The 57,671-nt window shown below is 32.0% G+C and carries 54 protein-coding genes and 2 pseudogenes (1 of these 56 running past the window's edge); 42 read left to right on the top strand and 14 right to left on the bottom strand.

Annotation, left to right across the window (positions count from 1 at the left end):
- A protein-coding gene (locus RR409_RS13165) for a GNAT family N-acetyltransferase (protein ID WP_332558226.1) crosses the window boundary here: on the top strand, positions 1-338 show its 3' portion. The gene continues 247 nt to the left of window position 1, outside the view; 338 of the gene's 585 nt are visible here — the last part of the coding sequence; its start codon lies off the left edge, out of view; its stop codon occupies positions 336-338.
- Positions 339-744: 406 nt separating this feature from the next.
- Here the strand turns inward: RR409_RS13165 and RR409_RS13160 are convergent, their stop codons facing one another.
- Positions 745-1,308 (bottom strand): DUF2202 domain-containing protein, encoded by a 564-nt coding sequence (locus RR409_RS13160; protein WP_332558225.1) that lies wholly within the window; start codon positions 1,306-1,308, stop codon positions 745-747.
- 267 nt (positions 1,309-1,575) lie between these two features.
- Here RR409_RS13160 and RR409_RS13155 point away from each other — a divergent pair, with 267 nt between their 5' ends.
- The 7 genes from RR409_RS13155 (at position 1,576) to RR409_RS13125 (ending at position 9,462) form a co-directional block, all read left to right on the top strand.
- Positions 1,576-3,213 (top strand): ATP-binding protein, encoded by a 1,638-nt coding sequence (locus tag RR409_RS13155; RefSeq protein ID WP_332558224.1) that lies wholly within the window; start codon positions 1,576-1,578, stop codon positions 3,211-3,213.
- 1 nt (position 3,214) lies between these two features.
- On the top strand, positions 3,215-4,318 hold the full coding sequence (locus RR409_RS13150) for a response regulator (protein WP_332558223.1): 1,104 nt from the start codon (positions 3,215-3,217) through the stop codon (positions 4,316-4,318).
- A 150-nt stretch (positions 4,319-4,468) separates the two neighbouring features.
- Positions 4,469-5,437: an FMN-binding protein gene (locus RR409_RS13145; protein WP_332558222.1), complete on the top strand. Its 969-nt coding sequence runs from the start codon at positions 4,469-4,471 to the stop codon at positions 5,435-5,437.
- 237 nt (positions 5,438-5,674) lie between these two features.
- Positions 5,675-5,812: a Spo0E family sporulation regulatory protein-aspartic acid phosphatase gene (locus RR409_RS13140; RefSeq protein ID WP_332558221.1), complete on the top strand. Its 138-nt coding sequence runs from the start codon at positions 5,675-5,677 to the stop codon at positions 5,810-5,812.
- Between the two features lie 213 nt (positions 5,813-6,025).
- Positions 6,026-6,595: an XRE family transcriptional regulator gene (locus RR409_RS13135; protein WP_332558220.1), complete on the top strand. Its 570-nt coding sequence runs from the start codon at positions 6,026-6,028 to the stop codon at positions 6,593-6,595.
- Positions 6,585-7,697, top strand: a complete 1,113-nt coding sequence (eutH, locus tag RR409_RS13130; RefSeq protein WP_332558219.1) for an ethanolamine utilization protein EutH — start codon at positions 6,585-6,587, stop codon at positions 7,695-7,697. The genes RR409_RS13135 and eutH overlap by 11 nt, the downstream gene beginning before the upstream one ends.
- Positions 7,687-9,462, top strand: coding sequence for an aminopeptidase P family protein (locus RR409_RS13125; protein WP_332558218.1), 1,776 nt, complete (start codon positions 7,687-7,689; stop codon positions 9,460-9,462). Before eutH ends, RR409_RS13125 begins: the two co-directional genes overlap by 11 nt.
- Positions 9,463-9,568: 106 nt before the next feature.
- Here the strand turns inward: RR409_RS13125 and spoVB are convergent, their stop codons facing one another.
- Positions 9,569-11,062, bottom strand: coding sequence for a stage V sporulation protein B (gene spoVB, locus RR409_RS13120; RefSeq protein ID WP_332558217.1), 1,494 nt, complete (start codon positions 11,060-11,062; stop codon positions 9,569-9,571).
- Positions 11,063-11,560: 498 nt separating this feature from the next.
- On the opposite strand from spoVB, the gene RR409_RS13115 reads away from it, so the two are divergent.
- Positions 11,561-11,698 (top strand): hypothetical protein, encoded by a 138-nt coding sequence (locus RR409_RS13115; RefSeq protein ID WP_332558216.1) that lies wholly within the window; start codon positions 11,561-11,563, stop codon positions 11,696-11,698.
- Between the two features lie 190 nt (positions 11,699-11,888).
- Here RR409_RS13115 and RR409_RS13110 read toward each other — a convergent pair whose 3' ends face one another.
- Entirely contained in the window at positions 11,889-13,730 is a 1,842-nt protein-coding gene (locus tag RR409_RS13110) for a S8 family peptidase (protein ID WP_332558215.1), read from the bottom strand.
- Positions 13,731-13,746: 16 nt separating this feature from the next.
- Positions 13,747-15,582 (bottom strand): S8 family peptidase, encoded by a 1,836-nt coding sequence (locus RR409_RS13105; RefSeq protein ID WP_332558214.1) that lies wholly within the window; start codon positions 15,580-15,582, stop codon positions 13,747-13,749.
- A gap of 343 nt (positions 15,583-15,925) precedes the next feature.
- Here RR409_RS13105 and RR409_RS13100 point away from each other — a divergent pair, with 343 nt between their 5' ends.
- The 6 genes from RR409_RS13100 (at position 15,926) to ygeW (ending at position 21,757) form a co-directional block, all read left to right on the top strand.
- Positions 15,926-16,141, top strand: coding sequence for a FeoA family protein (locus tag RR409_RS13100; RefSeq protein WP_332558213.1), 216 nt, complete (start codon positions 15,926-15,928; stop codon positions 16,139-16,141).
- Positions 16,142-16,310: 169 nt separating this feature from the next.
- On the top strand, positions 16,311-18,257 hold the full coding sequence (gene feoB / locus RR409_RS13095; RefSeq protein WP_332558212.1) for a ferrous iron transport protein B: 1,947 nt from the start codon (positions 16,311-16,313) through the stop codon (positions 18,255-18,257).
- Between the two features lies 1 nt (position 18,258).
- The gene (locus tag RR409_RS13090) at positions 18,259-18,396 is read left to right on the top strand and encodes a FeoB-associated Cys-rich membrane protein (RefSeq protein ID WP_332558211.1); all 138 of its coding nucleotides are present in this window, start codon (positions 18,259-18,261) and stop codon (positions 18,394-18,396) included.
- Positions 18,397-18,737: 341 nt separating this feature from the next.
- Positions 18,738-19,121, top strand: coding sequence for a hypothetical protein (locus tag RR409_RS13085; RefSeq protein ID WP_332558210.1), 384 nt, complete (start codon positions 18,738-18,740; stop codon positions 19,119-19,121).
- A gap of 298 nt (positions 19,122-19,419) precedes the next feature.
- Entirely contained in the window at positions 19,420-20,184 is a 765-nt protein-coding gene (locus RR409_RS13080; RefSeq protein ID WP_332558209.1) for a hypothetical protein, read from the top strand.
- A gap of 379 nt (positions 20,185-20,563) precedes the next feature.
- On the top strand, positions 20,564-21,757 hold the full coding sequence (ygeW, locus tag RR409_RS13075) for a knotted carbamoyltransferase YgeW (protein WP_332558208.1): 1,194 nt from the start codon (positions 20,564-20,566) through the stop codon (positions 21,755-21,757).
- A 281-nt stretch (positions 21,758-22,038) separates the two neighbouring features.
- Here the strand turns inward: ygeW and RR409_RS13070 are convergent, their stop codons facing one another.
- The 3 genes from RR409_RS13070 to RR409_RS13060 all read right to left on the bottom strand — a co-directional run bounded on the left by RR409_RS13070 (position 22,039) and on the right by RR409_RS13060 (position 25,018).
- On the bottom strand, positions 22,039-23,727 hold the full coding sequence (locus RR409_RS13070; protein WP_332558207.1) for a M56 family metallopeptidase: 1,689 nt from the start codon (positions 23,725-23,727) through the stop codon (positions 22,039-22,041).
- A gap of 14 nt (positions 23,728-23,741) precedes the next feature.
- A complete protein-coding gene (locus tag RR409_RS13065) occupies positions 23,742-24,119 on the bottom strand; it encodes a BlaI/MecI/CopY family transcriptional regulator (RefSeq protein ID WP_332558206.1) in 378 nt (125 codons plus the stop codon).
- Between the two features lie 422 nt (positions 24,120-24,541).
- Positions 24,542-25,018: a hypothetical protein gene (locus RR409_RS13060; protein WP_332558205.1), complete on the bottom strand. Its 477-nt coding sequence runs from the start codon at positions 25,016-25,018 to the stop codon at positions 24,542-24,544.
- A 637-nt stretch (positions 25,019-25,655) separates the two neighbouring features.
- On the opposite strand from RR409_RS13060, the gene RR409_RS13055 reads away from it, so the two are divergent.
- Both RR409_RS13055 and RR409_RS13050 read left to right on the top strand, forming a co-directional pair.
- Positions 25,656-25,889 (top strand): single-stranded DNA-binding protein, encoded by a 234-nt coding sequence (locus tag RR409_RS13055; protein WP_332558204.1) that lies wholly within the window; start codon positions 25,656-25,658, stop codon positions 25,887-25,889.
- Between the two features lie 137 nt (positions 25,890-26,026).
- Positions 26,027-28,318 carry a bifunctional diguanylate cyclase/phosphodiesterase gene (locus RR409_RS13050; RefSeq protein ID WP_332558203.1) on the top strand — a complete coding sequence of 764 codons (2,292 nt, stop codon included), beginning with the start codon at positions 26,027-26,029 and terminating at the stop codon, positions 28,316-28,318.
- A 115-nt stretch (positions 28,319-28,433) separates the two neighbouring features.
- Here the strand turns inward: RR409_RS13050 and RR409_RS13045 are convergent.
- Positions 28,434-28,724, bottom strand: a pseudogene (locus RR409_RS13045) (glutaredoxin family protein); the annotation flags it as partial.
- 645 nt (positions 28,725-29,369) lie between these two features.
- Here RR409_RS13045 and RR409_RS13040 point away from each other — a divergent pair.
- The 3 genes from RR409_RS13040 to RR409_RS13030 all read left to right on the top strand — a co-directional run bounded on the left by RR409_RS13040 (position 29,370) and on the right by RR409_RS13030 (position 31,893).
- A complete protein-coding gene (locus RR409_RS13040; protein WP_332558202.1) occupies positions 29,370-30,014 on the top strand; it encodes a Vat family streptogramin A O-acetyltransferase in 645 nt (214 codons plus the stop codon).
- Between the two features lie 295 nt (positions 30,015-30,309).
- Positions 30,310-30,651: a hypothetical protein gene (locus RR409_RS13035; RefSeq protein WP_332558201.1), complete on the top strand. Its 342-nt coding sequence runs from the start codon at positions 30,310-30,312 to the stop codon at positions 30,649-30,651.
- 126 nt (positions 30,652-30,777) lie between these two features.
- Entirely contained in the window at positions 30,778-31,893 is a 1,116-nt protein-coding gene (locus RR409_RS13030; protein ID WP_332558200.1) for a PQQ-dependent sugar dehydrogenase, read from the top strand.
- 156 nt (positions 31,894-32,049) lie between these two features.
- Here RR409_RS13030 and RR409_RS13025 read toward each other — a convergent pair whose 3' ends face one another.
- Entirely contained in the window at positions 32,050-32,778 is a 729-nt protein-coding gene (locus RR409_RS13025; protein ID WP_332558199.1) for a VCBS repeat-containing protein, read from the bottom strand.
- A 190-nt stretch (positions 32,779-32,968) separates the two neighbouring features.
- Here RR409_RS13025 and RR409_RS13020 point away from each other — a divergent pair, with 190 nt between their 5' ends.
- Positions 32,969-34,165: an Ig-like domain-containing protein gene (locus tag RR409_RS13020; RefSeq protein WP_332558198.1), complete on the top strand. Its 1,197-nt coding sequence runs from the start codon at positions 32,969-32,971 to the stop codon at positions 34,163-34,165.
- 92 nt (positions 34,166-34,257) lie between these two features.
- Positions 34,258-34,791 carry a GNAT family N-acetyltransferase gene (locus RR409_RS13015; protein ID WP_332558197.1) on the top strand — a complete coding sequence of 178 codons (534 nt, stop codon included), beginning with the start codon at positions 34,258-34,260 and terminating at the stop codon, positions 34,789-34,791.
- A 210-nt stretch (positions 34,792-35,001) separates the two neighbouring features.
- Here RR409_RS13015 and RR409_RS13010 read toward each other — a convergent pair whose 3' ends face one another.
- On the bottom strand, positions 35,002-36,564 hold the full coding sequence (locus RR409_RS13010; RefSeq protein WP_332558196.1) for a hypothetical protein: 1,563 nt from the start codon (positions 36,562-36,564) through the stop codon (positions 35,002-35,004).
- 313 nt (positions 36,565-36,877) lie between these two features.
- Here RR409_RS13010 and RR409_RS13005 point away from each other — a divergent pair, with 313 nt between their 5' ends.
- Together RR409_RS13005 and RR409_RS13000 are read left to right on the top strand one after the other, a co-directional pair.
- Complete coding sequence (locus RR409_RS13005) at positions 36,878-38,041, top strand: HD-GYP domain-containing protein (protein WP_332558195.1); 1,164 nt, start codon at positions 36,878-36,880, stop codon at positions 38,039-38,041.
- Positions 38,042-38,167: 126 nt separating this feature from the next.
- Positions 38,168-38,329, top strand: coding sequence for a hypothetical protein (locus tag RR409_RS13000; protein WP_332558194.1), 162 nt, complete (start codon positions 38,168-38,170; stop codon positions 38,327-38,329).
- A 114-nt stretch (positions 38,330-38,443) separates the two neighbouring features.
- On the opposite strand, the gene RR409_RS12995 is transcribed toward RR409_RS13000, so the two are convergent.
- Positions 38,444-38,980, bottom strand: coding sequence for a restriction endonuclease (locus tag RR409_RS12995; RefSeq protein ID WP_332558193.1), 537 nt, complete (start codon positions 38,978-38,980; stop codon positions 38,444-38,446).
- On the bottom strand, positions 38,973-39,545 hold the full coding sequence (locus tag RR409_RS12990; RefSeq protein ID WP_332558192.1) for a restriction endonuclease: 573 nt from the start codon (positions 39,543-39,545) through the stop codon (positions 38,973-38,975). The genes RR409_RS12995 and RR409_RS12990 overlap by 8 nt, the downstream gene beginning before the upstream one ends.
- A gap of 327 nt (positions 39,546-39,872) precedes the next feature.
- Here RR409_RS12990 and RR409_RS12985 point away from each other — a divergent pair, with 327 nt between their 5' ends.
- From RR409_RS12985 to RR409_RS12960, 6 genes are all read left to right on the top strand, one after another.
- Positions 39,873-40,493 (top strand): DUF4352 domain-containing protein, encoded by a 621-nt coding sequence (locus RR409_RS12985; protein WP_332558191.1) that lies wholly within the window; start codon positions 39,873-39,875, stop codon positions 40,491-40,493.
- A gap of 93 nt (positions 40,494-40,586) precedes the next feature.
- Positions 40,587-41,474, top strand: a complete 888-nt coding sequence (locus tag RR409_RS12980; RefSeq protein ID WP_332558190.1) for an HlyD family efflux transporter periplasmic adaptor subunit — start codon at positions 40,587-40,589, stop codon at positions 41,472-41,474.
- Position 41,475: 1 nt separating this feature from the next.
- Positions 41,476-42,159: an ABC transporter ATP-binding protein gene (locus RR409_RS12975; protein ID WP_332558189.1), complete on the top strand. Its 684-nt coding sequence runs from the start codon at positions 41,476-41,478 to the stop codon at positions 42,157-42,159.
- Positions 42,152-43,324 carry an ABC transporter permease gene (locus tag RR409_RS12970; protein ID WP_332558188.1) on the top strand — a complete coding sequence of 391 codons (1,173 nt, stop codon included), beginning with the start codon at positions 42,152-42,154 and terminating at the stop codon, positions 43,322-43,324. Before RR409_RS12975 ends, RR409_RS12970 begins: the two co-directional genes overlap by 8 nt.
- A 177-nt stretch (positions 43,325-43,501) precedes the next feature.
- On the top strand, positions 43,502-44,173 hold the full coding sequence (locus RR409_RS12965; protein ID WP_332558187.1) for a response regulator transcription factor: 672 nt from the start codon (positions 43,502-43,504) through the stop codon (positions 44,171-44,173).
- Positions 44,170-45,495: a HAMP domain-containing sensor histidine kinase gene (locus RR409_RS12960; protein WP_332558186.1), complete on the top strand. Its 1,326-nt coding sequence runs from the start codon at positions 44,170-44,172 to the stop codon at positions 45,493-45,495. Before RR409_RS12965 ends, RR409_RS12960 begins: the two co-directional genes overlap by 4 nt.
- Before the next feature lie 168 nt (positions 45,496-45,663).
- On the opposite strand, the gene RR409_RS12955 is transcribed toward RR409_RS12960, so the two are convergent.
- Positions 45,664-46,602, bottom strand: a complete 939-nt coding sequence (locus RR409_RS12955; protein WP_332558185.1) for a hypothetical protein — start codon at positions 46,600-46,602, stop codon at positions 45,664-45,666.
- Between the two features lie 711 nt (positions 46,603-47,313).
- Here RR409_RS12955 and RR409_RS12950 point away from each other — a divergent pair.
- The 7 genes and pseudogenes from RR409_RS12950 to RR409_RS12920 form a co-directional block, all read left to right on the top strand.
- Positions 47,314-47,400 (top strand): annotated as a pseudogene (locus RR409_RS12950) (energy-coupling factor transporter ATPase); the annotation flags it as partial.
- A 170-nt stretch (positions 47,401-47,570) separates the two neighbouring features.
- Positions 47,571-48,644: a hypothetical protein gene (locus RR409_RS12945; protein WP_332558184.1), complete on the top strand. Its 1,074-nt coding sequence runs from the start codon at positions 47,571-47,573 to the stop codon at positions 48,642-48,644.
- A 421-nt stretch (positions 48,645-49,065) separates the two neighbouring features.
- Positions 49,066-49,530 (top strand): GNAT family N-acetyltransferase, encoded by a 465-nt coding sequence (locus RR409_RS12940; RefSeq protein WP_332558183.1) that lies wholly within the window; start codon positions 49,066-49,068, stop codon positions 49,528-49,530.
- Positions 49,531-49,657: 127 nt separating this feature from the next.
- Positions 49,658-50,680, top strand: a complete 1,023-nt coding sequence (locus RR409_RS12935) for a DUF362 domain-containing protein (protein WP_332558182.1) — start codon at positions 49,658-49,660, stop codon at positions 50,678-50,680.
- Between the two features lie 234 nt (positions 50,681-50,914).
- Positions 50,915-51,070, top strand: coding sequence for a hypothetical protein (locus RR409_RS12930; protein WP_332558181.1), 156 nt, complete (start codon positions 50,915-50,917; stop codon positions 51,068-51,070).
- 184 nt (positions 51,071-51,254) lie between these two features.
- Positions 51,255-52,169, top strand: a complete 915-nt coding sequence (locus RR409_RS12925) for a DMT family transporter (RefSeq protein ID WP_332558180.1) — start codon at positions 51,255-51,257, stop codon at positions 52,167-52,169.
- Positions 52,170-52,409: 240 nt separating this feature from the next.
- Complete coding sequence (locus tag RR409_RS12920) at positions 52,410-52,883, top strand: hypothetical protein (protein ID WP_332558179.1); 474 nt, start codon at positions 52,410-52,412, stop codon at positions 52,881-52,883.
- A gap of 24 nt (positions 52,884-52,907) precedes the next feature.
- Here the strand turns inward: RR409_RS12920 and RR409_RS12915 are convergent, their stop codons facing one another.
- The gene (locus RR409_RS12915; protein WP_332558178.1) at positions 52,908-53,402 is read right to left on the bottom strand and encodes a hypothetical protein; all 495 of its coding nucleotides are present in this window, start codon (positions 53,400-53,402) and stop codon (positions 52,908-52,910) included.
- A gap of 456 nt (positions 53,403-53,858) precedes the next feature.
- Here RR409_RS12915 and RR409_RS12910 point away from each other — a divergent pair, with 456 nt between their 5' ends.
- From RR409_RS12910 to RR409_RS12890, 5 genes are all read left to right on the top strand, one after another.
- Positions 53,859-54,347 (top strand): sigma-70 family RNA polymerase sigma factor, encoded by a 489-nt coding sequence (locus RR409_RS12910; RefSeq protein WP_332558177.1) that lies wholly within the window; start codon positions 53,859-53,861, stop codon positions 54,345-54,347.
- Positions 54,347-55,528, top strand: a complete 1,182-nt coding sequence (locus RR409_RS12905; protein ID WP_332558176.1) for an anti sigma factor C-terminal domain-containing protein — start codon at positions 54,347-54,349, stop codon at positions 55,526-55,528. Before RR409_RS12910 ends, RR409_RS12905 begins: the two co-directional genes overlap by 1 nt.
- Positions 55,529-55,894: 366 nt before the next feature.
- Complete coding sequence (locus tag RR409_RS12900; protein WP_332558175.1) at positions 55,895-56,092, top strand: GNAT family N-acetyltransferase; 198 nt, start codon at positions 55,895-55,897, stop codon at positions 56,090-56,092.
- 307 nt (positions 56,093-56,399) lie between these two features.
- Positions 56,400-57,404 (top strand): MerR family transcriptional regulator, encoded by a 1,005-nt coding sequence (locus tag RR409_RS12895; protein WP_332558174.1) that lies wholly within the window; start codon positions 56,400-56,402, stop codon positions 57,402-57,404.
- A 54-nt stretch (positions 57,405-57,458) separates the two neighbouring features.
- Positions 57,459-57,671, top strand: a 213-nt coding sequence (locus tag RR409_RS12890; RefSeq protein ID WP_332558173.1) for a DUF6273 domain-containing protein, incomplete at its 3' end; no start/stop codon positions are given.

Raw genomic sequence — 57,671 nt, 5'->3', positions numbered from 1 at the left:
GATGGTGTGCAGTTGCACCAAGAGAAAATTATATTAGATTAGAAAATTCTAAGGTTTTTAAAAGAATTGATGATGAGCCGGTGTGGTCAATTACTTGTTTTTATATATTAAAGTCATATAGAAGACAAGGAATTTCAAGTGAATTAATAAGAGCTGCTGTTAGCTATTGCAAGTTAAACCATGCAGAAATTGTGGAAGCTTATCCATTGGTGCCTTATGATGAGAAAGTTCCTGATCCATTTCTTTGGACTGGTACTCCAGTTGCTTTTCAGGATGCAGGATTCTTTGTGGTGGAGCAGAGATCAAGATGGAAATTAATGATGAGATATTACATATAAATATATAAAGATAAGTGTATTCTAAAATAGTAATTATCAATTGATGTAAAATGTATATTTAGCTGTAGTAGTTCCTTTTACATAGCCTTGGCTGAAGAATAAGTTTTCACCACAACTATTTTCATTGTAATTTAAGTATTTGGTTGGTATATCCATTGAATTTGCATTGTTTGGTGATGGTGTTGTGAAAAGTAATTATAAAGTAACCGTAAAATAGCTTATGTATCCTATTAATCCAGCCCTTAGGTTGAAGGGTTAGTTAGGATATATAAGCTGTTTTAATAACCTTTAATACGTCTTGGAAGCTTCAAGTATGTCAACTTCTGTAAGTGCAGTTCCTCAGACTATTAAAGTTGGCTTTGATGGCAGTGTAAATCTGGGTCCTGTGTTGTTAGACTTAAGTAACTTACTGCAATTTTAATGCATTTTGAAAAGCTTTGAGATGTTCTTGTGATGCACTTTTTAAGCCAAGGAAAATTTCTCTTACATCATTTGGAATATCTTGTTTAAGAAACTTTTCATACATAGCCACATTGTCAATTTCTATTTGTTTTGCCATTTCAAGGCTCTCTTTTATACTTGCTGGTGCCTTAATATAATTCTTTGAATTATCTGCTGGCACAGGGAAATCGTATTTAGGAAATAAAAGCTTTACAGCATTAATGTGAATTCCCTCAGCCTTAACAATATCGATAAATGGAGTCTGTTCACCAAACTTTTCAATTACAAGTGCATAACTTGCCCTAGCAATATATTCATCTTCTATTGCATAAGTTAATATTTCTTGTAAGGTTAAATCAGTATCCACTTTTGCAGCAGCTGAACCATAAACACCATTATTTCCTTGGGGTGATAATTCGGTATAAATTATTTCGTTTTTACTTTTCATATCTGCAGCAAAACTATTGGTTCCACCCACAAATAACATCATCACAAATACTGCTAAGTATACAAATACTCTATTTCTCATAGCAGTTAGCCTCCTTTATTTAAATTTCATAATAATTTTAGTATGCTGAACTTTCTAATTTGAATGCATGAAATATATCAGATTAGATGAAAAGTTTGAATATACCTTAATCCATATATACATAACACAAAACTGTTAAAACATTATTTTATAATGTGCTAGTAAGTTGAATACTAAAATGTAAGGTGATAAAATGATAGTGAAAATTTCAGTAGGTTTATATTATCTTAGATAAATAATAGATTAGATAAATTAGGAGAGTAAAATATGGGTGAGGAATATAGTTATGTTATTTCACCAAGGACAAAATTATATAAAACTGCTATTTCTATAATTTTGGGCCTTATTGGTTTTGTAGGGATATTCTATTCTAGCAGATTTAATTTTAATGGATTTTATATAAATTTTACTTGGAGTATAATGCTCCCGCTACTGGTTACCCTTGGTTGGGGAAGGAAATATGGAATTATTAGTATTACTTTTGGTTTAGTTACACTATATCCATTTATTTTAGGTAAACATAACGGATGGGCATCCTTAGTTCCGGTGGTTTCACTATTTTTATGGATAATAATTCACGGCTATGGTAGTGAAAAAAGGAACTATAATACAAGGTTTTATTATAATATCTATTTTCTACAGTTTATTCATATTCTTATTAGAATGGCTATATACGTTGCACTTTTTCCTGTTTTAATCAACTTAAATCAGGTGGTGCCACCTTCTTGGAGTCCTGAGGCCTATATAGAAATTGAAAAGGGAATTGTGGCACTGTTTGCAATAAAGGGTATTATTGTAGAATCAGTACTTTTAGCTCTATGTGATGCATTGATGCTTTTACCCTTTGTTAGAAAGCTCTTTTTATTAAGATGCTCCAATGGGGCAAAATATAATTCTAGAATTATGATGGCTCTGGTAACTTTTGGTTTAAGTTTTTCTCTTATTATTCTAGGTATACAAAATTATATAATTGATAGAATACACCCATTGAATTGGCTTATAACCCCTAATGAGAAAACTAGAATCACTTTATTATTTGCTACCATTTTATTTTCAATAATGGGAGGAATAACTATTCGGTTTCTGCAAAGAGTTCTTGAGACCCAGGAAGAATTAAAATTTCGTGAAAGAGAACTTGATAATGCTGTGGAAGAAATTAAATCTTTAAACAATGACCTAGAGCGGCGTGTGATAGATAGAACTCTAGAGCTTCAAACTGCAGTTAATGAATTAGAGGGCTTTGCTTATACCATTTCCCATGACCTAAAATCCCCACTGAGAGCCATTGAAGTTTATACAAACTTTATAAAGATAGATCATGGCCAATGTCTCGATAGTGAAGCCAGTGACATGATGAATAGTATTGAAGAAACTTGTAAGGATATGATAGGATTAATCAACAAATTGTTAGAGTACTCAATTACTTCAAAAGCTAAGCTTTTCAAGGAAATAATAAAACCTAAGCAGATTATTGAATCAGTATTTGGCCAATTTAAGATGGTCAATTCTGAAAGGAAAATAGAATTAACTTTTGAAGGAGAGTTTCCAGAGATAAATGCAGATAAGGTTCTATTTAAGCAAGTTATTACAAATATTATTTCTAATGCTATTAAGTTTACGAGAAACAGACAAGTTGCTAAAATTGTCGCAGGGTGCGTCCAAAACCACAACGAGTATGTATTTTATATTAAAGATAATGGAGTAGGTTTTGATATGAAATACAGTAGTAAGCTTTTTAATGTATTTCAAAGACTTCATAGAAAACAAGATTTTGAAGGTACAGGGGTGGGGCTTGCCACAGTGAAAAAAATTATACAAAAGCACCATGGAACTGTGTGGATAGAGAGCAAAATAGATAAAGGCACTGAAATATACTTTACAATACCTTTAAAAAAAGAGGGATAAAATGGAGGGTGAAATGCTTAGGGTAATGATAGTTGATGATATGAAAGTATTTAGAACTCAAATTAAAAAGATAGGTCTTTGGGGAGAAACATCCGGTTTTCACATTGTGGAGGAAGCAGAAGATGGTCAGGAAGCCCTGGAGAAACTCTTAAAGGAGCCTGTGGATTTAATCATAACAGATATTAGTATGCCAAGGATAAATGGTATTGAACTTTTAAAGGAAATACAAGAAAGAGGTTTATCTTCCTGTGTTGTATTCTTAAGTGAACACAGTGAGTTCAATCTTGCAAAACAAGCTATTCAAAATGGAATCTTTGATTATCTACTTAAGCCAGTTAATAAAGAAGAACTAGAACAATTGTTAATAAGAGTGAAAAAGTATATTGAAGAAAAAATAAAAACTCAGAAAACCCTGGCAACTTTAGATGATAAACTTATGAGCTCAATAGAACTTTATTGTCCTGAAAATCAACTTAGGCTAATTGTTGAAGGTGTTTGTAAAGGGGACCAGAACTTGGTGGATTATATTAGAACTATAATTGAGGACACCTATGTTGATCTAGACAAAAATATAAAAAAGGTAACTTTTATATTGGAAAGAGTTTACAATAAAATACTATGTAATGTAAAAACACAACATAAATGGATTGAGGAATTCGTAGATGAAAACTTCATAACTGATATAAGTTTAACACAACACAGTGATATTGACGTAATCAGTGAAATAATATTACAAAACATAGAATTTTTAGTTTTAACTATTAAAAAGTTTATATTAACTTCTAAAAAGTTTCCTTTAATAAAAGAATTATGCAACTACATAATTAATAATATTGAAACAGAAATTTCTATGAGTAAAATTTCCGACACCTTTTTCCTTACCAAAAACTATATTGGTGAGGTTTTTAAGCAAGAAACAGGAGTAACATTGGGAGAATACATTAATATGGTTAAAATGGAAAGAGCAAAGGCACTAATAGCACAAGGAAATTTACGGAGTTATGAGATTGCAAACAGGTTATGTTATAACAATGCTGAATATTTTGCAAAACTATTTAAAAAATATACAGGTCTTTCTCCTATAGAATTCAAAAATCAAATTTAAGTATAGTAACTTATACTACCATCCGTATTTTTTATGGGTAAAATCCTTAATTATTACATTCATTTTGTAAAGACATTTTTGTATGATAAATATATCACAAATATGTCTTTTTTTTCACCAAAAATAAGTTTTAGATAGGAGAAATGTAAAATGGCAGTAATAAAATCTAGATTAATAAGTGCACTAGTTATAACAGCTGTAGTAGCATCCACTATGGTAGGATGCGCTCAAAAACAACCTGTAACGGCTACTCCAGAAAAGGCTGATGCCACAACAGAAGCAACAAAGGAGAGTGAAACATCAGCTAAGTTATCAAATCTTCAGTGGAGCATTCAACCAAAACTTGGAATAATTAAAGGTGATTATTATAAAATAGAAGAGCGTTTTAGACAAGGACACCTTGGTACTTTGGAAGTTATTAAAAATAAAGATGAGATAATGCATGTTGAGTTTAATGAAAGAACTCGTCCTAACTATTATCACCGTTACTATCAGGATGTTCCAAAGCGTATGTCAGAATATAACTTCACTATGGGAGAGAAAAAAGGTGCTGCGTGGATTCAGAGTGTTATTAGTGTAGAAAAGCAAATGCTTGAAAAACAAAGTATTACAGGTGAATTTGATTCGGTTTCAGGAGCTTCAAATAGTATCAAACAATCAATGATCCCACTAGCTGAGAAGTTGGCAGCTTCCTTAGAAAAACCATCTAAGGAAAAATACTACAGTATTGCAGAAAAACTTGATGGAGGACTTACTGGTGTTTTGAAAGTAGTAATAAGTGATGAGAAGATAGTTTCTGTTAAGTATGATGAAATATTTGCTGACTCTCCTGATGAGATAACAGATCCGGCCTTAAAGAAATATTACAGACAATCAAAATATGAAAGTGTTGAGTATGAGGAGCCTTCACGTTTAGGATTCAATGTTCAAATGGATGAATTAAACAAGAAGGTTGTTGAGACACAAAATATGTTGGATTTATCTGAGATGCCTGCCATAGGCGATACAGGAAATTATGCTGCTAGTGGTTATACAACTAGAAATACAGCATGGGATAATTACCTTAGACTTGCTGAGAAACTTTTACAAGAAATGAAAAACGATGGAAATTTAAAATAAGCACTTTAGATGTATTTAGTTATAGAGAAGTTAGATAGAGAAAAAAGTATTTAGTTTATGAAGCTAAATACTTTTTTATAAATAAATTATTATTTACAAGAGAAGTAAAAAATCTTCTTTCTAAAAGCTGATAAGTGAAATCATAGTAAGAATGGGTAGTTTTATTCTATTGGCTTAAATAACAATAATATATATAGGTGTAAGGAAAGCAAAAAACTTGTTTGTGGGGAAAAGATATTGAATAGTTTAAGGGAGTTAGAAAAACTAAGAGAAGAATTAGAAGAATTGATTAAAATCAAAGGCATAGAAGATAGTGAGGTATTAAATCTAAGCCAGAAGTTAGATATTTATATTGTACAGTTCTACATTAAATAGAAATTTATTATAAGTAATTATAGGGTAGCCAGCAGGCTATCTTTTTTTAAAATTATATTCTGTTAGTAACTATAAAAATCAAAGATAAAATATAACTATAAAAATAAAATTATTTATATCAAATCTCATGTCGATGAAATATTTTATTTTATGGTGATATTTAACTGTTAATTGTGATAAGATATTCATGTAAGAAAAAACAGGAGGAATATCATGAATATTGGATGGAAAATTAAAGAACTTCGGAATAGTAAAAATATCACCCTAAAACAGCTCAGTGAAGATAGTGGTTTATCTGTTGGTTTTTTATCTCAGTTAGAAAGAGGATTAACCTCCATTGCTGTTGATTCCTTAGAAAACCTGGCTAAAATACTAGGAGTTAATCTTTCATTCTTTTTTAATGTGGAAAATAGGCAAGATAGAAAAGTGTTAAAAAGCTATGAAAGGCCAGTGCTTAATATGCAAGAGGGGGGATTCATATCTTATAGTTTATGCCAAAACCTTGAAGATAAAGCCTTTGTGCCAAAACTTGTAAATGTTTTTCCTCATAAAACAGACGAGCAGGTTGCCTTATATAAACATTCTGGGGAAGAGTTTATATATGTTCTAGAAGGCATACTTACTTTATACATAGATAATAACATGTACGACCTTTATCCTGGAGATAGTATTTATTTGGACTCTAGTGAAGTTCATAATTGGGCAAATAATACCAATAAGTTAGTGAAGATACTTACAGTGAACTCTCCAAATTATTTTAGGGGTGAAAAAAATGATAAGTAACTTAGTAATGTATGTTATTGGTAGTTTTTTTGTACTAGGAGCAGTTGATTATATATTGGGAAATTATTTTAACCTCGGCAACAAGTTCGAGGAAGGTATAAAAACTATGGGGCCTTTAGCTTTAGGTATTATTGGAATATATTCTTTAACCCCTATGCTTTTATTATTACTTACTCCAGTTTCAAACTTAGTATGGACATATCTTAGAATAGATCCTTCAATTATCCCAAGTACCCTTTTGGCTATGGATATGGGAGGATATGAGCTATGTAAAAATATTGCAATGGACAGTGAGCTTGGATCATTTTTTGGCATAGTAATAGGATCAAGTTTAGGTGCTACAGTGAGTTTTACTTTGCCTGTAGCTTTCAGTATGACACAGGAACAGGACAAAAATTATCTTTCTAAGGGTATAATGATTGGAATTATGTCAATACCAGTGGGAATTGTAGCAGCAGGCCTATGGCAAAGAATCAACATAATAGCTCTTTTATGGAATATGACACCAATTATAGTTTTTTCCATTATCCTCGGGGTTGGACTTGCTAAGGCTCCTGATTTGGCTATTAAGATATTTAAGGGTTTAGGAAAATTAGTAATTGGATTAAGTGGTTTAGGACTTTTGTTTCAAGGTATTCATTTAATTTATGGTTTTGAATTTTTTGGACTTCTTGTTCCCTTTGAAGATAATATGACATTAGTTGGTAGAGTCTCAATCATCCTTGGAGGAGCTTACCCTATGCTAGAAGTAATAAATAGAGGATTAAAAGTACCTTTGAATAAACTAGGAAAGAAAGTAAAATTAGACTCAACTGCAATTACATCTATGATTGGAAATTTAGCCAGCAATTTATTGGTTTTTGGAAATGTAAAGGATATGAATGAAAAAGGGAAGGTTATGTGCATTGCTTTTGGTGTAAGCGGAGCTTTTATATTTGGTGGACAACTTGCCTTCGTTGCCAGTGTGGAACCAAAGCTTATGGTTGCCTTTTTTATCACTAAAATAGTTTCTGGCATTGTAAGTTTAATATTATCAAATTATATAATGGAAAAACAAAATCAACAAATTATTATTAGGGAGGTCATGGGATATGGAGATTAAGGAAAGAATATTGAGACTTAGGGAATCAATGGATCAAAATGGGGTGGCTGCTTATATAGTGCCAAGTCAAGATCCGCACTTAGGTGAATATGTTGGGGAACATTTTAAGTCCAGACAATGGATTAGTGGGTTTACTGGCTCAGCAGGAACGGTGGTATTCACATCAGAAAAGGCAGGACTTTGGACCGATGGAAGGTACTACATTCAAGCAGAAAAGCAACTTCAAGGCACGGGGATAGAACTATTTAGAGCCGCGGATATTGGAGTTCCAACATATACACAGTGGTTAAAGACGGAATTAAAAGAAAATGACACCATAGGCTTTGATGGCAGATTATTTTCTGAGGCAGCAGTTGAAAAAATGGAAAAGGAGCTTATGGATAAAAGCATAAAAATAAACAGTGATTTAGATTTGATAAATCCAATTTGGATAGATAGGCCTGGAATACCTTCCGATGAAATATTTATTCATGACACAAAATATTGTGGTAAAAGTAGAGTAGAAAAACTCTGTGAAGTTAGAAATGTTATGAAAGAAAATGGAGCAAACTATTATTTACTCTCTTCTTTAGATGATATATGCTGGCTCCTTAATATTAGGGGTAATGATGTACCAAACAATCCTTTTGTAACTGCTTACGCCCTGGTTGGAGAAAATGAAACCTTTTTATATATAAGCAAAAAGAAAGTAAATTCTCTTGTAGAAAAGGAACTGATGAGAGATGGTATACTTATAAAAGAGTATACCGAAGTTTACAACAATGTAAGTAATCTTGAGGATTCTGCATCAATTATACTAGATTTTAGTATTACTAACTTTAGTTTAGCTAAAAGCATAAATAAAAATATGAAAAAGATTAACGCAACAAATTTAACTACTATGATGAAAGCAATAAAAAATGTAGTGGAGATTGAAAACATTAAAGATGCATATATAAAAGATGGAGTAGCTTTAGTGCAACTTTTTAAGTGGATTAAAGAAAATGTAGGAAAGATTACAGAAATAGATGTGGTAAAAAAAGCTGAAGAGCTAAGAAAGAATCAACCACTATGTGTAGGACCTAGTTTTGATAGTATAGCAGGTTATAAGGAAAATGCAGCAATGATGCATTATAATCCTTACAATGAGGAAAACCCAAGAGTTTTAAAAGAAGAAGGATTCTTCCTTTTAGATTCTGGTGGTCAGTATCTTAATGGCACCACTGATATTACAAGGACAATAGCATTGGGGCATATAACACAGGAAGAAAAAAGGGACTTTACCTTAGTGCTCCAATCCGTAATCGCACTATCTACTGCTAAATTTCTATATGGAGCTACAGGCTCAAATTTAGATATTCTAGCAAGAAAGCCTCTGTGGGATCAAGGCCTTGATTATAAGTGTGGTACTGGACATGGAATAGGTTTCTTCTCAAATGTACATGAGCAACCTCAACGCTTTAGTCAAGTTCTAAATAATATTAAGTTGGAAAAAGGAATGATGCTTACTATAGAACCAGGAGTTTATAAGGAAGGACGTCATGGTATTAGAACAGAAAATACAGTAATTGTGCTGGAATTTGAAAAAAATGAATTTGGGCAATTTATGTGTTTTGAAGAAATATGCTATGTTCCAATTGACTTAAGGGCAATAGTTCCTGAAATGCTCACAGATTTTGAAAGACAATGGCTAAATAACTACCATACAAAGGTATTCGAGGTGTTATCACCATATTTAGATGAACCTTGTTTAAAGTGGCTTTTAGAAGAAACAAGAAAAATATAGTTTAGAAATTACACAGTTTATCTATATAATAAAATAAAAAGCTATATAAGTAGAAAATACTTATATAGCTTTTTTCATTATCCACATTTCATTGTAAAGTGTAATATTAGACTTTGATTATCTTGCTAAGAAAGAATACCATTGAAAATCCAGAAAGAATTATAATTACACTACTAATTATTAATGGTGCTACCAGTAGTAAGCTTTTAATCATAAGTAGCAGAAAATATGTTAACACAACTATTAAAACCTGAAGTATAGAATGAAAGAAACTGAAGTCTAAGGGTGAAACCTTATTAATTTCCCACAAATTAAGCACTAAGGACACAATGGAGGTAATAATTATTGTTAATCCATATCCATAAACATTTATTGATGGAATTCCTGTGAAAACATATAAAAAAATTATTCTTAGCACGGATATAATTATAGAAGTCCTCAGGATTGTTTTTTGCTTTCCAAGCCCATTTAAAATTGCAAAGGTAGAAGAAGAAACATAAAGAATTGGGGCAGCTAAAGCCGCGAATTTAATATAGTTTCCTAAATCCATACGTTTATATAGTAAAATACCTAAACTATCCCCTATGCAAAGGGTTATAGCTAAAGATGTAGCTCCTAAGAGAAAAGAAAGTTCTAACACCTTAGAAATACGGCGATTTATAGCATTATGATCTTTATTCCCTAAGCTTCTAGATAAATCAGGAACCAACAAAATTGAGATGGACTCCACAATAACCATTGGGAAAAAGGGAATATTTTTCGCCATTCCATTATATTTTCCAATGAGTCCTAAGGCAACTTTGTAATCTAGACCAGCTTCTACCAATCGCCTTGGAACAATCAAGGTGGAAAATGTGGAAAGTATAGAGGATATTAAGTTTGTAGTCAAAAGGGGAAACGACGTGGATAAAGTATCAAACAGGAGTTGAGCTCTACTTTCACTTCTATGAGTTGAAGTAGGTACCTTTTTAATATTTAATTTATAATAGCCATAAAGAAGCATAAAAGACATGAACTCTCCAATACATAGAGCAAAATAAGCTCCAGTAACAGTTGAAGTTATATCAGCAGTTTGAAGGGCACTGATCACAAATACTAAGATGCATATTCTTATTGCTTTTTCAAAAATATCTATAAACATAGGAACAACTATTTGAAACGTACTGATAAAATATCCTTCTATGCAGCTAGAAAGAGCTATAAAAACCACCGCTGGACAGAGTAATCTTATGGCATTAATAGTCCTTACGTCCTTAATAATATAAGTACTTATAGCTGGGGCAAGGAAGAATAAAATTGCTGATATAAATACGGACCAAATAAGAGTAAAAGTAAAGGAAGTTTGTATAGTTCTTTTGAAATTTTTGTAGTCACCAATGCCATAATATTGTGCTGAAACCTTTGAAACTGCTGTAAAGAGCCCACCGCAAACAATACATAAAAAAATTCTATTAATTGGTTTAATAAGTCCATAAAGCCCCATACCTTCAGGCCCTAATTGTTTTGATAGTGCAATTGAAAACATAAAACCTAGTATGCTTGTAGCTATATTCGATAAAATCATGATTAAGGATTTTTTAGCAAAAGTACTTTTAATCATAGTGGCTCCTTTAGAATCTTAAATTAAGACAATTCAATAATATTCAACAACATTTTGGAAGCTTCAAGTGTGTAAACTTCTATAAGTTGTAGCTCCTGAGCTTAGGAAGGCTACTTTGTTAAGTTTAAATCTGCTTTCAAAGTTTTTAGACTTAAGCAGATTACTACGAATTTAATAAATAAAAATTTGGTTTCTCTCATTTTCTAGAAATAAAATTTCTGAGTATTAATTAAGGTACTCCCAGAAGGTTGTCTATTATTTTATATGCCGAATATTGATTCTATAGAAGTGTTATTTAAATATTGGGTAAAGCTAGGACTGATGGTTGGTTAATACGGGGCAACTAGGTTGTAACAGATATTGGGAAGTCTATGTTTTCATGTTTTCACATAAATATTCCATAGTAATAAACAATCTTTAGCATAATGCTCATTTTATAACCTATGACTATGCAAACAATGCTAACAATCCTCAACTTGTAAAAACCTGCTAAAATAAATGACTCAGAACTTCCTAGATAAATTCGCGAAACGGTTTATAAAAAACGATATTAGACAGCTTGGATTTTATGAAGTTTTTAGACAAAGGCTATATGGAGAAGATGTAGTAGCAGCAGTAAAGGCAGTGAAAAATTGATAGAAACCATAGAAGAATAAACAATAAAAATATAAGAAGTAAAAATAACGCAATAGATTATACAATAAAATCTATTGCGTTATTTTTTGATCAATTGTTTCAAATAAATAGGGATAGCTAAAAATCTTTGAAGCCTTAAATAATCTATCGGAACAAATATCATAATTTCTTATGGTTATAAATCAAAGTACTAATATTTTAATCTTTTATTAATATCTTCTGGTATAACTACATCAACATTTCTCATCAGAGAAAAATTTGAAGAGTTTAAAGCATATCTATTTTCCTTTAAAGATCTCAAAGCCTCAAAAACTCCTAATAGATCTAAGGTACCATAACCCCAGACAGGATTTGGATATTCTTCATCAGGTCTTTCTCTTGCGCCTCTAATAAGATAAGATTTTATTGTAACTCCATGCATATCTATATCATTACCTTCTACTATACCCCATTGAAGAAGTAAGGCTACTGCTCCAGTTAATACAGCTGTTGCAGCACTGGAGCCTGTAACAGTAGTAGTTCCCCCACCTACAGTTGTTGTTAATACATTTACACCACCACTAGTTATATCAGGTTTAATTCTACCATCTCTCGTATACCCAAATCCAGAAAATTCACCTATACCACCAGTGGTTTGATTATAATAAGCAGTAGAAATAATTCTTTTAGAAGTTGATGGAATAGTAAGTGTAGTATTGTTTGTGGGTTCAAGGAATCTTGTTTCAGGACTTAAAAATGCTCTTTGATTCATCCAAATATTGTAAATACCACTTACAATATAATCTCCATATAAATTAAGCTTCCAAATGCCTGGAGCAACATTTCTTATATTAATAAGCACATTTTCATCACCAGTTCTATTTTCTGGGTAGAAATAACTAATAGTTGCCATTGATTTCTCGAAAATAAACTCTACTTCCCGTTTTTCATTTGGTTTAATGGCTATCCGAGGTATAATTTGGCCACTAGGGGAAACTAAACCTACAGAGACTTTATCAGGGTAACTACACCAAAATGTTAACGTAATAGATCGTTGATTTGTACCTATTTGAAATTCTACAGTTTGTATAGAGCCAGTTGTATTAATTATTCCACTTGTATGTGTGCCAGCTTGACCTTCATTTCCATTACCAGTTACAAAGGTTACTTTGTAAGTGGAACTAAAATAATCAACAATTCTTTCGATAGCTGAACTCCCATCGTGTCCTCCATAGTTACTACTAAAAGGCAAAATTATCACTAAGGGTTTTTTTATTTTAGCTTGTGTATCAATTAAGTACTTTATCCCTAATGATATATAAGTATCTTGATAAACAGGAATATCTGGTAAATCTCCAAGTTCATCAGTTAATTGACCAATAAATGGATTAACTTTTACGATTAGGAATTCACAGTCTGGGGCAGCACCTTTTACCTCACCAAATCCCCTTGCACCAATTATTCCAGCAATTTCAGTTCCGTGTCCAACTACGTCCTTTTCGGGGACTATTGTGTATGGATCCCCACCTCCATTAAAGGCTTCTAGGGCTTTATTAATATCCTCGCTATTATATTCACTTCCCATAACTAAATCAAGGGGTGGAGTTCCAGTTGAATCAGTTTGATCCCATATTCGAGTGATTCTTGTTTTTCCATCTTCTCTAGTAAATTCCTTATTAAGATAGTCTATTCCACTATCAATAATTCCAACTAACACACCATTTCCTGTTAAATAAAAGGGCTCACCTTCAGAAAATGGTACTATATTAGAAGTTGTTAATGGAGAGAGTTCTGATAATATATACACCGTTGGTGGTTCAATCAATATTAACTGAGGGGCTACTTGTTTTAGCAGAGGTAGTTTAGTAGCCTCTAAAAAAATCACAGCATAAATAGGAGTAACAGGTATGCCGTAGGCAAAATCAGCCGGTTCAAGTAAGGTTTTAATGTCCCCAGAATATTCAACTATGAATGATACATAATTGCCAATTTCTAATTTTGCTAATTCTGACACTATTTTTTCTCTTAGTAAATCAGATTCAAAATTAATCATATAACTCTCCTTATATTTACCTTGCTTTAATCAGTCTAGAATACAAGTCTTCTGAAATTTTAATTTCTAAAGCACTTGAAAGATATTCTATTGTAATATTTCTATTTTTTAAGCGGTAAGAACTTAGATTAGTAAAAGTATTGTCTAGGTCCAACATGCCCCAGCCCCATTCACGATTAGGATGAACGTCACCAGGACGTGTATCAGCTCCTGTTGCTAAATATGATTGTATGTTTTTCCCATACATAGAAGGGTCATTATTTAAAACAATACCCCATTCTAGCAATAATAGTACTGCACTACAAAGCACAGCAGCTGCAACACTTGAACCACTTACGGTTACTATTGTATTATTTAAGCCTGTAGTTAAAGCATTAATTCCGCCAGTAGCAATTAAAGGACTTATAAAACCAGTTCTTGTATAACCTCGCCCAGATGTAGGAACCCTACTATAATTATTTTGATTAAAGTAAGCAGTGCTTAGTATTAGTTCAGAGGTTGATGGAATTTGCAATGTGATAAAAGGATCTGAATATAAAAATCTAGTTAATGGTTTTAATAAAGCACGTTGAGGAAGCCAAACATCTATTCTACCTGAAGTTATATAATCCCCCTTAAATCTAAGCTGCCAAACACCTGGTCGTGGATTCTTTATTACAATAAAGATATGTTCATCACCAGTTGAGTACTCGTTTAAATAATAGGTGATTTCTACAACACTATTTTCAAGAATTAAATCAAATTGCTCATGCTTCACAAACTTTGCAGGCACTGTAGATATCACTTCTCCTCTAGGAGAAACTAAGCCTACAGATACTACATTGGGCTTATTAATCCAAATTGAAAGAACTAAGTTTTTCTCATTTTCATCTACAATAAAATCTCTACTATCAATTTCAAATTTTTTTGTCAAAGGCACAGAAGCATGAGTATCTGAATTTCCTTCATTGCCTGCACCTGTAACAAAAACGTAGCCAATTTTTTGTCCCCATATATCAATAAACCTCTCAATTGAAGATATTCCGTCATGACCACCATAGTTTGTTCCTAATGCGATCAATACAGCCATTGGGTTTGTTATGGAATTTTTAACCTCAAAAGTATAGTGAATTGCTAGAAGTAAATCAATTCCTCCATAAATTAAGGTAGTTCTTTCTGATATTCCGGCTTCTTCTAAATCAACTTGTTTCATCTCTTTAAGTTTCACAATTACAAATTCACATTCTGGGGCACCACCTATAACGCCGTCTATACCTTTAGCGCCAAGTAGACCAGCTAATTGAGTTCCATGTCCAATTACATCTTTTGAAGGAACAATTTCATAAGGGTCATCGCCATTTTTATAGGCATTAAGTGCTAGATTTATTTGATCCTTTGTATAAATTGTGCCATATGGCGCTCTTTGGACTCCAGTCCCACTATCTATAGTCTGATCCCAAATTTCGATTATTCTTGAATTACCATTTTCGTCCCAAAATTGAGGATTTAAATAATCTATACCTGTATCCACAATTGCAACAACAGTATCTTTACCACGCAAATTCAGAAACTCAGGGCTATTAACCAGCGGTATATCAGCTGCATGAATAGGATCAACTGCATTTAATGTATAAGGATAAGCGGAATCTATATTTGATATCTCTGGTACTTCTTTTTTAAAGGAATCCAACATTCCACTTTTTAATGCAACAACGTAGTAAGTAGGAGCAATCTCATAAAGAATTGCATAATCAAGGGGTAATGGCAATTTCAATTCTTCATCAGTTTTAATAAGGTAGGTCTGATAATCCTCATTAAAGTTTCCTTCATTAAAACTAGTTGCAGTAGTAGGTGCTTCTCTATTAGTATTCAAAATATCACCACCTTTTAAATATAACTTTAATTATATGACATTATATTCTTACTATAAGTGTATAAACTTAATTTTAGTGCCAAATAAAGATATAAATAGTTTTTAATGCAAAATATACTTTTCTTATAATATGTTTTAATTAGTAACTTTGTGAAGAATAAAATTAAATAACACTTAAAAACAAAATTCATATCCATAGGAATTTATATCTAGTATTACAGGGGTATTCCTTAAGGGAACAAATTTTTAAAACTTCGCTATTGACAAAATTAGATGAAAATGATAATCTTTATCAGTAGAAAGTATTATTTGGTAAATAGTCTATAAAGTAGGTGAGTCAATTATGTTATTATCAAAAGCAGGAATAGGTGAGACCTTTAATATTAAACAAGTTGAAGGTAAAGAAAAAATTAAAAAATTTCTTTTTACTTTAGGATGTTTTGAAGGAGAAGAGATTACTCTAATTTCGAAACTTGCAGGAAATTATATTGTTAATATTAAAGATAGTAGATATGCACTTGATGAAAATATGGCGAAATCTATTGTGTTAGAGGCATAAGCTCTAACATTAGAGTCATAGAAGCTATTTACATAAGAAAAATTAGTGAGTTTATTTTTATACTTAATATAAATAATATGTATGCTATGAAATATAGCATATTATTTTTGAAGTGTTATTGATAATGAATATCAATGTCAAATAAAGTTTTAAATGAGGGGGAATTACTATGAAAATAGCATTAGCGGGTAATCCTAATTGTGGGAAAACTACATTATATAATGCAATTACAGGAAAATCAGAAGCAGTAGGAAATTGGGCTGGTGTTACTGTATCAAAAAAAGAAGCTGAACTTAAGAAAAAATATAATTCTAAGGGGTTAGAGGTTAAGATTATTGATCTACCAGGTGCATACTCTATTTCTCCATTTACTGGTGAAGAGGCAATTACAAGAGATTTCGTTTTAAGTGAAAGCCCAGACGTAATAATTAATATTGTAGATGGGGCTAATGTAAGTAGAAGCTTATTCTTTACAACTCAACTTCTAGAGCTAGGAATTCCTGTAGTAGTTGCTATAAATAAAAGCGATATTGCATCTAAAAGAGGAGATACTTTAGATCTTAGAGCCTTTAGTAAATTATTAAATTGTAAGGTTATTGCTACCACCGCAACCTCAGAAGAAGGGTTATTAAATCTAGTAGATGAGGCTATTACAGTTGGACAGGAAAACAAACCTCAAATTCCACTAGAGTTTGCAAATAAAGAATCTGATACTGCAAGACAAAAACTAGTAGATGGAATTGTAAAGAAGTGTCAAGTTAAGAAAAGGGATGCAAGCAAGGTGTCTTTTTCAGATAAAATGGACAGAATCGTAGCTCATAAATGGTTAGGACTTCCGATATTTTTCGCAATCATGTGGGCTGTATTCTCCTTCTCCATCAACGGTTTAGGTGGATATTTATCAGCATACTTTAATGATGTAGTGTTTGGTGAAATTGTTCCTAATGCTGCAAATAGCTTTTTTGAAGGAATAGGAGTTAGTCCATTACTTCAAGCTCTTATAGTGGATGGAGCTATTGGTGGTATTGGAGCTGTTGTAGGATTTTTACCACTAGTTATGGTATTGTTCTTTTGCTTATCTCTCCTTGAAGATTGTGGATACATGGCTAGAGTAGCTGTGGTAATGGACAGATTTTTTAAGAAAATTGGATTATCAGGAAAGTCCATTATACCTATGATTGTAGGTTCTGGTTGTGCTATTCCAGGGGTTATGGCAACAAGAACCATAGAAGATATTAATGAAAGAAGAATGACAACTATTCTTACTCCTTTTGTACCTTGTGGTGCTAAGCTTCCAATTATTGCTCTTTTTGCGGCGGTATTCTTCCCAGAAAGTACTTGGGTTGGACCAAGCATGTATCTCATTGCAATTTCGATGATTGTAATTGGCGGACTTTTATTAAAGAAAATTTTTGTGTGGGAGAACTCTTCTTATTTTATAATGGAGCTTCCAGAATATAAATTACCTAGTTTAAAATATGCTTTTCTTCAAATGATAGATAAAGCAAAAGGTTTTATTTATAAAGCTACAACTATAATACTTGTATGCAATACTCTAGTGTGGTTTGCACAAGCCTATGGATGGAACTTTAGCCCAGTTGAAGATCAAAGCTTAAGCATTCTTGCTTCTTTAGGTAAAGTTATTGCACCAATTCTACTTCCTCTAGGTTTTATGGGATGGCAACTGGCAGCGGCTGCAATAACAGGTTTTATTGCAAAAGAAAACATTGTTGCTACCTTTGCAGTGCTTTTGGCTGTATCCTCAGAAGAGGCATTACATTTACCAGGAGGTACTTTAACAGAGTTCTTTACTCCAGTTACAGCTTTTGCTTATCTTGTATTTAACTTATTCACTCCACCTTGCTTTGCAGCAATGGGAGCTATGAATTCAGAACTTGGTTCAAAAAAATGGTTATTTAAAGCTCTGGCATTCCAATTCAGCGTTGGTTATATATTAGCTATGATAATAAACCAAGTTGGTACATTAATAGTGTCACGTAAACCAGCAGTAGGTTTTGTCCCTGCCATAATAATTGCACTTGTTACTGTAACTTATCTTGCAATAACTATTAAAAAGTCAGATAACAAGCGTATGGAATTAGGAGTTGAAGCATAATATGGGAAACATAATCGTAGGGTTAATATTTGTAAGTATTATAATAGTTGCTGCAAAAAAAGTTTATTCAGATGCAAAAAATAAAAAATGCAGTTGTGGAAGTAGTTGCTCAGATAAAAGTAAGTGCAACAAAAAGTAATTTAAACTAATTAAAACCATAATATTAAGAGACCCTGAATCAAAATAAAAGTTTGATTCAGGGTCTCTTTTATATTAAACTAAAGTTAAGAAGTAGAAGCTCTTTTAAAAGAGAAAAATTATATGAGTTATGGTATTAAATCTAGTAACATTAAAATAATAAAGATATCAATAAACATAACTATTTTGATACTATAACGTATATAAAATAAAACAATAAGTTCATGAATAATTGGATAGGAAAATAAAAGTTTAAAAGTTTTTACATGTAGTTAATTTTAAAACCTATTTAGATTTTATAAAAATTAGAAACCATTGCTTAATATTAAAGGGGGAATTAAAATGTTAAAATTAGAAAGAAAACAGTGTTGGCTTGTTGGTTTAACAGTGGCAATTGCATCCTTTATAATGTTTTTTATAGGAGTTAAAGTGGTTTTAGGGAATGAAATAACCTTCAAAAATATCACTGCTTATATAATTTTTTCATCGTTGGTAGGTATTGTAGCATCAATATTGACATTTTTTACACTTAAAATAGCATCTATTACTTTCATACTGGGTTTAATAATTGGATTTTTTCAAATGTATATATCATTTTTAAAAGATATGTCTGGGTGGGGAGATTTAGTTGGTGTGATGTCCTTAGTTGTTTGGATAATTATAGGTTTAGCTGCTGGCTTATTAATTCAGCTCGGTATTTATCTATATAAGAAAATTAAAAAATAAAATAAAAAAATAAAAATAAAAACACATGGATAAAAGATTTCCGTGTGTTTTTCTCTTTGATAGCTGAATATGATTAAATAATATTTTATAGGTATTTTAAGAATTTTAACCTCTACAGAAATGAATTGCCCATTGTCAAGTACATGGGGGTCAGTACAAAATGTGGAGGTTAAAATTTTTTATAGAAAGTGCTTATAGGGCATTTTTCATTATATTGTAGAATAACTATAACTAAGCTAATTGAATGAAGACATTTACCAAATGTTCCATAGAACCAATTTCTAATGGGGGGTATACTATGACTAAGTATAATGAGATAGTTGAAGTATTCTGGTATGATAATGACATAGAGATTGAACAATTTATTAAAGTATCTATCACTTATCCAGTATTTCTTAAAGTTCAGGAAGATATGAAAAATGGAATATATCTATATAATAATCTAAAAGCATTACAAACTAGACAGCATGAGAAATTTATGGTATATGCACAGAGCGTTAATAAGTCTTTGATTGAATTTGCAAAAGAATTATATGAAGGAAATAAAAAAATGGGATATCCTGCTCACGAGATAATTTTGGAGTGTATAGGTTATACCATAGAGCAAGTAATCTATGGTAACTATAAATTATTATTTTTAAAATCAAAGCAAGAACTGATTTTACTCAACTATGTACTTAAATCTACTAATGTGAATCCAATACAACACCATTTAATACCTTGGGAAATACCTTATGCTAACATTCACATACAAAACATAGTCTTTCATAATAAAATATATAAAACCATAAATACTTTCAATGCATTTATGTCTTTTGTAAGGTTAAACAATGAAGTGGCCAAAAAAGAACTTAATCAATTGATCTTTCAAAGTTTTCAAAGATCAATTGCAGGTAGTGAAACTACTATGGCTGCACATAGGAAGATTACTGAACTTGATGATGCAGCGGTAAACTCTTCTTGCTGTGATTTTAAGTTCAACGTGGTAGGGAATATTATAATTATAAGTAGTTATACATCCCTAAGGGAAGAACTTGCTAGTGAAGTTACTATAACCCTATGAGATTTAGAAATTAATCCATTATAAAATAACTATGCATGCTATTTCCAAATCCTAAAAACACTAAACAATTTTATTAGCTTATTCTACGAGGGGAACTTGTGTTAATTAATTTAAAAACGGAGAAATATTTTAAATAGGACAGGCATATAATTTATTATCAGGTTATGAGGTATTTTTTACATTAGTTTTGCTTGGAAGTTGAGAACTAAGAGCATTTTCTTAATGGAGAATAAAGTGTACAAACTGTTTGGTATAAATAGTAGTTAGCTTTGAGTTAGCACCAAAAGTATACGTTGAAAAAACGTATAATAATTGGCCGTGATTAGCGGCATGTATTAAGCCAGGTCCTAAAAAATATATTTCGGAGGTTTAATTATTTATGGAAAAAACAAAAAAATTATTAGAAGAATTAAGAGGTCTAGAATTTTCTAAAATGTATAACGATGATTTTCTACTAACATGGGAAAAATCTGATGACGAAATTGCAGCAGTATTTAAAGTGGCTGATATTTTAAGAGATTTAAGAGAAAATAATGTTTCTACAAAATTATTTGATAGCGGACTCGCTGTATCTTTGTTCCGTGACAATTCTACAAGAACACGTTTCAGCTTTAGTAGTGCAGCTAATTTATTAGGATTAGAAGTTCAAGATTTAGATGAAGGAAAATCTCAAATAGCACACGGTGAAACAGTAAGAGAGACAGCAAACATGGTTTCCTTTATGGCAGACGTTATCGGTATCCGTGATGATATGTATATTGGTAAAGGTAACACCTACATGAGAGAAGTAAGCAAAGCTGTAAAAGAAGGCAATGAAGCAGGGGTTCTTGAGCAAAGACCTACATTAGTTAATCTCCAGTGTGATATTGATCACCCAACTCAAAGTATGGCTGATATGCTTCATATCATCAACTATTTTGGTGGTGTTGAGAATTTAAAGGGTAAGAAGATTGCAATGACATGGGCTTATTCTCCTAGTTATGGAAAACCATTATCTGTACCTCAAGGTGTAATCGGATTAATGACAAGGTTTGGAATGGAAGTTGTGCTTGCACATCCAGAAGGCTATGAAGTAATGCCTGAGGTTGAGGAAGTAGCATTGCAAAATGCTGCAGCTACTGGAGGTAGTTTCACAAAAACAAACTCTATGGAAGAAGCTTTTGTTAATGCAGATATTGTTTATCCAAAGAGCTGGGCATCTTTCGAAGCTATGGAAAAGAGAACAGAGCTTTATGGCAGTGGGGACTTCGATGGTATCAAAGCTTTAGAGAAGGAACTATTAGCACAAAATGCTAAGCATAAGGACTGGGAGTGCACTGAGGAGCTAATGGCAACTACAAAAGAAGGTAAAGCTCTTTATCTACACTGCCTACCTGCAGACATTTCAGGAGTTAGCTGTAAAGAAGGGGAAGTAGAAGCTTCTGTATTTGAGCGTTACAGAGATCCACTATACAAAGAAGCAAGCTATAAGCCATATATTATTGCTGCTATGATGGTTTTAAGCAAAGTTAAAGATCCCGTTGCAGTTTTTGAAAAGCTTATGTCAGAAGAACCAAAAAGATTCCGTGGTTAATAAAAATTAATTGCCAAGTTTAAACCAATAAATACTGGGTCTTTATAGATTGTATTCTTGCGATAACTTTACAAGATTTTAGAAGGATAAGTCTCCAACCTATTTAGATTGGAGTCGTCGTCAGTAAGCAAAACCTTGGTATCAGAAGAATGCTTTGACTAGGTAAATCTCCTTCCAAAGTCGCTTACCCAAATGAACTTGTTCATTATTTAATGAAATAAAATACTAAGCCTGTGCAAAACAATAATGCACAGGCTTTATTTTATCAGGGGATCTTGTAATTACCACTCTCTACCAGGATCACTTGCCATATTATTAACAGTACCTCTTGGGTAGAAAACTGAGTAATGATGCAGCAAAGGATCCTTATTGTTTGCTGTAGGCTGTGGGAATACTAATAATATTTTATAGTATTTTCCGGCAGTATATCCAATAATTTCTTCTCCATTCACAGTAACGTCATATTCAGGAGCTCCATAAGTCTTTTTCACCATGGAAAGAGATAGTTCACCTAATTTTTTATCAAAAGACCTAACTTCAAATATTTGAGAACCTTTGTTAACGCCAAACACTACATTATATTTTGAAAAGGTTACATATAGCCCTTTAGCCGCAGATACCCAATCACTTTGATCTGACTTTCCCCATTTTTCTTCAACAGTATCAATTACAGTAGTTTTTACAGGGAACTCACAGTTAATAATTTTTCCTTCTTGAGCTAATTTCTTAATGTTAGACAAAAGCAAATCTTGTTTATTATTTTCCACGGAGGAAGTACCCGTATTGTTGTTGGGCTTCGCTTCTAAGGAATTATTATTGGTAGATGAAGAAGGATTACTGGGATTACTACCATCTGAAGTTGAATTTTCAGGTGGCGCATTTGGTGGAACGTGCACGTCACTACTTTCATCCTTTGTATTAGTTGGGTTGATTGTCACAGGACTAGTTAAACTTGAACAACCTACCAAGAGAGTTAGAGATAAAGCTAAAATAGCCGCTTTCATTGATGTTTTTTTTAATGATGAAATCATAATTATTCTCCTATTATTATATTTGCTTGCAAAACCTAGAGTTCCAGGAACCCAGTAAGATTCTGAAAGTATTTGAAACATATTAATGATAGTATAACCATATTTTTTTATTTCTTCAGAAGTCAATGTTTCTAAAACAGTTTCATCACAAGCTAATTCACAATCCTGCTTAAATTTATAAAGTGAATACCAAATTATCGGATTGAACCAATAAATTATTTGAATAAATATAATGATTAAATTCAAATACAAATCTCCTCGTTTAAGATGAGTTACTTCATGTAAAATAATAAATTTAAGTTCTTCTGTAGTTAACTTATCTATAATTTCTTTTGAGATTAATAATTTAGGTCGTATTAAGCCGTAAATAGCTGGAGATTTAAAGGCTGAATCATAAACAATAGATACCTTTCTACATACTTTAAGTCTTATTTTAGCTTCTTCTAAAAGTTCAATGATATCCAACCTATCACATAACGGCTGTTTCTTTTGCTTAAATAATAATGCCATATTAACAAAGATAATATATAAAAGAATTGATAAAATACCTATAAGCCAAATTAAAGTTGCAGTTTTAAAATTAAATCCTAATCCATGTGTAATAGCTGTTGAGGTGCCATCAATAGGTATATCCATTGGTTTTTCTTGACTAACATATTGGCGCATATTTAACAAAGGTATATTTAATGAACTTTCTTGTGCCAGTGAGGTTATTTCAATTTTAGATTGCTGATTAGGAATAAAATTAAACAAGCTTAATGGACTTTCTAGGCTAAAGGGGATAAGAAGCCTAATTAAGAGCACAAACCAAAGATAGTAATGAAGTTTTCCACTAAGCTTTTGTCTAAAAATTCCCTTTATCAGTAGTATCCCTATGGCAAGCATACTGCTCATTATTGATAATAATGCAACTTGCTCAAATATTTTAGACAAATTCATAAATTTCACCTACCTTACTTTGTCTTCTCATCCAGTATTCTTTTTAGTTCTTCAATTTCATTTTGTGACATTTTCTCGTCCTTAATAAAATTAGCAATCATTAGCTTTAATGATCCGTCATATACCTTTTGAACGAAAGAGCGTGTCTCTTCCATTACACAATCTGCTTTGTCTACAAGGGGATAGTAGCGATATTGTGAAGACTCTTTATTAATGCTAATAGCTTCCTTTTTCACTAATCTACTTATAAGTGAGTGAATGGTTTTAGGGCTCCAATTTGTAGTTTCATTTAAAACTTGAATTATCTTAGTTGTAGTTAATGGAGATTCCTCCCATAGTACTTTCATAATAAGCCACTCGGCGTCTGTTATTTTACAATTAACCTTTTTCAATGTTTTATCACCCTTCCTACAAGTGTAGTCTCTATTTATAGACTACATCTGTAGGAAGGTAAAGTCAAGTGTATATTGTAATTATTTTACATACTTCTTGTCCTATTTTCTTTTACACATAATAATTTTAGGGGGCAAGTTTTTATTATTCATATATAGAATGTAATAAAGAAATTCAAATTACTCATATTTTGCTGAATGAATTTCGTACTCCGAACTGTGAGTAACAATGTATAATAACTACAATGATTTAAATGGTAGTGGTATATTTGTGAAGTACTGAAACTCAGATGAAATAAATCGATTGGCCACAATTAATAATTAGGAACTGTAAATAGATAATAACCTAAAGAAATTTATAGTGTAATACCATCATAAGTAAGAAAGGGCAGAGCCTAAGCTCTGCCCAATTTATTACACTATTAAATGAATGGATTAGCAGGGAAGAATATATCAAATAGAAGTGAAACTCGTACAGTTTGTCCAGCTGGAACAAGCACATCTACTCTCCCAATAGAATTAGCCACTATTGCTTCCTCTGAGTTTGGTTGAACTATTATTGTTTGAGTTGGACCTTCTCCAGCGATATTAATAGTTACAGGAAATGCGGAGAGATTTCTTGCGATAATAGTACCAAATGGGAAAATTGGGTCAGCTACATTAAGACAATTCCTAAAGGCAGTCCCTGTGAAAATAGTTTCGGCTGTAGCTTGTGCTGTAGTGTTAGTTCTTACTATATTAATAGCAAATTGTTGATGAACTAGTGGGCACTGAACGTTAGGACCGATATTATAAGTGATTAATTCACTATTAAAATCATTGTCAAAATATCTTCTGTCATTATTGTTTCTACCGCAACCATTATAGTTGTTTGAGTTTGTGTCTGCATATGCGTTCATATAAATTACACCTCACTTAAATTTGAGACAAATAAAGCTTGTCCCTACTACATTCTATTCTATAAGAATGTATGTGTGCATATTTTTTTAGAATTCAATTTGAGCTTAAATCTAAGCATAATAGTAAAAATTCTTAGACTTATATAAGAGAATACTTATAAAGTAAAATATTAAATAATGAACAAGTTCATTTTGGTAAGCAGCTTTGAAAGGAAATTTCACTCACAACTTAAGCTCGTTAAAAACTATAGGGTCCAGGGGGATTATCCTTCAAAAATGTCATTAAAAGTTTATCAAATGATTTTATTAGAATACTGCATAGAATTTAACTTTTGTTTTTCTAAGGGTTATTTTTATGGAAAAAAATATGCATCTACATTAAATTTCATAAGGGGAAGCTGTTAAGATTATTTACTGGATTTCAGCAAATTGAAATCCAAAGCGCCTCTACTGTAGTTACTAAATTCAGGTAATTTTAAATAAGTTATACCTTAAATTAAAAAAAGTGATAAATACGAAATATAGTTATTTCTGAATTGTGAAATTTATTGGGAATATTGACGTATATTGTCGTAATATGGTAAATTATAATAAACAATGTTGTTAACATTCATGATGACAAGAAGGGGTTTTTATTTTGACCATTACAAATGATTTATTAAGCTACGCAATAGAACAAACAAAGAACCTCAATGCTGGAGAAGTTTTTTTAGTTAAGGATCTGTTTAAAGGGTATGAGTGGAATAGAATCCCTTTGAGAGATAGGCTTCTCTTAGGAACACTATTTTTAAACTATGTAAATAATGCTGAAGAGAGAATAAAAGCTATCGAAAAGACCTCGTCAAATCAGCAAAAATATAAAGCAGTATAATATTGTTTCTGCATAAAAGCCTATATTAAATCACTGGGCTTTATAGATGAAAATAACTTGATTTAGTATAAATCATGGAGCAACCTGGGGTTTTATAGAGTTTCCCAGGATACTCACCATAAAATAGGGGGGAAAGTTTGAATAATAAAAATAAACTTAAGCAAGTTAATATTAAAGTTTTCATAATACTATTCATAATCACTACTTCGATGTTTTATATTATAAGTTACATTACAATTAAAAGTATAAAAGCATATTACTTTAACCATATGAAAGAGGATTCAGTAAATTTTGCCAAGAGCTATTCTCAAAGTTTATCTACAGCAACTCAGGCCTACGATGTAGTAAATGAATTGCTGCAGGAAAAACTATTAGTTGCCAGTAGAGCAACAGCTTTATATGATGGAAGATATAGCAATGAATTGCTTAAAGAATTAGCAAGTAAATTAGAAGTTGATGAAATCTATTCATATAATCCTGAAGGCGAAATACTGTTATCCAATACAGGTAAATTCATTGGTTGGAAAGCTTATGTGGGTCACCCTGTTTATAACTTCATAACTAGCAATAGTATTAGTCTTGTAGAGGACATAAGACAAGATACAGAAACGAAAATTTATTACAAATATGGATACTTTAAAACTTCAGATGGTACTTTTTTTCAAATAGGGGTTTTAGCAGACAAAATCCACAACTTTCTTGGAAACTTTGAAATGCAAAAGTCCCTTGAGGAAATGAAAGATGTTGGAGCTGTATCTCAAATTTCTTATATAGATAATGATTTTAAGATTAAGAACAGTACTGATAATGAACTTATTGGACAAGTAGTAGCAAATGAAGAGGCTAAAATTGCAATTAAGGAAAATAGGGAATATGGATTTATCAATAAGGTTCATGGAGAAAAACAATATGAGGTTTTTGTACCCGTATATTTTGGTGACAGTAAAATAGGTACCCTTGTGATAGAGCAATCCATAGAAGAGACCCAGGCAATTATAAGGCAGACCACCATAATAGGCATTGCGACTATAATAATTATATATGTAACCTTGCTTTATACCATGATTTTTATATACAAAAAAAATAGAAGACTTATCCAATTAGCGTATTATGATACATTGACTGCACTTCCAAACAAACAATATCTTAAAGTGCTATTAACTGAAGAGATAGAAAAGAAGGATGAAAATGCAAAAGCACTTTTGTTAATTAACTGTTGTAATTTTAAAATTATTAATTTAACTCATGGCTATGAGTACGGAGACGAACTTTTAAAGGAAATGAGTAGAAAAATTCAAGGGCTAGTTGATGATAATAAAATACTCTTTAGATTTTCTGCTGACAGATTTGTTTTATATGTGAAAGACTATAATGGCACAAAGGACTTAATTTCTCTCACTAATACTATCAGTGAGGTGTTTAATACTCCGTTTAAAGTAAAAGATGCGGAGCAGAATCTAGGTGTACAAATTGGTATTGTTGAAATAAATAGTAAGTACCATAATGTTGATAGACTACTCAAGGGTGCCACAATTTCACTGAGCTATATCAAGAACAATGATACTGTAAATTACGCATTTTTTAACGAAGAGATGGAGAGCAAGCTCCAAAGGGAAGAATTAATAGAAAAAGAGCTTAGGACAGCTATTTTAAAAAATGATACAAAAAAGCTATATTTAGAATTTCAACCTCAAGTTGATTTAAAAACCAATAAAGTTACTTGCTTTGAAGCATTGGCACGAATGAGAACTGAAAGCCTTGGGTTCGTATCACCCCTTGAGTTTATTGGGGTAGCTGAAAGAAAGCAACTAATAGTTCCTCTTGGGAATATGATACTAAAAACAGCTTGTGAGTTTATCCGCACCTTAAAAAATGAAGGCTATAAGGATATTAAAGTTGCGGTAAATATATCTGGAATTCAACTCCTTAGAGATGATTTTACAGACACAGTGATGGATATCATCAAAGCAACTGGCATTGAAAAATCAAATCTTGAATTAGAAATAACCGAATCTATTCTTTTAGGAAATTATGAAATCATCAACGAAAAACTCAAGACTTTAAGAGAAAATAAAATTGCAATAGCTCTAGATGATTTCGGAACAGGGTATTCATCTTTTTCAAGAATTACAGAACTAAACATTGATACTTTAAAGATTGATCGATACTTTATCAGTAAAATACCAACTAAAGAACGTAAAGAACTTATTACAGGGGATATTATTTCCATGTCCCATAAACTTGGACTTCAAGTGGTGACTGAAGGTGTGGAAGTTGAAGAACAGAAAAGATACCTCATAGAAAATGGCTGCGATATCATGCAAGGGTATTTATTCAGCAAATCTCTTATAGAAAAAGATGCCATTGAACTGCTCAGAACAAACAACAAGGCAGAAGGAAGTCACACAAGTAATAAACCTATGTTTTAAGCAATTTTTAAAATAAAAAACACTATGCATCTATTGTCTTATCTTGGTAAGCAAAAGAAGGTGATGTGCATATTTATGGGTAACCCCTCCTTGAAAGGACAAGGAGGGGTTTTAATTAAGTACTCATTTTAAAATCTGTTTTGCACTTAGGACAGGTAACTGTTAGGTTGCCTTTACCTTTTGGAACTCTGAGCCTTGTGGGACAGTTAGGACAATTTTCTACAGTATAATCCATTAGACTTTCGATTTTTGCTGTATCCAGACCTATAACTACCTCGCCATCTATAAGAAAAGTTGGAACGCCTCTGATGCCTCTCTTCATAAGTTCTTGTCTTGCAGCTACATCTGTGTGTATATTTCTTTCTTGAAATTCATATCCTTTTTCACGAAGGTACACCTTCGCTGTGTGGCAGTGGGGTCAAGTATTGCTTGTAAATACAGTAATATTCTTCATTTTAATACCTCCCTTACATAAATATCTACTTATTACGATTAAATTATATACTCATAATTTTATCAATAATAAAATAAAAATTCGAGATTTTATGAATCAACCAGAAAATCCTACATCACTATATTGTAATTATTGACAACTATAACTGAAAAGTTTATACTCTAGGAGTATTTTTATGATGTAAAATGAGGTGACTAGCTAAAATGATTATATAATCTTATCCATATTGAAACACTAGAAGTAGTATAGGGAAAATTAAGACATCTTTTTATAAGGGATGTTTATTTGGAGTACTTTAAACTACTGGAAAAGTTTTGGATAGGAATAATATAGCATCATATTTAGCTTATAATCATAGAAACCTGGTGCAATTATTTTTGTTTAAAAATAATTGCTTTGTGCTAAGCTTATTTATAATGTGATATTTATAACCTTTCCAAGTCGTTGTTATAAGGAAAGGTTTTTTGTCGTTTTAAAACATTGAAAGGGTGATAAATAAAGGAGTATAAAGTTTTATAATGGTGACTACTAACACTTAATAAGAGCTAAGAGATGAAATTAAGAGGTAAAGGCATGAAATTAAGGAGGTAACAAAATATGACTGGACCAAACAAAAATAAGCTATACCCAAATGAAAATATTAAAACCGTTTGTTATATAAACAATTTACCTAAAAGACCAAACGTTGAAATTGGTGACTACACGTACTATAGTGATAATCATAGAAGCCCAGAGGATTTCTATGATTATATTCAGCATCATTATGAGTTCTTGGGTGATAAACTTATAATAGGAAAATTTTGTGCAATTGCAGAAGGAATTACTTTTATTATGAATGGTGCAAATCACAGAATGGACGGGATTACAACATATCCATTTAATATATTTGGTGGTGGGTGGGAAAAAGTTACGCCAACTCTAGAACAATTGCCTTTCAAGGGAGATACTGTTATAGGTAATGATGTGTGGATTGGCCAAAACGTAACTGTCATGCCAGGAGTTAAAATTGGAGATGGTGCAATCATTGCTACGAATTCAACAATTACAAAGGATGTGGAGCCATACTCAATTGCTGGTGGTAATCCTGCTAAGTTTATTAAAAAGAGATTTAGTGACGAAAAGATTAAGTTATTACTTGAAATTAAGTGGTGGAATTGGGAGGCAAAAAAAATATTTCACAACATTGAATTACTGGTATCGGGTAATGATATTGAAACAATAAAGAAGCTTTTGGAAGCTTAGGAGCTGTGTCAAAACAAGTTGTATAAAAACTTGTTTTGATACAGCCTTTTTTTACTTTTGTAAGAAAATCAGAAAGTAGAGCAAAGACTATAAATTAATTTATATTGTAATTTGACTTAAATAAAACTGGCAATTGAAATGTCGAAATATTCATTATGGTTTATCTATTCAAATGTCACAGTAAGCGCATTCCAGGAATATTATGGTAATTGAAAGGAGATGATTAAAAATGGACTCAAAAAGAAATGAAGATTACAGAGACACGCAGTATCTACATGATCAATGCGAAAAAAATATGTTCTATCACATTCTTTTAACAATGAAAGATGGAAGCGTCATTGATGGAATTATTGAACAGGTAGAACCAGATCGTATCATTGTATTGGTTGGAGAAGATGTAATGGAGCAAGAAGGTAACAATGAATCTAATCAACAACGACAAATGGCTGGTTATGGTCGTCCTAGAAGAAGAAGAAGAAGGAGAAGATTTAGACGCTTCAGACGTAGAGGAATTCCTTTTGCTGCATTAGCCGCTTTAAGATTATTACGCTATCCTTACTTTGCACCACCGTATTCATACTATCATGATGACGATGATTATGATTATGATTATGATTATGACGATTATGATGATTAATAAGGAATACTTAATCAATTAGAAATAATAATAAAAGAAAGTGACAAGTTTTATAATTAAAACTGTCACTTTTTTCTTAAAGATAGCTTTCAAAGATCCAACTATTTAAGTTAGGAGAATAGCAGTATGAAAAAGGTAATTCAAAGGATTTTGTCTAAGATGAAGTCTAGGACGAAATTGGGACATCGCAATGATGACTATGTGAAAGGAAACATAACATCATTAAGACAATTTCCTTACAATATTGAAGTTGTGGCTGAAAACTTATATGTACCCTGGGCCATAGACATAAGTAGTGATGGTAAACTATATTTTACCCAGCGATCTGGAGAAATTAGAATCATTGAAAATGGTAAACTTCTTCCACAGCCACTTATTACATTTGGACCTCCTTTTGTAAGTCAAGGGGAAGGAGGTTTGATGGGTATTGTGTTAGATCCAAATTATTCACAAAACCATTATATTTATGTTATGCATTCATATTCTGAAGGGAGTAGAATCTTTAACCGTGTTGTGAGATTAATTGAAGACAATAATAAGGCAACCATTGATAGAGTTATTTTAGATAGAATTCCAGGTGGGAGAATTCACAATGGAGGAAGACTAAAGATAGGTCCTGATAAGAAATTATATATAACCACAGGAGATGCTGGCAATTCAGCCTTAGCACAAAATCCTACAAGTCTTGCTGGGAAAATATTGAGAATAGAATTAGATGGTAGTATCCCTGTAGATAATCCATTTAACGATTCACCAGTTTATAGTTTAGGTCATCGAAATCCCCAGGGTTTAGCTTGGAATTTAAGAAATCTCATGTATGAATCAGAGCATGGACAGTCGGCCCATGATGAGATAAACATAATAGAACCAGGAGCAAATTACGGCTGGCCACTGGTACAAGGCAATGAGGACTCCACGGAAGTTGTGATACAAAAACCCTTGATACACAGCGGCGAAATAACCTGGGCGCCATCTGGTATTGTTTTCGTAAATCAAGGACCATGGCAAGGAAGATTACTTGTTGCTACTTTAAGAGGTGAGCAGCTACTCACAATGTCCTTTAATGGGAACGGAAGAATTGTAAGAAGTGTTGAATCATGGCTCCGTAATGAATATGGTCGCATTAGGGAAGTTATTCAGGGGAAAGATGGATCAATTTATATTACTACAAATAATAGAGATGGTAGAGGTGATATTAGGCCAGGAGACGATAAAATTTTACGTCTTACCCCTAAACAATGAGATTATAACACAATGAAAGTATAATAAATTTTTATGTAGTATATGTGGAATTTTTTTAAAGGTGCACCTTATGATTATGGGGCACCTTTTTTGATTATAACAGTATATATGAATTTTAGTTCAGCATTATATAAGCTGTTACTATTTGAAATAATCTTAATCACTCTGAGAAGTATAAGAAGGCATAATGCCAATTTGAACTCTATCTTCTACTATTTTTTTTTCGTCCCATTTCAGGTAGGTATAAACAGCACCTAAATTATCAGCATTATTAATTCCGATAATTCTTTGTAATGCAAGTAGACTACTTAAGCCATTATAGTTTTCTTGTAGGGGCCATAAAGCACCTAATCCAAGGACTCCACCTACTGTGGGATTTGAAATTTTTCCACTGCTTTCATAGATCCCTGCTTCTAGGTACATTTCTTTATTATTGCTTACATCAATAGTGAATTCGGTATTATCCTGCATACTCTTTACTATTACCTTAAACTGATCTATAAAGGTGGCAGTATAATTAGAATTGCTTTCAAATACATTGGAATCAAAAATCAGTACAGGTTTTAAATTTTTTAAAGTGTAGAGATAGGATAAAATGTATCTTCCACTGCCTCCTGTATCCACACTAACTAACATATCTAATTTATCATGATCTGTAAAATGCCCTAAATAAAGTTCAGCATTATATCCTGATGCATTATGCAAAGGCACCTTGATATAGATGTTTGCTTTGGGAACTTTTATTAATAAAGTAATATTATCAGAGAAAAATTCATCAGGTGAGGTTTTTTCTCCTAAAAGATAAATATCTTCAGGAAAACCATCGCCGTTTACATCACCTTGCTTAAAATCTAATATATAAGTATTATTTCTCATATTTTTCATAGATTTATACCTCCATTCAATGATTTACTTCGCTACTCATTATTTTATTCAAAGGAAGTAATTAGTTGAAGGATGAAGGCTCTTTACAAATAATTATTTTTATAATTTCTATGACTTAAATATCAAATTAAGGACACTTGAATATTATATAAGGAAGTTAAGTATTTAAATATAAGAGGATGTGAAGGTATTGAATTCAAATTTGAGTAAAGCTAAACGAAGAGTTATTGCTTGTCTAACTATGTTAATTGGAATTATTATTTTAGTATTATCCTTAAATTTTGTGAAAAACATTATAATCTCTAATAAGATTCGAACGAACTTTGAACAGGGTAGCACTAATTTAACTTTAGGGAAAGCTGATGAGGCAAAGGAATGCTTTAAGGCAGCAATTTCCCTTAACAAGGAGAATAAAGAAACTTATATTTTTATTAAGGATGAATATTTAAAAGCAGGAAGATTAGACGATGCACTTTCAGTTTTGAAGGAAGGAAAGAATAATAATATACCAGGACTTGAGAGTTTTATTGAGGATATAAAGAAAAAGTTTCAAGTGGCAACTTTGGAAGATACTATATACCAAAATGAAATCTACAACTTATCACAACAAGTCATGATAAAAATAAATAATGAGGATATGAATGTGGCAATCAAGTGGAAGGATACTAAGATAGAAACAGATAAGCTCGGAGATTTTGTTTTTGAAGGAATGGCAGAAGAATATGAGAGAACTGTTAAATTAACAGTGCATGTTATTCCCAAAATTATAGCAGTAAAAGGGGTCAGTGCTTCTATTATCCAAGGACAGGAATACAGTTTACCTTTAAAGGTTACCGCAACTTATAGTGACAAAACTACTAAGGAAGTCGATGTGAAATGGACTCCAAGTAAAGTTGATACAACAATCCTAGGATTACAAGAATTTGTTGGCACTGTCCAGGGCTATGAAAAGGAACTCATAATGCAAGTTACAGTTAAGCCTAAGGCAATAGAAAAAGCAAAACAAATTGGGTATATATCTAAGACTTATGTAGAGGGTGGCAAGAGATATTTAACCTTTGATGAGGTGGCATTTCTAACAGGAGAGGAAGCTATTAAAGAGGCTATAAAAGATCAGGTCGCAGTATTTGAAGATGGAGAATATTACGTACCCAATGGTTACTACATTCTTAATAAAAGTCAAGAGGTAAAATCATTTGTCATAGCTGACAATGCTTCACTAAATCTTTTAGGTTGCTGGATAGATCCATATGATTGGGATATAAGTAACAAGCCTGTTTCCTATGATTTGTTTAGTAGCATCTGTAATAATCGCGACTATATGCTATGTTATATCTATACTGAAAATAATGTGGTTGTAAAAGTGGAAGGACAATATACCCCTTAACAAAATGAGCTTGTTCATTATTTAATCCTTTGGCATAAGAGGAAAAACCCTCTAATAGAATAAATAAAATAGTAATATGGAGGGGAATTATTATGTCAGAAATTTTTATAGAGTTGCTTAATGAACTAGATGCAGAAAAGCTCTTTAAATTTGAGTGCGAAAATAGAGATTACTTTGAATCTATGGTTCCGTCTAGGGGAGAGTATTATTATAATTATGATAATTTCAAAGCCATATTCAAAGATATTCTGCAGGAACAGCATATGGGGCTAGCGTATATGTATTTGATAAAAGACTGTGCTAGCAATATTATTGGAAGAGTAAATCTAGTGTCAGTAGTTAGAGGAAGGGTTAATAAGGCAGAATTAGGATACAGAATTGGTAAAGCTTATGTTGGTAGGGGGTATGCAACAAAGGCAGTAGGCCTTGTTTTAAAAGAAGCAAGAAACAAGCATGCACTGCACTACCTAGAAGCAGGGGCAGCTTCTGACAATATTGGTTCCCAAAGGGTGCTAATTAAAAATGGATTTAAATTTACAGAACGAATTAGTAACTATATTTACCATAATGGAAAATGGAAAGACAGCATAAATTTTGAAAGGAGATTTAGTGAATCAGTAAAATGAATTTAATACAGCACTATAATAACATGAATTTAATAAAGTTTAAATTCATGCTAAAGATTTAAGAGATCTATGTTGAACAGAATTTATGTGGGAAGTTTTAGGGTGAAATAAATGAGTTCTAAGCTGCTTTTTAATGGAAAGACAGTTTAGAACTCATAAACTTTTGTAGAGTTAACATTAAGTTAACTTCTCTATAATTTTATATATAAACTATGTCATGTAAGGAACAAAAACAACTAAGGTTAATACAGTATCAATTAGCATACCATAGCTAAATTTAAATATTCCCACGTCTTCTGTATCTTGCTTATAAAGTAAGTATGCATAATAATAGCTGAGAGCACCTATTAAGGTGCAAATTCCTATACCTACTATTTTTGAAGCTACTAATTGTGGCAGCGCAAAACTATAGGTCTCATAAACCGTCGGTATAATGCCATAGGTTTTAATTGCTATTGCTATAATTGATAGTAGGATAAACCCTCTTTTTTTATTTTTTTCAGAATAAGCATAATCGAAAAAACCTACAATTCCAGCAATCAATATAGTAGGTAATATCCACTTAAAGCCATAAACAAATACATAGGCGAAACTAAACATTAAACTCTCCAGGGTGGAAGAAAGGGCTCTAGAACTTTCTGATGCTCTTGGCATATTAATTACTTTTTTAAAGTCTTTATTAGTAGATGCAATATTTACATTAACCTTGTCAATTGAGTTAAAAGACAGAAATCCTACAAAATCCTTTTCTATATAGGGAAAGAAGCACATCTCTCTAGTTCTACTCACATATTCAACGTTTTCTGCTTTTCCATCTTTTAAGGTGTAGGCAATCAAGTTTTCCTGATAAGACTTTTTACCGAAAGTTCTTCCAAAGACTCCATAAAATTTACCGCCATCTTTAGATTCACCACCAACATTTTCTTTAATGATCTTTGAATTATCTATATAAATTGGATTATTCACTGAACTACTTCCATCTAAAGCAAATTCAAAGCCTTTAGTTTGATTGAAGGCACCCTTCCAAAATTCCTCAATTACAATATAACCTTTTCTACCGTCAGTGGAGCAGGCAAAATTTTCATAGGTTACCTTTTCTGGTCGAGGTAATTCTACAGCTGTTTTTACTTCACTCATTTTATTTCCCTCTATAGAAAAAAAATTCAAGAACTTTTGATCTTCAAGGAAACAAATAAAGAAGCCATTATCAGTTTTGCTTCCAGTTATCATTGAAGCATTCTTACTATCAACAGTATCCACTATATCATCTATAGAATTAATAAACTCTATTTTATTTTCGTAGGCTACAACATAATTTCCTTCATCAAGTTGATAAGTAGAATTTATACCTTTTATTGTGTATATATCAACAACATTAAACTCGTTATCTAAAATAAAATTTTCTAAATATCCAACACTCGCAGATGTTGAGGAGTAGGCTAATCTATATCCATTCTTTGTTTTTACAAATAATACATCTTTAATAAAATCCTCATTTAACTCAAAAGTATTATTAGATAAAACAGTACCATTTAAATCAGTAGTGACTAAATGCAATTTTCTGGTATCATCAAAGGCTATTAATATTCTGTCCTTTTCTTTTATTACTATAGGATTATTTTTTGCATTTCCAATGCCAACCTCAACTTCTTTGCTCCATTGATCAGAAGGAGGAAGTTTATATAAGTTATAGTAATTTTCAAAGTGAAGAAATAAAGTTATAAAGAATACTAAAAAAATCCCCAGTACCGCAAGTTTCCTTTTGCTTTTCATTTTTAATCCCCCAAAATTCTAAAATAATAAAATCCCTATTATAATTATATTGCCATAATTTACTATATACAAATTCATTTTTTGAGAAAAGTAAAATATTAGAAATACCTTAGGTGTAAAAAATAAAAAGGTTAACTTTAGATAAGTTAGCACTACAATGAAAAATCTACCCTCTGCATTTTTGCAGAGGGTAGATTTATATGGAAGAGAATTGATTATTCTGAAATTTATCACAATTAAAATATCATTTTCTGTTGCATTATGGTATAATTTACATAAGTAACTTAAACTTATTAGTGTAGAGGGGTTAAAAATGAGGAGCAAGCAAAGAAAGATACTAAAATGTTCATATTGTCATAATAGTAAAACAAGCACTAATATAGAAAATGAAAATAAAATAAGTGAAATTCTTCATTCTTTAGTTAATATAAATAAAATGAACAAGAATGATTTCTTTAAACGAGTTTTTGAAGGAGTTTTTAAATTAATAACTGAAGCGGAAAAGGGGTCTTTTTATGAGCTTTTTGGTGAGAAATATATCCCGATTTTTTCTCAAGGTTATGATTTAGATGTCCTTAAGAAGCTTGAGTTTAATAAAAATGAATTTTTTATCGGTTTCGAATATACCAGTGCTTCAAATATAGAAGTTTATCAAACCTATGTTGAAAAAAGGGATGATAGTAAATTTACAAAGGAGATATTAGATACATTTAAACAACTTGGAACTTATTCAAATTTTACAACCTTATATGCCCCAATTCGAATTGAAGGTGAAAATATAGGTTTAATTTGCTTGGAATGTTTCAATAAAGCTGGTTTTTCAAATAACTCTATAAAAGTATTGAAGTTTTACACACAAATTATATCTGATTTCTATGCTCAAAAGATAATTCAAGATAAGCAAATTAAGTTAAATGATGAAATTATAGCAGCTTTAGTATCTGCTATTGAAATTAAAGATAAATATACAAAGGGACATGCTCTAAGAGTAAAGCAATATAGCTGCGCAATTGCAAAAGAACTTAAGTTATCACAAGCTCAAATTTGGAATATTAGCACTGCAGCTTTATTACATGATATTGGGAAGATTGGAGTTCCTGAAGATATATTAAACAAGCCTGGTAAGCTTACAGAAGATGAGTATAATATTGTTAAACTACATACTGTGGACGGAAAGAACATTCTGAATAATATTAATGATTTTTCTGATATTGCAAATTTTGCTCTGCACCATCATGAAAATTATGATGGGTCAGGTTATCCTCATGGTTTAAAGGGAAGCGAAATACCTATTGAGTCTCAAATTATACAGATAGCAGACTCCTTCGATGCAATGACTTCAGAAAGAGCATATCGAAAAGCTTTTTCCACTGAAAAGGCCTTAGAAATTATTGAAGAAGAAAAGGGAACACAATTTAATCCCGCTATCGCTGAAGTTGCAATAACTTATTTCAAAAACAACATACTTGAAAAATAGTTTTGGATGTGTAATGTTGTTTGGTTTAATAATCTAAAAAAGAATAAAGAAGAATAACTAAGGGAGCTATCTCAAAATAGAAAGTAATTTCTGGGATGAGGTAGCCTCTATAGTTTTTTTGAAAAAATGCAAAAACCTGAAAAGAACAACTTATTTAACCGCCGTAAAAATCCTGATTCCTTAGGAATGAAACAAAGGCTATTTGATAGATATTACAGAGGAACCAATACAGGGGAAGGTCACAAGGGCTCTGGTCTCGATATGGCTATTGCAAAGCAAATTGTGTAAGCTCATGGAGAGGAAATAGAAGTAAAAAGTGAACTAGGGAAGGGAACTACAGTTAAAATTATCTTTAACTAGGTTCAATTAATGAAGAAGGCAGCTAAAAGCTGCCTTTTTTTATTACTTTATCAAAGAAAAATCAAAGTTTTCTACCTCATATACTAAATCAAAGGTATCTCCTTTAAAAATATCAATCGTAAATTCTTCAGGTAAAGTTTTTATAAATTCAAGGGCGCCACTGGTGACAATACCGGTGGTAATAATCATACCATGTTTAATAGCGTTACCTTCCATGGCCCCAACTAGTTTTCTAACTACATCTTTATCAACTTTAAAGGGGGCACTGTTTTTATAATAATATCTTTTGCATTCAACATAGACTTCTTCCTCATTATAGAAGCATTTTATATCCACACCACCATCTGGACCAGGAGGAGACACAGTAACACCAGTGTAGCCTTTTCCCTTTAAAAAGTCTCCACACCACAACTCAAATTCTCTAGGGGATAAATTGTAAAGTTCTTCTCGTAGATTAATTTTAGAGCAATATTTTCTATAGTTACTAATTGCAGATTTCAGTAAAGTAAGTAATTTCTTTGTTGGGCCAAATATTAAAATAATCCCAATAGTTATGGTTACAGGAATGTAATTACTCATATAATGCATCTCCTAAAAATTTCTTTGATTCTTTTAGAGTTCTAATCCCCTTAGTAAAATGATAACCATCTACTAAAAGCACTTTATGCTCTCCATCTTGATGTTCAGCAAAATCTAAACTTTCATTTGAGCAACAACCATTAGTAATTATGATTCCATACTTAACACCATCATGAACCATTTGACCTAACATTTTTTGTACCTTTGGTCTCCCTATTGAATAAATTTCCTCATCTCCATTTTTAACATCCACAATATTATCTAAGATGCATTGAACGTATACTTTCTCCCCTTTAAATTCACAGGTAAAATCAACATTTTTATAGTCAATAGAAGCTGTTGTAATGTTTGTGAAGCCCAAATCTTTTAAATATACCTCTGACAAACTTAAAAATTTATCAAAACCAAACTTATATAAATCTTGAATTGACAATATTCCAAGTTCTAATCTTCTATTAAATATTTCATTTTCAAGGAATTTATTCAATTTCTCAAATATCAAAATCCCTAATTTTAGAAAGATAAATGCATAAATAAAATAAGAAATAATAGTTAATAAATTCATTTAAATTCACCTCTTTAATAATTTAGACAGGATTACACATTAGTATTCATTTGGGGATGAAGATAAAGAAAAACCGTGCATGTTCATAATTATTTGCCAAACAAATTTGTCTTTGAAGGAATTAAAAGAAAACATATTTATGTGGTTATCTTATTGGTTCCTAGAAAGATAGTATTGAATTATTTAAATACTTAGAGGGGTGTGCAAGAGTTCTATTATTAATAGGAAAATCATAATTATATTTAAGATATATTGTGGACAAACTGAAACCTTTAATTACTTCACAGAAAAAAAATCTATTTAAAAATACATAATGGAGGATATCATATGTTAAAAGGAAAGCACATCAAAAACACAATAAGAGTGGCAACTAGAATAAGTAAGAAAAGAGCCATTATAATCCTAAGTTCAATGTTTGTTGGTGTTTTATTAGTGGTAATAGGGATTACAGCAATCCTCTCAAGTCCTGGATACGAAAAGGATAAGCAATGGACTGCCAGTGATAAAATAACCACAGATAAATTTGAAATTTCTATTATATCAGTGGAAAAAAGAGATCAGGTGGGAAGCGGTATCTTTGAATCAAAACCTGCTGAAGGTATGTGGTATTTAACTGTACATTGGAAATTTAAAAATGCATCTAAAAATTTAATAAGTACTGCTGAAATGCCAACTCTACAATTAGTGGACAATTTTGGTGCAAAATACGAAGCTGATCTTGATGCATCAATATCTTATATCACCGAAGAGTTTACCTTGGATACTACAATTTTTAATGATTTTAATTCAGGGGTATCCGTATCTGATGTGTGTGTGTTTCAAGTACCAACAGATTCACTTCAAAACAATGAGTATAAGCTATTAATTAATGCTGATAAGGAATTAGTAGTAGACATAACTGAGGGATTAATAAAAGAAGTAATGGCTGAGTATGTACCTTTTAAATAAGGAGAAAAAGAAACATAGATGGGAAAGTTCATGTTAAGTTCATATAGGAATTTTAAAATACCTCCATAAGCTAAATTTATGGAGGTATTTATTATGGCTAAAACTAAAAAGAAAAATAAAAAAGGTCTTATATTTGGAATGGTGATAGTGGTTGCAGTAACTGGTTTGGGTGCAATGACCAGGTTTAAAAACAATAGAGAAAATCAATATTCTGAAGTAACGCCTAAGATAGAAAGTATTGAAACCTACTTCACCTTTTCTGGTAACGTGGAAAGCAAGAACACACAAAATGTAATGGCAGAGAAGGTAATGCAATTATCTGAAATTAAAGTTTCTGAAGGGGATTATGTTGAAAAGGATGATTTGCTTTTTAAAACTTCTCAGGGAGAGTCTATAAAAGCCAAGGTTGCAGGAACTGTTTCAAAGATATATGTTGAAGAAGATGCATCAGTGATGGCAGGAGCAAAGCTCTGCGATATTATTGATTTTGATAATCTACAAGTAACCATTAAGGTGGACGAGTATGATCTTTCGTCTCTTGCAATAGACAAAGAAGTTTCAGTAACTATTGGAGCCATAGATAAAAAAATCACTGGAAAACTATCTGATATCTCTGATACAGCAATAAATCAAAATGGTGTTGCTTATTTTACTGCAACTTTAGATTTAGAAAAGGATAGCGCTGTGAAGGTGGGAATGACTACAGAGGCAAAAATTATTAATAACAGTGTAAAGGATGTTTTAACAATTCCAGTGAAAGCATTGCAGTTTAATGAAGAAGATGAAACCTATGTATATATAAAAGGAGATAGAAATGTTCCTACTATGCAAATAGTAGAGGTTGGTATAAACGACGGCAAAACAGTTGAAATCACTGAAGGGCTTAGTGATAATCAAGTTGTGATGTATGAGAACGTAGAGGCTTCATCAGATGAAACTAGTGGGTTAGTTCCTCCTATGAGGGAAAGACAAGGGGAGTAAAATGGAAATATTAAATCTTAAAAACATTATAAAGATCTATGAAATGGGAGAAGAAGAGCAAACAGTGCTTAAAAATATCAACCTTACCATTGATAAAGGGGAATTTGTATCTATCCTTGGACCTTCTGGGTCAGGAAAATCTACACTGATGAATATTATTGGATGCCTTGATGTACCAACAGAAGGTAAATACATTTTAAATAATAATGAGGTAGAGGATCTTGATGAGGCTGAACTTGCTCAAATTAGAAATAAAGAAATTGGCTTTGTGTTTCAACAATTTCAGCTTTTACCAAGACTTAATGCCCTTCAAAATGTGGAATTGCCATTGATTTATGCAGGAATTCCAGAAAAACAGCGCAGGGAGAAAGCAAAAGAAATGCTTTGTCGTGTAGGACTTTCAGACAAACTAAAAAACAAGCCAAATCAACTCTCTGGAGGACAACAGCAAAGGGTTGCCATCGCAAGGGCTATGGTAACAGAACCAACTATAGTTTTAGCAGATGAACCAACAGGGGCACTTGATCAAAAAACTGGGAAGCAAATCATGGAGCTTTTTAAAGAGCTTCATAAAGAAGGTAAGACAATAATAATGATTACCCATGATGAAGAAATTGCAAAGCACGGAAGCAGAACTATAAAAATATTAGATGGAAATTTGAGTGAGGTGAAGATGAATGTTTAAAGAAAGTATCATCATGTCCTGGCAAAACATTATTCATAACAAAATGCGTTCATTTTTAACCATACTAGGTATTGTAATTGGGGTAGCTTCTATCATAACCTTAATAACTATTGTGCAAGGAGTAACGGAAAGTGTTACTTCCACCATTTCTGATATGGGGGCTAACAAAATAACCATTCAAGCTATGGGAACCCCTCTAAAGAAAGGGCTTTCAGATATTGATGTTAAGGAGATCTCAGAAATTGATAACATCAAAGGGGTTTCTCCCACCATCAGTGGTAAGTCAAACATTGTTTATGACAAAACAGTGATGGAAGACATTACAATTCAGGGGAAGAATCAAGTTTACTTTGCTAATACAGAAGACTTACTCCAAAGTGGCAGAGGAATAAACATTTTAGATATTAGCAATAAAAATAGAGTTTGTGTAATTGGGCAAAATATTGTAGATGAGTTTTTCAAGGTTGAAAATCCTATGGATAAAGAAATTATTATAAGTGGCGTAACCTACACTGTGATAGGCACACTGCAAAAATCAGATGGGTTCTCCATAGGTAGTAACGATAACACAATAATTATCCCCTACACCACTGCAATGAGTTTACTTGGAATGAAAAACATTAATAGTGTTGAGATTTTTATGGAAAATGGGAATATGGCTGAAAACACCACAGCTGACATTGAAAGTGTGATGAACACCACCTTTAACAACAACAGTGATGGTTATAAAGTATCAAATATGCAAAATATCTTAGATAGAGTAGATGAAATGACAGGTATGATGACAGCTATGCTTGTTGGTATTGCTTCAATCTCCCTAGTGGTTGGTGGTATTGGAATCATGAATATGATGCTTGTATCTGTAACAGAACGAACCACAGAAATAGGACTTAGAAAAGCACTAGGTGCAGAAACAAACACCATACAACAACAGTTCCTGTTAGAATCCATATTCCTATCCTTGTTTGGAGGATTTATTGGACTTATAATAGGTATAGTTATTGCTTATGTTGGGTGCTTAGCACTGAAAACAACCTTTAATTTATCAATAGCTACAATTTTATTAGCAGTGGGATTTTCTGCAGTAATTGGTGTAGTTTTCGGATTTACTCCTGCAAAAAATGCTAGTAAATTAAATCCAATTGACGCACTTAGAAGTATATAGAAAGAGATTAAGAAGATCTTTAAGAAGTTATGATGCTATAATTGAAAAGTTATAACTAAATAAAAGTATAAGTCAAAGTTTGTTTATTCTTAAGCCAAAGCCCTATGGATAAAGAAGTTTAACTCTTGAAGTTCATTTTTTATATTAGTAAAATTCATAAAGGGGATCGTGAGTGAAGTGTTTAATATCTTAGTATGCGAGGACGACAAAAATATAAGAAGGCTAATGTGGCAGTATTTAAAGAAGGATAACTACAATGTTTTTGAAAGTGAAAATGGTGAAGACGCTCTTTCAATATTAGGAAGCACTCACATTGATCTTTTAATAACTGATATAATGATGCCAAAATTGGACGGGTTCTCCTTATCAAAGGACTTAAGAGAGGCAGGCCTTGAGATGCCTATTCTTATGATAAGTGCAAAGGAAACCCTTGAGGATAAAAAAACTGGTTTTTATGTGGGAGCAGATGACTATATGGTGAAGCCCATTGATATGGATGAGATGTTAATTAGAGTAGGGGCACTGCTCAGAAGGGCCAAAATTGCCAGTGATAAAAAACTCATAGTTGGAAACACCATCTTTGATTACAGCAGCCTAACAGTAACTTTAGGAAAGGAAATCTTGGAACTTCCCAAAAAGGAATTTCAACTAATTTTTAAACTTTTATCACAACCAAATAGAATTTTCACAAGACATCAGCTAATGGATGAAATCTGGGGTTATGGAGCCGAGAGTGACGAGCGCACTGTGGATGTTCATATAAAAAGACTAAGAGAAAAGTTTTGTTATAACGGGGATTTTGAAATTATTACTGTGAGAGGCCTTGGCTATAAGGCGGTGAAACTATGAAAAAAGTTAAAATATTAAGTTCTATGTACACAAAGTTTATTGCCTTCTTTTTAGGAGCTTTCATACTTTCTATGCTAGCTGCAGCGCTATTTGCCTATTTCACACAATTTGATAATATTAGGTCTTACGTAAGAAAAACTATAGAATATAGAGCAAATAATATTAGAGCCTTGGTAAAAGAGCAGGGGATTCCAGTAGAAGATGCGTGTAGATACCTAACAACTACAGATGTGAATATTTACACCAAGGAAACCTTACAAAATAGTGACATTACATTTTCACAAAAGGAAATAGGGAAGATGAAAAATGGAGGAACTATTATACGTATGCAGCCAAACAGTGAAACTCATGTTTTAGCTGTATTAGAATTGCAGGGAGAATATATCTATATTACTCCTGATCTTAAGAATAATGCAATTAGTCAATTTATGATGCTCCAAAGAACAACCTTCTTTGTCCCTCTATTCTTTGGTAGTATACTAATTATCCTTGCAGTAACAAAGGTGGTTAAGCCTATAAAGGAACTATCTAGAGCCTCAAAGGCGGTGGCTGACGGAAACTTTAATGTAGAAGTGAAAGTTAGAGGAAAGGATGAGGTTGCTGATTTATCCCGGAACTTTAACTTAATGGTTAAAGAGCTTTCAACTAACGAATATCTCCATAAAGATTTTGTCAGCAATGTATCCCATGAATTTAAAACTCCAATCACTTCTTTGATGGGATATGCTAAGCTATTGAAAAAGGAAGATCTAACATCAGAGGAGAGGGCGGAGTATGCAGACATTATAATCTATGAAAGTCAGAGGCTTTCTAAATTATCATCTAGTTTACTTAGATTATCACAACTTGAAAATGAAGTAATAAGGCAAAATAAAAATGAATTCTCTCTTTCAGAACAAATTCGTGATTCAATTTTACTTTTACAAAATGACTGGGAGAAGAAAAATTTAGAACTGGATTTGAACTTAGAGGAAGTGGACTTCATTGGAGACAAGGAACTGATGTATCAAGTTTGGGTAAACCTAATTTCAAATGCTATTAAATATTCAAAGGATAATGGATACCTAAAAGTCAATGTTAAAAAAACTGATAAAATCACAGTGGAAATAATTGATAACGGCATTGGAATGAGCAAAGATGAGCAGGTGAAAATTTTCCTAAGATTTTATAAGGCAGATAAATCAAGAAACAACGAAGGCACAGGTCTTGGACTTTCTATTACAAAGAAAATTGTAGAGCTTCACCATGGAACCATTCAGGTTGAAAGTGAAGTAGATAAAGGAAGTAAATTTACCGTTACTTTATCACCTCCAGTTGGTTAGTACCTCCGAGGTACTAACATAATTTGGAAATATCAGGAGAAAATTCTTTTCAAATAATTAAAACTGTACCCCATAAAGTACACTCTTTTGAGGTTACTTTATGGGGTACAGTTTTAATCTGCTTTAAATTTTATATATTTTATGAATATAGAAACTCATTAAATTGAGTTACTGTCCCTTTGGAAAGGTTTCAGTATAGGTTTTATCCATATTATCAATAATAGTTATTTCTATTCTTACATCGTCGGAGCCAAACTTAGGCACTTCTCCTTTGAGAGTCCATGAGCCATCTTTTCCTTGTACCCAATTTTCCTCTCCTTTAACCCATATGACATCATCATTAAACCATATATCACTTTCTTCATTAAAGTTATACATTCCAAAGAACTCCTCTTTAATGGATTTATCAGTTGCTTTATGGAGTGTAATTGTATTTTCTAAGGCTCCATTGACATATACCTTAGCTGTGGCTGATTTGACTTTCAGGATTTCAGTGCCGTTATACATATTAAGTAGATACATATGGTGCTCATATCTTGGACCTTTGGAAGTTCCCATACCAGGAATTATACTAAATCTATTTTCTGTTAGTTCTTTAAAAGAAATATCTAATAGGTCTTCACCTCGTGAACCCATACTACTTTCAGAGTGTACTTTAAGTTTATAATTCTTATCAGGAGATAAATTAATTTCTGCAGAATAGCTTAAATTACCTATATTTTTTGCTTGAACTTCAGTCCAATCAGAAGATACTTTTGAAGCTGGTTCGAGTGGTGCGAAAGAGAGAAATATATTGTCTCCAGGTGCTATTTCACTTAAACTCCAACTTATCTCAGTGTTAACTTTATTATTACTTTCATCAAAGGCTGTAAAATTATACATTGAATTACTTGACCACTTTTGAGCCTCTTTCATGCTTGATATACTGTTATTTATCTCGTTTATTTTATTGCCCAATTGGTGCTGAAGATTTGAAATTTCAGAACTTAAACTATTAACTCTTTGCTGTAGATTTTTATTTCTACTGCTTTCACTAGAGAAACTCCATATATTTAATAAGAGTAGAAGAGATAAAATTACAGAGATAAATTTTTTATTTTCGTCCAATTATTACACACCCCTCATTGCTAATTTAGTAATTATTACCGCTAATATTATTATAATACTAGTAAGCACTATGGGGAACCAAGATGCCTAGATAAAATAAAAAAGTGCCTTCAAATTAAAGTGAAAGCACAAAATTAATTATGTTATGTTATTATATTGTGATGAAAAACTATTAGACCACTTTTAATATATAAAAAATCAGATAATATTGCTTATAGAACTTTGAATAAATGAAGCTAACAAGTAAAGATAATTTAATTACCCTTAGCCATCCTTTTTTAAACATTCGAATCTATACCTATTTGGATCATAAACTTCCAGACATTTCAATAAGACAAATAAAATGTAAAAGGAGCAGACCTATATAAAGTTTCGCCTCCTTAATGTGATGCTTATTTTTTTACTTCATATTTATTTAATCAATTTTAAAACTTCCCTATAATATTCATCCACATCATTATAAATTTCATTTTCTTTTAATAAGTCATCACCTAGGAAGCTTTCCTTTAAGTCTTCAATTGTATTTAAAGTATCACTTTTTTAATAATTTAAGGTCTCAATAAAAAGCATATAACAACAGTTAATATATGGTAAAATGAAAACATAAGAGGCAACAAGAAGCCAAATTGCATATAAGTATAGATAGGATAAGTTTATTTTTAAGATCTTTATATAAGTTAAAATCACATCTAAGCATAAATAAAGGAATTTGAAGCTCTTAAAAAAGTTAATATGTATAAATACAAGAATCATGGATCACAGCTATTATCAGGAGGCCAAAAGCAAAGAGTAGCTTTAATCTTTATCTTTAAGGGCATTAATCATATTAGTGCTGATGAATAATCTAGCTGAGATAAATGCTTGGTAGCAATGAACTTCTAAGTTACATCAATACTTTGGGAAGTTCAGTAACTTAGTATGACTAAACTATTTATTACAGTTAAATAATTTACTGGGGGGAGAATTTTATGGAGGAAAAAAAGTATAATAGGAACTTTTTAATTTCATTAGTAATTACTTTGATACTCATGGGATTTAGCTTATTTATAAGGGAAGCTATTGTTTTAAATGGTAGTACATTTGGTTTTGTGGGATGCTTAGTTGGAACGTTTTGTACACGGGTATTTAAGAATTCTAAGTACAAAATAACAAGTTCATTAATACTTTCTGTGTTAATTTTATTTGTTTTGCTCAAAGGATTTTTTCATATACCCGCATATATTATAATTTTTACAGCACTATTTATTCTTATAATAGATGAAGCAGTAAAAGTGAAGAATGAGTATATGAAGATAAAAATCTTAGCTACTGTAATGTTGTTTATTTGCTTCTTCTCATTTAATTATTATTTAGGTTCAACTCGTCTGATAAAAAGTTTGAACCTAAGCAAAGCCATTGTAGAGCAAAATTATTTTATAGATGGAATGGATGAAATAACAGAGGAAACTTTGCAGCAGGTTTCAAAGTTAACAATACGTGATGAAAAATTTGGAATAACAGATTTAAGTGGAATTCAGCATTTGAAAAATCTTAATGCCTTATCTTTAGAGGATTATGGAATTGTAAAAGACTATACCCCTTTACAAGAATTAAAAAATCTGAAAAGGCTGCGTACCTGGAAAGTAGACCTAGATAAACTAGAAGGCTTAAGTGAAATCACATCTGTAGAATTTTTAGAGATTTCCTATCCTGAAAAAGGGTATTTAGATAGCTTGAAGTCTTTTCCAAATTTGAACACTCTTACAGTTCAAGGTGGAGACTTATGGGACGTAAAAACTCTTCAAGGGGCGAAAAATTTAAAGAAATTAACTATTGCGGATTGCAAAGTAATCGACTTTCAGGGAATAGAATACTTTGAGACTTTAGAAGAACTAACCCTTTATGAGCTTAACATAAAGGATAGTAGTAAATTATTAACCTTAAAGAATCTTAAATTTATATCAATTGTAGATTGCAAAGTTCAGGATATGGATACCTTTAAGGTCAAAGCAGAAGAGCTTGGAATTATTGTTAGGGTGTCAAATTCAAAAGAGGTTTCATAGAGATAATTTATCATAAATAAATTAGACTTTTATTTTTATTATAAATATGGTCAGTGGAAATATTTGTGAAAGCATTATCGTCATTTTAGAAGAGTTAATACCCCATCCTCTCTAGGTAACAATACTCAAGGATTGGGCGTATTAATAACCTTCTGCAATTTTGAAGAGGGTTGTTTTTAGCTTTACAATGTAATTTACAGGTATTTATAGATATCTTCTATAGTTTTTAAGTGAAAAATATCGAGTGATAAAACATCAAACTTATCAAGTGGCAAAACCCAAAACGTATTCTCTTGAGTTTTCATTTTATCGGTTTTACTATAAAAATTGAGTTTTTGAAAATATTGGAAATGTAGTCATTGATAATGTATAATAAAACTGTATATTTGCAGTATATTCTGAATGTAAAGGGGAGTAAAACATGGATAATTTTGAATTTGTAACCGGAAGTATAGAATTACTTAATTTTGTACAACCTTTATGGGAAAAATTAAATAAACACCACGAAGTTAACTCAAACTATTTCCAAAGTAAATTCATGAATCTTACTTTTGATATTAGAAAAAGTAACTTATTAAATGATAATAATCTAAAAGTGAAAGTTGATTTAATTATGGATATAGAGAAGGGCTTGTATATTGGTTATTGTATTAGCACAGTAAATAAAGAATTAATTGGGGAAATTGATTCTCTTTTTGTTGAAAAAGAATATCGAAAATATGGATTAGGGGATAAGCTCATGAATAGAGCATTAGATTGGCTAAATAGCAATGAGGTAAAAACAAAGATAATCGGAGTAGCAGAAGGAAATGAAGATGTTTTTAAATTTTATAAAAGGTATGGTTTTCATAAAAGAAAAGTAATTTTAGAACAGATAATTGAATAGCATTTTGTTTACATATGTTATAATTAGTTTAAATGGTAAATAATTCATGATGAAATGAGTCATGAAGAATGTGTAGAGATTTTTTAAAAATCATATAAACAAATATGTGGAAAATGAAGGTGACAACATGAGTAAAGTATATTTTATTAAGAATTCAGAAGCAGATTATAATCTGCTTGGAAAAGATGCATTAGAGCTATTGAAGAAAATAGTGACAGAAACTGGGGAGTCCTTTGAAAAAGAAGTACCCATAAAGGTTCATTTTGGTGAGAAAGGAAACAAAACCTTTATTCCTGCCAAATGCTATGATGAAACCATAAATTACTTAAAAGAAATGGGAGTATCCCCATGCTACATTGAAACCAACGTGTTATATAGGGGATCAAGGACAACTACAGCGGCTCATTTAGAAACTGCAAAAGCTCACGGCTTCACGCAGATTCCAATTATAATAGCAGATGGAGACATTGGAACAGAGTATGATGAAGTAGAAATAAATAAAGAATATATCAGTAAATGTAAAATAGGTAAGGGCTATGGAAATTTCAAACAATTTATTGTTATGAGCCATTTTAAAGGACACGGAACCGCTGGGTTTGGCGGCGCTTTAAAGCAGCTTGCTATGGGATTCGCATCTAGAGGTGGGAAATTAGAACAGCATTCTGGCATATCTCCTGTAGTAGATGCTGAAAGATGTATTTCTTGTGGTATTTGTGTGAAGAAATGCAACTTTGGTGCCATTGAAACTCCAGTTACTGCAGTGATTGATGAGAGTAAATGTATTGGCTGTGCTGGATGTATTGCGGTTTGTCCTCAAGGCGCAATAGAAAATACCTGGAGTGGCTCACACTTCCTTGAGAAACTTTCAGAGTATGCCTATGGAGCAGCAAAGGAAAAGGATATCATATACATCACTTTTGTTCACAATATCACTGAGGAGTGCGACTGCGCAGGCACAATTATGAAACCAATTGCAGCTAATATTGGTATTCTTGCAGGAAAAGATCCTGTTGCTTTAGATGCAGCATGCCTAGACTTAGTTCAAAAAAACAGTGGAAGAAAACTATTTGAAAAAGGCAGAGCTTCTCTTTTCCATGCAGAAAAAATTGGAATGGGAACTATGAAATATGAGCTAATTGAAATCAATTAGTTGTAGTAGAAAGGGCATAAGAATATAAGAAATATCTAGTTAGATTTTCCTTATATTCTTCTTTTTTAACAAGCTTATTTTAAAACTCACCATATCGTTTTTGAAATCCTATGGAATCATACAGTAATACACTACAATTAGTGATATTGTAGTGTTCTTTAAAATGAAAGATAATATATGCCGGAAATGAATTGGATAACAGTTGAGTCATTTGACGAATCAGAAGGTATATAAGTGCTTCTTGAGCCTAAGGATAATCATAGGCGCTTTGGAAAATCGAAAAGTCAGTTTTGCATAGAGATACCTGCAACCTCCTTTGCTAGTGAAGATGTTGAGATGGAGTATGAAAGATTGGTACAAGCAGGGGTTGAATTTACTAAGAAGCCGTGAAAAACAGTAGGTGCTAAAATTGCAGAATTAATGATGCCAGTGGCAACCTCATACAATATATCAGACTATGAATATCTTGGATGAATACACAGAGTAAATCAAGGAGCGTCAGGAGAAAAGTAGGTGCAACTTGAATAATACAAGGGAGCGAATTTTATAGGTTTAGGAGGTATAAATACTTATAATGGAAATAATAAAACCAGTTAAAGTTAAATATGTATCTTACATAATGCTTCAAAGTGTGGTGTATGGTGTTGGAAATCCCTTGACAAAGGTAGCCTATGAAAGTATCACACCCTTTTGGCTGCTTACCTTTCGATTTTCCATAGCACTGCTTATCTTCTCTCTTTTTTTTGGCAAAAGGATAATCTCCCAACTGAGAACAGCTAAGTTTTCGAAATATTTTCCAGCAAGTTTGTGTATGGCCCTTGCCTATATAACCTGTAATCTAGCATTGAATTGGACATCTGCTACTAACGTTGGATTTCTAATGTCTTTACCAGTGATCTTTACACCTCTGCTTGCCACCGTTATTCTTAATCAAAAATATGATTTCAGGTATTTGCCTTTACAAATAATTTTAATAATTGGATTGTATTTACTTTGCAGTAATGAAGGGGGATTCACATTAAATAAAGGCGATATTTTTGCTCTAATCACAGCGATAGCACTATCAGGGGCATTAGTGTTTGGCAAAAAATCATTAGAATCCCTTGATGCTGTTACGATTTCAGCTACACAGGCAGGTGTTACAGCGCTTATGAGTCTTATTTGTGCATTGGTGTTTGATGATTTTAGTATAGTGCCAAATATCGCTCCAGCTGCCTGGGGAGTAATTGTTTATTTAGCAGTGACATGTACATGCATTGCATACGTATTACAAAATTCCGCATTAGTACACCTCTCCTCCAATATAGTTTCAATGCTCCAATGCACACAACCGATTTTAACTGCAGTATGTTCATTCATTATTCTTAGAGAAACAATGAGCTTTCGAGGCATATTGGGAGGTTTAATAATCATTGGCTCAATCTTGGTGGCGAACCTGTTGGAAACAAAAGAAAACGAATTAAGCCACGAAATTTGTGATGAAGGTTAATTTAGAAAAGGCAAAAGATATCCTTAAACCTAGAGAAAGTCCATGGGATTTAGGTGTAAAACTGTAATCTGAGAGGCTCTTCCTTAGAAAACGGAATTTACCGCTCTCAGGATTTCTTCCTTCTATCATTTGTGTTTTCTAGTTTATGAATAATAAAGTTAATTAGAACTTGTACAAATGTGTGACACATAGTTAGCTTGTGCATATGCTATTATAAATTTAAGTAGGGGGAGAGCAGCAGTGAGTAGGAAGAAAATCCTCATGGGAATAGGTTTATTTATTGTCCTTGCTATAAGTGTGTGGATTTACATGCCATATATTATTCCTTCCAAGAACTTAATTTCCAGATACGGCTATGACTATACCTATACACAAGCGATAGTTCATGATTTTGACAAATTGGAATATTCAACCCGTATAGATAGTGTTGAAGCTGATAAGGTAGAGAAGTTAATCAATGTGATTGATGAATTGCCTTTAAAAAAAACATGGAAACCTAGTGAATGGTATTACGATGGCATTTTTTTCATTGCAACATATAAAGAAGGGGAGTCCAGTACCTACACAAAGGAAGTTTTTGCTATTAGATTTTTTGAAGATAATGTGATTGGATTTAATGAAAAGCCACAATATAGAGTAAGATATTATAAGATCCAAGACGAAGAATTTAATATAAATAAGGTTATAGAAGAGTTAAAAGAAGGTAAAAACTAGCAAATTAAAAGAGTGAATGATTATTCACTCTTTTAATTTGCCACCAGGGGTAGATATATTAATTCTTCTTTTAAGCTTTAAACCTATACCCATTAGTAAAGATGGAAACACAGTAGATAAAAGTAATATTATAGGTGTAATTGAAATGTCTAAAAAGAAGTAGATAGAATTGAAGGGTGAGAAAAATAAATTAAATAGCAACCAATACTCACCATATTCTTTAGTGATAACTCCTGTATTCATTCCTGTTTTCAAAAAAGTAAATAACCATATTACAATACCCACTAGAGCTATAAGTGACCCAAAGAAGAAGTCATATTTTTTAGGTTTATTGCTACATAAAAGCATGCCCAGGCAGATATAAACCATAATAAATAATAAAATAAAGAATATTCTTCCTGGAACACTAGTAGTAAACTTCCCTAAGGATGGACCAGTAGATACAAGCCATACAGTGAAAATAAGTGATAAGAAGGTATAAATTAGATGAAATAAGATTGCTTTAATATTATTTAACAATACAACCCCTCCCTTTAGGTTTCATTACATTTCAAAAGTTTTTTTTACTAATGTTTTATTATAAAGCTCTCAAAAATAAACCAGCCTCAAATGCAAGTAAATGTATTTATATAACAATTATACCACGTGTTTACATAAAACGTTGACCCAAAATTATTATAAATTAATACAATATACATAGCTTAATTAATCATTATATAGGGTTTTATGATGAGAATTTAACTTACTTATCATCAGAACCTCTTAAGGGAACCAGGGTAAGACCCCTGTATAAGTTAAGTTTTAACTCTGGTTCCCTATAACAATGGTCTTAGTTAAGCTTTTTCTTTGATAAAAAACAAAGAGGAATATTTTTAGTTGGTGATTCTTTGTTTTATTAATTGTAAAATTAAATTGGAAGATAGTGTAACATTAATATAATAACATCGTTTATTAAGTGAAGGGGGTGAGGGTGTTGTGAAAAATGATGACTTTGAAGTTTTGTATAAAAAATACAATAGAGAACTTTATATCTATGCTCTTTCCCTGTGTAAGGATCATCATCTATCTCAAGACCTAGTTAGTGAAACCTTCTTTAAGGCATTGCTATCTCTAGATATTGGTGAAGGGTATATTAAATATTGGTTATTTAGAGTTTGCAAGAATCTATACCTAGATTATTTAAAGAAAAATAGTCGCTTTGAAGATATGGAATCCAGTGCAAATAAGCTTTCTATTGAAGATAATACCTTAGATAAAATTATCCTCAATGAGGATAGAAGAAGAATTTACTTTGAGGTTTTAAGTTTGCAGCCCTCTTATAAAGAAATAGTTATCTTATATTACTACTGCAATCTTTCCTTAAAAGAAATCTCAGCTATTACTGGAATTTCACAGGGAGCTGCTAGAACGCTCCTGTTTAGAGCAAGAAAGAAATTAAAAGAATTTTTAGAGGAGGATATATAATGAGTTTTAAAGATTTATTAGATAAATACAATGATGGTTCTGCTTCACAGGAAGAAATAAAAATAATAGAAGAAGAACTTCAAAAATATGAAGTCATATCGGATTACCTGTCTGAAAGTTATGATATAGGTTTTGAGAAAGAAACCATGCCTGAAGTCTCTATGGATGAAACAAAGCTAGTAAAAAGAAGTGTAAATAAAAAATTGCGCAAAGTAATAATAGCTTCTGTTGGAGCGGTATTTTCAATCATATTTACTATTAATTATATACTTTCTCCCCTAGTAAGCAGTTTTTACTATAATCCCTCTCAAAGCACTGCGGCTAAATATTATGATGACCTGTACTTTGATTTAAGAGTTATCACCGAACTCAGTTTGCCTGGCTATGCACTTAACACTGCCCATTCAGAAAGTTTAGGCTTTGGAGAATATGATGTGTACTTCGAAAGGGTAAATGTGTTTAATCGCCAAATCAAAGCTACTAATAGCAAGATAAAAAGAAATATTAAAAGTGGAGATAGCTTTCATGATTTTTTTCCTGTTAGCCATATGGAGTTTTTAGATATAGTACCACCTTATGATAATGGCAATGTGGTAGAGTCTGTAAATAAAGAGAGAATTGATTATATGAAAGAGTTAAATCCTGTTTCCTATGTATCTGCCTATGTAATACTAGATCAGGATATAACAGTGAAGGAATTTGATGAGCTAAGAAAAAAGTACAAAAATAAGCTTACCTTTAGCTGGGCAGCGGTGCGTACTGCACCAAAAGGTACATCTAAGGAGTATTTAACAGGTTTTAATCCAAACTTTAATGATAGCTCTGTGACAAACGAGAATCCTAATACCGATAAATATCCTTTTATACAGCTCATTGATTATTTTAGAAGTGAAGCCGACAAAGGTGGCTTTGATGGCTCCATGGATGAAGGCTATACTAAGCACTTTATTTCACTACTGAAATATGTGAATGATAGAAAAAAGGCTGTTGCAGCCCTAGATTTTAATGAAATTAAGTCTGAATACTATAAAAATGCCCTAAGCTATGTTGAAAGTAATGGGATAAATATCTATGGACTTTTAATTCGTGGTGAGGCAAAAGAGCTTCTTGAATTTTTAGATAATGAAAAGATAAGAACCATAGAAATAAAAGGTGTGCTTGCTTCTAAGTATATAAATTAGTTTTCAATATGAATATATAAATGTGAATTTAAAGAACTGGATTATTTCAGTTCCTTAAGGTTTGAAAACCTATTTTAATTACTTGCCGTAAATTTCAATAGAATCTATACTTTATAGGTTTTGTTGAATTAACTATACTATTAAGTTAGATAGGTAGCTAGTTAGTTCTAAAGCTTTCAATACCTCAAGGATTAGCTGGAAATTGTCTTTTGTTTTTATTTGAAATACAAGGAAGAAGAAACTGCAGGTATATTATTACAGTAATTATATGGTAAAATGAACTTATTACATTGATATAGGAGACTTATTTAAAGCTAGACTAGTAATTAATTATGACTTAAATAAATAAAAGTATTGCAATCAGGAATGCTGAACCATATAGCTCTATCCTTTGTGGATGGCAAGCACCATAGACAGGGAATAGGAAAAAAGCTGTTTCAGATTGTACTAGAGAACAGCACAGCAAAAGAAATTACAGTGAATTCCACGCCTTATGCAGTTGAGGTGTATAACCGATTAGGTTTTGTCGATATTGCTTCAGAAGAAACCACAAAAGAGATATGATATATCCCTATGGTATACAGCAAAGTACTGAATTAATGCAAAATATTATTAGTAATATGGCGAGATATATTTAAAACATAATTCCGCCAAATATACCAGAAACATATACTCTCAAAGCTATGTTTGATCACGTTTCAGGAGAAGAAAATATACGAAACTGCATTCATGCTTTCAGGTATCTTCTCTATTTGGTCTGAGACCGTTTAATTGCTGACGTGGGTCTAAATATATTTTTAAATTAGCCTTTGACTCGCACACCGTGTAACGGTTTATACTTTATATCAGGGAAACAGAAAGGGGAATAATCATGGAGTTAAAAACTATAAGACAAATTTCATTGGATTACGGTGTTTCGAGAAGAATGTTGTGTTATTACGAAGAAATAGGGTTGATAAAAAGCAGTCGTAAAGATGATTATGCGTACAGGGTTTATAATGAAAATGCTATACAACGGCTTCAACAAATCATCATCTTGCGTAAGCTGAAAATTCCGGTGAAGCAGATTAAAGATATCCTCAATAACCAAAACGCCGTGGCGGCGATCGAGATATTCAAGCAGAACATAAGCCAGATTGATGAGGAAATAACGGCTCTGTCAACTCTCAAATCCATATTGATGCGCTTTGTGGATGAGCTGCAGGAAAAAGCGGACGTATATTTGAAACTTGAATTATTAAACGACAATACCATGCTTGCCATTGCTAGCACTCTTTCGTTTTCCGAAAATAAAATTAAGGAGAAAGTATCCATGGAAGAATTAAACAAGGCAAATGAAAATTTAAACAAACTGGAGGACAAAGATATGCGAATTGTATATCTGCCGCCTATGACTGTGGCTGCTGCTTACGCAACGGGAGATGGCTGCGAAGGTAAAGCGGGGGACATGATAGCGCGATTTGTAAATGAAATTGGACTTTTAAAAATCAAACCCGATGCACGAAGTTTTGGTTTTGACTGCTCTAAGGGGGCAGCAGTACTTGGACAACCTTCCCATGTATATGAGATGTGGGTATCCATTCCCGATCACATAGAGGTACCCAAGCCTTTAGTAAAACGAAATTTTGACGGTGGGTTGTATGCCGCACATGTGCTTAGGACATGGGATTTCCAGGACTGGCGTTTATTAAAAGAATGGGTTAACGCAAGCGATAAATATGATAATGATTGGGGTTCCCCACGCTGGACATCGCCAGAAACGGTTGCTGGACAAGGTTTTGAAGAAACCTTAAATTTTTATAATTTTGTACAAAAGGGTAGTAAAATGGAAGATTTACAGCTTGATTTATTGTTTCCAATTAAGGAGAAGGGCTAAGAATAAGTTCCAAGGGTAAGGCAGATTACCTATTACAAAGAAGGAGGTGCTTAAATGGAAGATATTAAAATCGGCTCAACATTATCCTTCGGCAGTTATAACTGGCGTGTACTTGACATACAAAACAATGTGGCTTTAATTATAACCGAAGAAATCATAGATCAACGCCCTTACCATAATGCTTATAAAGATATAACATGGGCCGACTGTGGGTTAAGAAAATATCTTAATGGTGAATTTTATGACAAATTCAACGCAACTGATAAA

The organism is Clostridium sp. (genome assembly GCF_036642255.1).
In the GTDB taxonomy this organism is placed as follows: Bacteria; Bacillota; Clostridia; order Clostridiales; family Clostridiaceae; genus Clostridium_J.
Note: the sequence above shows the minus strand (reverse complement) of the source record. Positions and strands in the feature narration are given on the sequence as shown.

Excerpts from the sequence above, each read along its gene's own strand:
- RR409_RS13160 (WP_332558225.1), bottom strand. The coding sequence starts at position 1,308 with ATGAGAAATAGAGTATTTGTATACTTAGCAGTATTTGTGATGATGTTA.
- RR409_RS13155 (WP_332558224.1), top strand. The coding sequence starts at position 1,576 with ATGGGTGAGGAATATAGTTATGTTATTTCACCAAGGACAAAATTATAT.
- RR409_RS13150 (WP_332558223.1), top strand. The coding sequence starts at position 3,215 with ATGGAGGGTGAAATGCTTAGGGTAATGATAGTTGATGATATGAAAGTA.
- RR409_RS13145 (WP_332558222.1), top strand. The coding sequence starts at position 4,469 with ATGGCAGTAATAAAATCTAGATTAATAAGTGCACTAGTTATAACAGCT.
- RR409_RS13135 (WP_332558220.1), top strand. The coding sequence starts at position 6,026 with ATGAATATTGGATGGAAAATTAAAGAACTTCGGAATAGTAAAAATATC.
- eutH (WP_332558219.1), top strand. The coding sequence starts at position 6,585 with ATGATAAGTAACTTAGTAATGTATGTTATTGGTAGTTTTTTTGTACTA.
- RR409_RS13125 (WP_332558218.1), top strand. The coding sequence starts at position 7,687 with ATGGAGATTAAGGAAAGAATATTGAGACTTAGGGAATCAATGGATCAA.
- spoVB (WP_332558217.1), bottom strand. The coding sequence starts at position 11,062 with ATGATTAAAAGTACTTTTGCTAAAAAATCCTTAATCATGATTTTATCG.
- RR409_RS13115 (WP_332558216.1), top strand. The coding sequence starts at position 11,561 with ATGACTCAGAACTTCCTAGATAAATTCGCGAAACGGTTTATAAAAAAC.
- RR409_RS13110 (WP_332558215.1), bottom strand. The coding sequence starts at position 13,730 with ATGATTAATTTTGAATCTGATTTACTAAGAGAAAAAATAGTGTCAGAA.
- RR409_RS13100 (WP_332558213.1), top strand. The coding sequence starts at position 15,926 with ATGTTATTATCAAAAGCAGGAATAGGTGAGACCTTTAATATTAAACAA.
- feoB (WP_332558212.1), top strand. The coding sequence starts at position 16,311 with ATGAAAATAGCATTAGCGGGTAATCCTAATTGTGGGAAAACTACATTA.
- RR409_RS13090 (WP_332558211.1), top strand. The coding sequence starts at position 18,259 with ATGGGAAACATAATCGTAGGGTTAATATTTGTAAGTATTATAATAGTT.
- RR409_RS13085 (WP_332558210.1), top strand. The coding sequence starts at position 18,738 with ATGTTAAAATTAGAAAGAAAACAGTGTTGGCTTGTTGGTTTAACAGTG.
- RR409_RS13080 (WP_332558209.1), top strand. The coding sequence starts at position 19,420 with ATGACTAAGTATAATGAGATAGTTGAAGTATTCTGGTATGATAATGAC.
- ygeW (WP_332558208.1), top strand. The coding sequence starts at position 20,564 with ATGGAAAAAACAAAAAAATTATTAGAAGAATTAAGAGGTCTAGAATTT.
- RR409_RS13070 (WP_332558207.1), bottom strand. The coding sequence starts at position 23,727 with ATGAATTTGTCTAAAATATTTGAGCAAGTTGCATTATTATCAATAATG.
- RR409_RS13060 (WP_332558205.1), bottom strand. The coding sequence starts at position 25,018 with ATGAACGCATATGCAGACACAAACTCAAACAACTATAATGGTTGCGGT.
- RR409_RS13040 (WP_332558202.1), top strand. The coding sequence starts at position 29,370 with ATGACTGGACCAAACAAAAATAAGCTATACCCAAATGAAAATATTAAA.
- RR409_RS13035 (WP_332558201.1), top strand. The coding sequence starts at position 30,310 with ATGTTCTATCACATTCTTTTAACAATGAAAGATGGAAGCGTCATTGAT.
- RR409_RS13030 (WP_332558200.1), top strand. The coding sequence starts at position 30,778 with ATGAAAAAGGTAATTCAAAGGATTTTGTCTAAGATGAAGTCTAGGACG.
- RR409_RS13025 (WP_332558199.1), bottom strand. The coding sequence starts at position 32,778 with ATGAAAAATATGAGAAATAATACTTATATATTAGATTTTAAGCAAGGT.
- RR409_RS13015 (WP_332558197.1), top strand. The coding sequence starts at position 34,258 with ATGTCAGAAATTTTTATAGAGTTGCTTAATGAACTAGATGCAGAAAAG.
- RR409_RS13010 (WP_332558196.1), bottom strand. The coding sequence starts at position 36,564 with ATGAAAAGCAAAAGGAAACTTGCGGTACTGGGGATTTTTTTAGTATTC.
- RR409_RS13005 (WP_332558195.1), top strand. The coding sequence starts at position 36,878 with ATGAGGAGCAAGCAAAGAAAGATACTAAAATGTTCATATTGTCATAAT.
- RR409_RS13000 (WP_332558194.1), top strand. The coding sequence starts at position 38,168 with ATGCAAAAACCTGAAAAGAACAACTTATTTAACCGCCGTAAAAATCCT.
- RR409_RS12995 (WP_332558193.1), bottom strand. The coding sequence starts at position 38,980 with ATGAGTAATTACATTCCTGTAACCATAACTATTGGGATTATTTTAATA.
- RR409_RS12990 (WP_332558192.1), bottom strand. The coding sequence starts at position 39,545 with ATGAATTTATTAACTATTATTTCTTATTTTATTTATGCATTTATCTTT.
- RR409_RS12985 (WP_332558191.1), top strand. The coding sequence starts at position 39,873 with ATGTTAAAAGGAAAGCACATCAAAAACACAATAAGAGTGGCAACTAGA.
- RR409_RS12980 (WP_332558190.1), top strand. The coding sequence starts at position 40,587 with ATGGCTAAAACTAAAAAGAAAAATAAAAAAGGTCTTATATTTGGAATG.
- RR409_RS12975 (WP_332558189.1), top strand. The coding sequence starts at position 41,476 with ATGGAAATATTAAATCTTAAAAACATTATAAAGATCTATGAAATGGGA.
- RR409_RS12970 (WP_332558188.1), top strand. The coding sequence starts at position 42,152 with ATGTTTAAAGAAAGTATCATCATGTCCTGGCAAAACATTATTCATAAC.
- RR409_RS12960 (WP_332558186.1), top strand. The coding sequence starts at position 44,170 with ATGAAAAAAGTTAAAATATTAAGTTCTATGTACACAAAGTTTATTGCC.
- RR409_RS12945 (WP_332558184.1), top strand. The coding sequence starts at position 47,571 with ATGGAGGAAAAAAAGTATAATAGGAACTTTTTAATTTCATTAGTAATT.
- RR409_RS12940 (WP_332558183.1), top strand. The coding sequence starts at position 49,066 with ATGGATAATTTTGAATTTGTAACCGGAAGTATAGAATTACTTAATTTT.
- RR409_RS12935 (WP_332558182.1), top strand. The coding sequence starts at position 49,658 with ATGAGTAAAGTATATTTTATTAAGAATTCAGAAGCAGATTATAATCTG.
- RR409_RS12925 (WP_332558180.1), top strand. The coding sequence starts at position 51,255 with ATGGAAATAATAAAACCAGTTAAAGTTAAATATGTATCTTACATAATG.
- RR409_RS12905 (WP_332558176.1), top strand. The coding sequence starts at position 54,347 with ATGAGTTTTAAAGATTTATTAGATAAATACAATGATGGTTCTGCTTCA.
- RR409_RS12900 (WP_332558175.1), top strand. The coding sequence starts at position 55,895 with ATGCTGAACCATATAGCTCTATCCTTTGTGGATGGCAAGCACCATAGA.
- RR409_RS12895 (WP_332558174.1), top strand. The coding sequence starts at position 56,400 with ATGGAGTTAAAAACTATAAGACAAATTTCATTGGATTACGGTGTTTCG.